General features: G+C 72.9%; 46 protein-coding genes (2 of these 46 cut by a window edge). 26 read left to right on the top strand and 20 right to left on the bottom strand.

Annotated features, from left to right (window positions below; genetic code table 11):
- The 3 genes in view from ABTZ54_RS00355 to ABTZ54_RS00345 are tightly spaced (at most 48 nt apart) and all read left to right on the top strand, a layout consistent with a single transcriptional unit that may run on beyond the window.
- On the top strand, positions 1-535 hold the 3' portion of the coding sequence (locus ABTZ54_RS00355; RefSeq protein WP_351654792.1) for a DUF1990 domain-containing protein. 32 nt of this gene lie to the left of the window's left edge; only the last 535 of its 567 coding nucleotides appear in the window; the start codon falls outside the window, past its left edge; the stop codon is at positions 533-535.
- A 48-nt stretch (positions 536-583) separates the two neighbouring features.
- On the top strand, positions 584-739 hold the full coding sequence (locus ABTZ54_RS00350; protein WP_351654789.1) for a hypothetical protein: 156 nt from the start codon (positions 584-586) through the stop codon (positions 737-739).
- Positions 740-769: 30 nt separating this feature from the next.
- Positions 770-2,197, top strand: a complete 1,428-nt coding sequence (locus ABTZ54_RS00345; RefSeq protein ID WP_351654786.1) for a lipase maturation factor family protein — start codon at positions 770-772, stop codon at positions 2,195-2,197.
- A gap of 98 nt (positions 2,198-2,295) precedes the next feature.
- Here ABTZ54_RS00345 and ABTZ54_RS00340 read toward each other — a convergent pair whose 3' ends face one another.
- From ABTZ54_RS00340 to ABTZ54_RS00330, 3 genes are all read right to left on the bottom strand, one after another.
- Positions 2,296-2,466: a hypothetical protein gene (locus ABTZ54_RS00340; RefSeq protein WP_351654783.1), complete on the bottom strand. Its 171-nt coding sequence runs from the start codon at positions 2,464-2,466 to the stop codon at positions 2,296-2,298.
- Between the two features lie 241 nt (positions 2,467-2,707).
- Complete coding sequence (locus ABTZ54_RS00335) at positions 2,708-4,192, bottom strand: SDR family NAD(P)-dependent oxidoreductase (protein WP_351654780.1); 1,485 nt, start codon at positions 4,190-4,192, stop codon at positions 2,708-2,710.
- An 87-nt stretch (positions 4,193-4,279) separates the two neighbouring features.
- Positions 4,280-4,990, bottom strand: coding sequence for an IucA/IucC family C-terminal-domain containing protein (locus ABTZ54_RS00330; protein ID WP_351654777.1), 711 nt, complete (start codon positions 4,988-4,990; stop codon positions 4,280-4,282).
- A 140-nt stretch (positions 4,991-5,130) separates the two neighbouring features.
- Between ABTZ54_RS00330 and ABTZ54_RS00325 the strand changes: the two genes are divergently transcribed.
- Entirely contained in the window at positions 5,131-5,859 is a 729-nt protein-coding gene (locus ABTZ54_RS00325) for a carbonic anhydrase (protein ID WP_351654773.1), read from the top strand.
- Positions 5,860-5,976: 117 nt separating this feature from the next.
- Positions 5,977-6,981 (top strand): DMT family transporter, encoded by a 1,005-nt coding sequence (locus ABTZ54_RS00320; protein ID WP_351654770.1) that lies wholly within the window; start codon positions 5,977-5,979, stop codon positions 6,979-6,981.
- Here ABTZ54_RS00320 and ABTZ54_RS00315 read toward each other — a convergent pair.
- The 5 genes from ABTZ54_RS00315 to panD all read right to left on the bottom strand — a co-directional run bounded on the left by ABTZ54_RS00315 (position 6,862) and on the right by panD (position 10,118).
- Positions 6,862-8,235: a transglycosylase family protein gene (locus tag ABTZ54_RS00315; protein ID WP_351654767.1), complete on the bottom strand. Its 1,374-nt coding sequence runs from the start codon at positions 8,233-8,235 to the stop codon at positions 6,862-6,864. The genes ABTZ54_RS00320 and ABTZ54_RS00315 overlap by 120 nt on opposite strands.
- 126 nt (positions 8,236-8,361) lie before the next feature.
- Positions 8,362-8,538: a hypothetical protein gene (locus ABTZ54_RS00310; protein ID WP_351654764.1), complete on the bottom strand. Its 177-nt coding sequence runs from the start codon at positions 8,536-8,538 to the stop codon at positions 8,362-8,364.
- Between the two features lie 95 nt (positions 8,539-8,633).
- Positions 8,634-9,314 carry an aspartate/glutamate racemase family protein gene (locus ABTZ54_RS00305; RefSeq protein WP_351654761.1) on the bottom strand — a complete coding sequence of 227 codons (681 nt, stop codon included), beginning with the start codon at positions 9,312-9,314 and terminating at the stop codon, positions 8,634-8,636.
- Complete coding sequence (locus tag ABTZ54_RS00300; RefSeq protein ID WP_351656363.1) at positions 9,311-9,706, bottom strand: GNAT family N-acetyltransferase; 396 nt, start codon at positions 9,704-9,706, stop codon at positions 9,311-9,313. Before ABTZ54_RS00300 ends, ABTZ54_RS00305 begins: the two co-directional genes overlap by 4 nt.
- A complete protein-coding gene (panD, locus tag ABTZ54_RS00295; protein ID WP_351654758.1) occupies positions 9,693-10,118 on the bottom strand; it encodes an aspartate 1-decarboxylase in 426 nt (141 codons plus the stop codon). The genes ABTZ54_RS00300 and panD overlap by 14 nt, the downstream gene beginning before the upstream one ends.
- A gap of 308 nt (positions 10,119-10,426) precedes the next feature.
- Here panD and ABTZ54_RS00290 point away from each other — a divergent pair, with 308 nt between their 5' ends.
- On the top strand, positions 10,427-11,593 hold the full coding sequence (locus ABTZ54_RS00290; protein ID WP_351654755.1) for a Cmx/CmrA family chloramphenicol efflux MFS transporter: 1,167 nt from the start codon (positions 10,427-10,429) through the stop codon (positions 11,591-11,593).
- A 108-nt stretch (positions 11,594-11,701) separates the two neighbouring features.
- On the opposite strand, the gene ABTZ54_RS00285 is transcribed toward ABTZ54_RS00290, so the two are convergent.
- Positions 11,702-12,334 carry a DUF4232 domain-containing protein gene (locus ABTZ54_RS00285; protein ID WP_351654752.1) on the bottom strand — a complete coding sequence of 211 codons (633 nt, stop codon included), beginning with the start codon at positions 12,332-12,334 and terminating at the stop codon, positions 11,702-11,704.
- A gap of 208 nt (positions 12,335-12,542) precedes the next feature.
- Here ABTZ54_RS00285 and ABTZ54_RS00280 point away from each other — a divergent pair, with 208 nt between their 5' ends.
- Entirely contained in the window at positions 12,543-15,308 is a 2,766-nt protein-coding gene (locus ABTZ54_RS00280; RefSeq protein ID WP_351654749.1) for an AAA family ATPase, read from the top strand.
- Between the two features lie 78 nt (positions 15,309-15,386).
- On the opposite strand, the gene ABTZ54_RS00275 is transcribed toward ABTZ54_RS00280, so the two are convergent.
- The 3 genes from ABTZ54_RS00275 to ABTZ54_RS00265 all read right to left on the bottom strand — a co-directional run bounded on the left by ABTZ54_RS00275 (position 15,387) and on the right by ABTZ54_RS00265 (position 22,415).
- Entirely contained in the window at positions 15,387-17,156 is a 1,770-nt protein-coding gene (locus ABTZ54_RS00275; protein ID WP_351654746.1) for a discoidin domain-containing protein, read from the bottom strand.
- A gap of 11 nt (positions 17,157-17,167) precedes the next feature.
- Entirely contained in the window at positions 17,168-21,334 is a 4,167-nt protein-coding gene (locus tag ABTZ54_RS00270; protein WP_351654743.1) for a glycosyl hydrolase family 8, read from the bottom strand.
- 154 nt (positions 21,335-21,488) lie between these two features.
- Positions 21,489-22,415, bottom strand: coding sequence for a LysR family transcriptional regulator (locus ABTZ54_RS00265; protein ID WP_351654740.1), 927 nt, complete (start codon positions 22,413-22,415; stop codon positions 21,489-21,491).
- 81 nt (positions 22,416-22,496) lie between these two features.
- On the opposite strand from ABTZ54_RS00265, the gene ABTZ54_RS00260 reads away from it, so the two are divergent.
- The 4 genes from ABTZ54_RS00260 to ABTZ54_RS00245 all read left to right on the top strand — a co-directional run bounded on the left by ABTZ54_RS00260 (position 22,497) and on the right by ABTZ54_RS00245 (position 28,637).
- A complete protein-coding gene (locus tag ABTZ54_RS00260) occupies positions 22,497-23,327 on the top strand; it encodes a Rossmann-fold NAD(P)-binding domain-containing protein (RefSeq protein ID WP_351654736.1) in 831 nt (276 codons plus the stop codon).
- Between the two features lie 113 nt (positions 23,328-23,440).
- Entirely contained in the window at positions 23,441-24,049 is a 609-nt protein-coding gene (locus ABTZ54_RS00255; RefSeq protein ID WP_351654733.1) for a type 1 glutamine amidotransferase family protein, read from the top strand.
- Between the two features lie 104 nt (positions 24,050-24,153).
- Complete coding sequence (locus ABTZ54_RS00250) at positions 24,154-27,093, top strand: AfsR/SARP family transcriptional regulator (RefSeq protein ID WP_351654730.1); 2,940 nt, start codon at positions 24,154-24,156, stop codon at positions 27,091-27,093.
- Positions 27,094-27,392: 299 nt separating this feature from the next.
- Positions 27,393-28,637 carry a cytochrome P450 family protein gene (locus ABTZ54_RS00245; protein WP_351654727.1) on the top strand — a complete coding sequence of 415 codons (1,245 nt, stop codon included), beginning with the start codon at positions 27,393-27,395 and terminating at the stop codon, positions 28,635-28,637.
- Here the strand turns inward: ABTZ54_RS00245 and ABTZ54_RS00240 are convergent.
- The 4 genes from ABTZ54_RS00240 to ABTZ54_RS00225 form a co-directional block, all read right to left on the bottom strand.
- On the bottom strand, positions 28,634-30,295 hold the full coding sequence (locus tag ABTZ54_RS00240) for an amidase (RefSeq protein WP_351654724.1): 1,662 nt from the start codon (positions 30,293-30,295) through the stop codon (positions 28,634-28,636). The two genes, ABTZ54_RS00245 and ABTZ54_RS00240, sit on opposite strands and share 4 nt — an antisense overlap.
- Before the next feature lie 256 nt (positions 30,296-30,551).
- Positions 30,552-30,719, bottom strand: a complete 168-nt coding sequence (locus tag ABTZ54_RS00235; protein ID WP_351654721.1) for a hypothetical protein — start codon at positions 30,717-30,719, stop codon at positions 30,552-30,554.
- A gap of 134 nt (positions 30,720-30,853) precedes the next feature.
- Positions 30,854-31,507 carry a response regulator transcription factor gene (locus ABTZ54_RS00230; RefSeq protein WP_351654718.1) on the bottom strand — a complete coding sequence of 218 codons (654 nt, stop codon included), beginning with the start codon at positions 31,505-31,507 and terminating at the stop codon, positions 30,854-30,856.
- A complete protein-coding gene (locus tag ABTZ54_RS00225; protein WP_351654715.1) occupies positions 31,495-32,727 on the bottom strand; it encodes a sensor histidine kinase in 1,233 nt (410 codons plus the stop codon). The genes ABTZ54_RS00230 and ABTZ54_RS00225 overlap by 13 nt, the downstream gene beginning before the upstream one ends.
- A 171-nt stretch (positions 32,728-32,898) precedes the next feature.
- On the opposite strand from ABTZ54_RS00225, the gene ABTZ54_RS00220 reads away from it, so the two are divergent.
- The 4 genes from ABTZ54_RS00220 (at position 32,899) to ABTZ54_RS00205 (ending at position 38,557) form a co-directional block, all read left to right on the top strand.
- The gene (locus tag ABTZ54_RS00220) at positions 32,899-33,633 is read left to right on the top strand and encodes an ABC transporter ATP-binding protein (RefSeq protein WP_502997155.1); all 735 of its coding nucleotides are present in this window, start codon (positions 32,899-32,901) and stop codon (positions 33,631-33,633) included.
- Entirely contained in the window at positions 33,630-36,047 is a 2,418-nt protein-coding gene (locus ABTZ54_RS00215; RefSeq protein WP_351654708.1) for an ABC transporter permease, read from the top strand. Before ABTZ54_RS00220 ends, ABTZ54_RS00215 begins: the two co-directional genes overlap by 4 nt.
- Positions 36,048-36,161: 114 nt before the next feature.
- Entirely contained in the window at positions 36,162-37,325 is a 1,164-nt protein-coding gene (locus ABTZ54_RS00210; protein ID WP_502997154.1) for a serine hydrolase domain-containing protein, read from the top strand.
- Between the two features lie 152 nt (positions 37,326-37,477).
- Entirely contained in the window at positions 37,478-38,557 is a 1,080-nt protein-coding gene (locus ABTZ54_RS00205; protein ID WP_351656357.1) for a serine hydrolase domain-containing protein, read from the top strand.
- Between the two features lie 7 nt (positions 38,558-38,564).
- On the opposite strand, the gene ABTZ54_RS00200 is transcribed toward ABTZ54_RS00205, so the two are convergent.
- Both ABTZ54_RS00200 and ABTZ54_RS00195 read right to left on the bottom strand, forming a co-directional pair.
- Entirely contained in the window at positions 38,565-38,879 is a 315-nt protein-coding gene (locus ABTZ54_RS00200; RefSeq protein WP_351654705.1) for a hypothetical protein, read from the bottom strand.
- A gap of 118 nt (positions 38,880-38,997) precedes the next feature.
- Positions 38,998-39,894 (bottom strand): SGNH/GDSL hydrolase family protein, encoded by an 897-nt coding sequence (locus ABTZ54_RS00195; protein ID WP_351654702.1) that lies wholly within the window; start codon positions 39,892-39,894, stop codon positions 38,998-39,000.
- A gap of 190 nt (positions 39,895-40,084) precedes the next feature.
- On the opposite strand from ABTZ54_RS00195, the gene ABTZ54_RS00190 reads away from it, so the two are divergent.
- On the top strand, positions 40,085-40,729 hold the full coding sequence (locus ABTZ54_RS00190; protein WP_351654699.1) for a hypothetical protein: 645 nt from the start codon (positions 40,085-40,087) through the stop codon (positions 40,727-40,729).
- A gap of 63 nt (positions 40,730-40,792) precedes the next feature.
- On the opposite strand, the gene ABTZ54_RS00185 is transcribed toward ABTZ54_RS00190, so the two are convergent.
- Both ABTZ54_RS00185 and eccCa read right to left on the bottom strand, forming a co-directional pair.
- Positions 40,793-43,765 (bottom strand): hypothetical protein, encoded by a 2,973-nt coding sequence (locus ABTZ54_RS00185; RefSeq protein ID WP_351654696.1) that lies wholly within the window; start codon positions 43,763-43,765, stop codon positions 40,793-40,795.
- On the bottom strand, positions 43,762-47,859 hold the full coding sequence (eccCa, locus tag ABTZ54_RS00180) for a type VII secretion protein EccCa (protein WP_351656355.1): 4,098 nt from the start codon (positions 47,857-47,859) through the stop codon (positions 43,762-43,764). The genes ABTZ54_RS00185 and eccCa overlap by 4 nt, the downstream gene beginning before the upstream one ends.
- A 244-nt stretch (positions 47,860-48,103) precedes the next feature.
- Here eccCa and ABTZ54_RS00175 point away from each other — a divergent pair, with 244 nt between their 5' ends.
- The 10 genes from ABTZ54_RS00175 to ABTZ54_RS00130 all read left to right on the top strand — a co-directional run.
- The gene (locus ABTZ54_RS00175; RefSeq protein ID WP_351654693.1) at positions 48,104-48,577 is read left to right on the top strand and encodes a hypothetical protein; all 474 of its coding nucleotides are present in this window, start codon (positions 48,104-48,106) and stop codon (positions 48,575-48,577) included.
- A 101-nt stretch (positions 48,578-48,678) separates the two neighbouring features.
- Entirely contained in the window at positions 48,679-50,058 is a 1,380-nt protein-coding gene (gene eccD / locus ABTZ54_RS00170) for a type VII secretion integral membrane protein EccD (RefSeq protein ID WP_351654690.1), read from the top strand.
- A gap of 153 nt (positions 50,059-50,211) precedes the next feature.
- On the top strand, positions 50,212-51,690 hold the full coding sequence (eccB, locus tag ABTZ54_RS00165; protein WP_351654687.1) for a type VII secretion protein EccB: 1,479 nt from the start codon (positions 50,212-50,214) through the stop codon (positions 51,688-51,690).
- Between the two features lie 88 nt (positions 51,691-51,778).
- Positions 51,779-52,117, top strand: a complete 339-nt coding sequence (locus ABTZ54_RS00160; RefSeq protein ID WP_351654683.1) for a hypothetical protein — start codon at positions 51,779-51,781, stop codon at positions 52,115-52,117.
- Between the two features lie 43 nt (positions 52,118-52,160).
- A complete protein-coding gene (locus ABTZ54_RS00155) occupies positions 52,161-52,457 on the top strand; it encodes a hypothetical protein (RefSeq protein WP_351654680.1) in 297 nt (98 codons plus the stop codon).
- 104 nt (positions 52,458-52,561) lie between these two features.
- Positions 52,562-53,023, top strand: coding sequence for a hypothetical protein (locus tag ABTZ54_RS00150; protein WP_351654677.1), 462 nt, complete (start codon positions 52,562-52,564; stop codon positions 53,021-53,023).
- A gap of 46 nt (positions 53,024-53,069) precedes the next feature.
- Positions 53,070-55,268, top strand: a complete 2,199-nt coding sequence (locus ABTZ54_RS00145) for a hypothetical protein (RefSeq protein ID WP_351654674.1) — start codon at positions 53,070-53,072, stop codon at positions 55,266-55,268.
- 101 nt (positions 55,269-55,369) lie between these two features.
- A complete protein-coding gene (locus ABTZ54_RS00140; protein ID WP_351654671.1) occupies positions 55,370-55,996 on the top strand; it encodes a YbaB/EbfC family nucleoid-associated protein in 627 nt (208 codons plus the stop codon).
- Positions 55,989-56,297, top strand: a complete 309-nt coding sequence (locus ABTZ54_RS00135) for a hypothetical protein (protein WP_351654668.1) — start codon at positions 55,989-55,991, stop codon at positions 56,295-56,297. The genes ABTZ54_RS00140 and ABTZ54_RS00135 overlap by 8 nt, the downstream gene beginning before the upstream one ends.
- Before the next feature lie 66 nt (positions 56,298-56,363).
- On the top strand, positions 56,364-57,296 hold the beginning of the coding sequence (locus tag ABTZ54_RS00130; RefSeq protein WP_351654665.1) for a WXG100-like domain-containing protein. It continues 22,689 nt past the right edge of the window; the window shows 933 of its 23,622 coding nt (coding positions 1-933); its start codon is at positions 56,364-56,366; the stop codon falls past the right edge of the window.

Raw genomic sequence — 57,296 nt, 5'->3', positions numbered from 1 at the left:
GCCGGTGCGCCCGGCCGTCGCCGCCGCCGACGGCCTCACCTACGCGGAGGTCGGCGCCACCCGCACCCGGCCGCTGCCCGCCGGATACCACCACCTGCGCCACACCGTCCGCGTCGGCCACGGCCCGGAGGCCTTCGCGGTCGCGGGCGCGGCCGTGACCACCTGGCGGATGCACCGGGCCAGTGGCGCCCGGGTGACCAGCGCGGCCGTCCGGGCCGAACCCGGCGTCACCCTGGAGGTCTCGCTGGGCCTCGGCCCCGTCCGCTTCACGGCCCCGTGCCGGGTGATCTGGACCGCGTACACGGACCGCGAGACCGGCTTCGCGTACGGGACCGGGGCGGGGCATCCGGAGTGCGGCGAGGAGTCGTTCGTGGTGGAGCTGCGCGAGGACGGCTCGGTCTGGTTCACGGTGACCGCGTTCAGCCGCGCCGCCGCCTGGTACACCCGGCTCGGCGGGCCCGCCGTACGGGCGCTCCAGCTCGGCTACGCCCGCCGTCTCGGCCGGTCGCTGAGGAGTCTCGTCGCGGAGCGATAGGAGTTACGCTCCTTCTGTACTCATCCGTGCTTCCTGAAGGAGGCGGCCATGAGCCAGTACGACGAGTACACGACCCCGGCGCAGGCCGAGGGCGAGCGTCTCGAAGAGGACCTGGACGCGCAGCAGAAGGCGCAGCTCCATCCTCAGACCACCCGCACGACGCCGTCCCAGGCGGAGGGCGAGCGGAAGGCCGACGACGAGTAGCCGCGGCCCCCGGGAGCGGCACCGGACGCGATGGAGTGGTTCACCGCACCCGACTACTGGCTGAGCCGGATCGTCTTCCAGCGGGGGCTCGCCGGGCTGTACGTCGTCGCGTTCCTCTCGGCGGCGCTCCAGTTCCGGGCCCTGATCGGGGAGCGCGGGATGCTCCCCGTGCCGGAGTACGTGCGCCGGGTCCCGGCGCGCCGCGCGCCCAGCCTCTTCCAGTGGCGCTACTCCGACCGCCTGTTCGCCTCGGTGGCCTGGGGCGGCGCGGCCCTGGCGCTCGCGATGGCGGCGGGCGCGGGTGACCTGGTGCCGCTGGCCGTCTCGATGGCGCTGTGGCTGCTGCTGTGGGGGCTCTATCTGTCGATCGTGAACGTCGGGCAGACCTGGTACTCCTTCGGCTGGGAGTCGCTGCTCCTGGAGACCGGTTTCCTCGCCGTCCTGCTCGGCAACGACGACACCGGGCCGCCCGTGCTCGTGCTGTTCCTGCTGCGCTGGCTGCTGTTCCGGGTGGAGTTCGGCGCCGGGCTCATCAAGATGCGCGGCGACCGCTGCTGGCGCGACCTCACCTGCCTCTACCACCACCACGAGACCCAGCCGATGCCCGGACCGCTGAGCTGGTTCTTCCACCATCTGCCGAGGCCGCTGCACAAGGTGGAGTGCGCCGCCAACCACGTCGTCCAGCTGGGCGTCCCGGTGCTGCTGTTCACCCCGCAGCCGGTCGCGACGGTCGCGGCGGGCCTGATGGTGGCGACCCAGCTGTGGCTGGTGCTCTCCGGCAACTTCGCCTGGCTGAACTGGCTGACCATCGTCCTCGCCCTCTCCGCGATGGACGGCTCGCTCGTCACCGGCGCCCGTCCGAGCCCGGACCCTCCGCTCTGGTACGTGGCCGTCGTCTGCGCCGCCACCGCCCTGGTCCTCGCGCTCAGCCGCCACCCGGTGCGCAACCTGCTCTCCCGGCGACAGGCGATGAACCGCTCCTTCGACGCGTTCCACCTGGTCAACACGTACGGCGCGTTCGGCACGGTCGGACGGATCCGCGACGAGATCGTGATCGAGGGCACCGACGACCCCCGGCCGCACCCGGGCACGGTCTGGCGGGAGTACGGCTTCAAGGGCAAGCCGGGCGATCCGCGCCGGCTGCCGCGCCAGTTCGCCCCGTACCATCTGCGGCTCGACTGGCTGATGTGGTTCGCGGCGCTCTCCCCGGGCTATGCCCGCGACTGGTTCGGGCCGTTCGTCGAACGGCTGCTCGCCGGGGACCGGGACACCCTGCGGCTGCTGCGCCACAACCCGTTCCCCGACGCGCCGCCCACGCATGTGCGCGCCCGGCTCTACCGCTACCGGTACACGACCTGGCAGGAGCTGCGGGCGACCGGGGCGTGGTGGCACCGGAGGCTGCTGCGGGAGTACCTGCCGCCGGTCCGGCTGCGGGAGACGGTCCGGGAGCGCCGCTGAGGCGGGGGCGGCCGTCGGGCATGCGCGTGCCCCGGGCGCGTGGGGCGGCCGGGGCACGGGCGGGCTGCCGTGGGGCAGCCGTAACGCTGCCGTACGACTCAGTCGATGCCGGGCAGGATGTGCGGCTCGGCGAGGTCCTCCTCGTAGCCGGCGAGGCGGATCGGGGCCGAACGGGCCCACACCTCAAGGCTGCCGAGCTCTCCGGACCGGCGCTTGCGCTCGGTCGGTTCGGCCGGGCGCTGCTCCTGCTGGGTCAGTTCTGGTGTCACCGCGCACTCCTTTGTGTCGCGTACCAATGGGGACAGGGACCGTCGGTCGCGGTGGCGCCGTTGTTCGGGCGGGACCGCGGCCTTGGTGGCAGGCCTGTCCCCAGGCCGGCCGTGAGGGTTCGGTGAAACCCCGGTGGCCGACCGTGGACATCAGATTAACCAGATGAGCGCGCCAGTGCTCTATGGGGCGCCAAAGTGTGACGCGAACGGGTGACGGGCATTTCGGGCGGTAGCGGATGAACTACCAGTTACCGGGCGCGTAATCCTTCATGAAGACTCCGTAGAGGTCCTCGCCCAGCTCGCCGCGCACGATCGGGTCGTAGACGCGGGCGGCGCCGTCGACCAGGTCGAGCGGGGCGTGGAAGCCGGCCTCGGCGAGCCGCAGCTTGTCGAAGTGGGGACGCTCGTCGGTGATCCAGCCGGTGTCGACCGAGGTCATGAGGATCCGGTCGGACTCGAACATCTCCTGGGCGCTGGTGCGCGTCACCATGTTCATCGCGGCCTTCGCCGCGTTGGTGTTGGGGTGACCCGCTCCCTTGTAGCCGCGGCTGAAGACGCCCTCCATGGCGGAGACGTTCACGACGTACGAGCGCCCGCTGGACGCCTTGGCGGCGGCCTCGGCCATGGACCCGCGCAACTTGCTGATCAGGATGAACGGCGCCGTGTAGTTGCACAGCTGCGTCTCCAGGAGCTCCACCGGCGAGATCTGCTCGATGGACTGCACCCAGGTGTTGGACTCGACGACGTCCGGCACCAGGCCGCCCGCGTCGATGGCGGTGCCGTCGAGGTGCTTGGCGACGCTCGCGTTGCCCGCGACGAGCGCGAGGTCGGCGACCTGCTGGGCGTCGAGCCCGCTCACGCCCACGGGCAGCGCGGCCCCGGAGCCGAGCTCGCCGACCGCGCCGGAGCCGAAGGCGCCGATGACGTGGTGGGCGGGGAGCTCGCCCGCGGGCAGCGGCGCGTTCTCGCCGTCGACCAGGGCGGCGTACGCGGAGGCCAGCCGGCGCACGGTCTGCGTGGCGTTGTTGACCAGGATGTCGAGCGGTCCGGCCTCGGCGACCTGGTCGGCCAGGGCGACGGCCTGGGCCGGGTCGCGCAGGTCGATGCCGACGACCTCCAGGCGGTGCATCCACTCCGCCGAGTCCTCCATCGCCTTGAAGCGGCGGATGGCGTCCTTGGGGAAGCGGGTGGTGATGGTGGTGTGGGCGCCGTCGCGCAGCAGCCGCAGCGCGATGTACATGCCGATCTTGGCGCGGCCGCCGGTGAGCAGCGCGCGCTTGCCGGTGAGGTCGGTGCGGGCGTCGCGGCGGCCCCGGTTGAGGGCGGCGCACTCCTGGCAGAGCTGGTGGTAGAAGTAGTCGACCTCGACGTAGCGCGTCTTGCAGGTGTAGCAGGAGCGCGGGCGCTGGAGTATACCGGCGATCTTGCCGGCCTCGGTGACGGAGCTGGGCAGGATGCCCTCGGTCTCGTCGTCGATGCGCTGCGCGGAGCCCGTCGCGGTGGCCTCGGTGACGGCCTTGTCGTGGGCGGTCTTGGAGGCCCGGCGCTCCTGGCGGCGGCGCTGCTTCACGGTCCGGTAGATCCCGGCGGTCGCCCGGCGCACGGTGATGGCGTCCGGGTGGTCGACATCGATCGTGTCCAGCTCGTCCAGCACGCTCAGGCAGACGGCCAGGCGCTCGGGGTCGATGCCCGGCCCGTGGTCCTGGGTCTCTTCAGTCACCGTCATGGCCTTCGTCGTTCCTCGATCGCTCGCGCCGTGAGTACTCCGTGGGTACGCCGCGGGCACTCCGTCAGTACTTCCAAAGACGCAACTTTACGGAGCGGGGGGCCGCGCCTCCAAACCCGTTCGGGGAGCGTGGTCGAACACACAGTCGCCACACAGGCCGCCGGAGGGGCAGCGGTAGTACAGGCAGCAGCTGGTACGGCGCCGGGCCGGGCCCCGTACGGTGCGGGCCAGATCGGGGTGGTCGAAGAGGCCCCGGACGAGGAGGGTGGCGCGCTCGGCGGCGTCGGGGCGCCCGTGGGCGCGGGCCCAGCGGACCAGCTCGCGCTCCGCGCCGGCCAGCGCGGAGCCCGCGTTGCCCCACAGCAGCCGCTCGGAGATCCGCCCGTCGCGGGCGAAGGCGGCGTGCAGCGGGACGAGGTGGGTCTCCTGGACGGCGGCCCGCAGCTCCTCGACACCGGCCGGGCGGGTCGCGGTGCCGGACCACCACAGGTCGTCGGGCGAGGTGAGCGCGCCGTCCCAGTGCAGGGTGGCGGGGGTCAGGTCGGGGAAGCGGCCGTGCAGGGCGGCGGGTCCGAGGGCGGTGGACCACAGGCGGGCGGCCAGGCCGAGGTGCGCGACGGAGGCGCCGACCCTGCGTTCGGGGGCGCCGAGCCGGGCGGCGACCCGGTCGACGCGCGCGGCGAGCGGGCCGCCCTCCCCCGCGTACAGGAGCGAGAGCGGGCGGTGTGCCGCGCCGGCGGGCGGGGTGGTGCGCAGCGCGAAGAAGCCGCCCACCTGTGCGCTGTCGTCAAGATCCACGCCCGCATCCTGCCGTACGCGCCCCACGATTCGATCGGGGTGCAATCCAAGCCGATCAAGTTCGGTCAATTTTAGTCAAGAAATAGTCATGAAGAGTTCAAGGGCTCGTCAAGAAGTGATCTTTCCGCGACCCTCCTCCCATGACGCCGACAGCACCCCCCACATCCCCCTCCTCCCTCACCACCCCCGGCCGCCGCGGCCTCCTCGCCCTCGGGCTCGCCGCCCTCGGCACCGCCGCCGTACCGGCCGTCGCCGCACCCGCGGTCGCCGTGCCCGCCCCGCGCCGGGCCGCGGGACCGCTCGACCCGACCGCCGCGCTCGCCGAACTCCGGGCCGGAAACGCCCGCTACGCCGCGCTCCGGCAGCAGTATCCGCACCAGGACGCGGCCAGACGAGCCGCCGTCGCGGTCTCCCAGCAGCCCTTCGCCACCGTCATCGGCTGCATAGACTCCCGCGTCCCCCCGGAGCTCGTCTTCGACCAGGGCCTCGGCGACCTGATCGGCGTGCGCTCGGCCGGCCAGGCCCTCGACGAGGCGGTGCTCGGCTCCGTCCAGTTCGCCCTGGAGGAGCTGCACGTGCGCCTGATCGTGGTCCTCGGCCACGAGCGCTGCGGCGCGGCCGCGGCCGCCGTCGAGCACGTACGGACCGGGCACCCCGTCGAAGGTCACATCGAGCGTGTCGTCGAGGAGCTCGCCCCGGCCGCCCGCGCGACCCGCCACCTGCCCGGCGACTGGGTCGAGAACACGGTGCGGGCCAATGTGGACCGGATCACCCGCCGACTGGCTCGGGACAAGGCCTTCGCCGAGGCCCGGATCGTCGGCGCCCGCTTCGACCTGGACACCGGAAAGGTCGCGTTCCACCAGGTCTGACCTGCACAGGCGTACATCTCAGGGTGTACGAGGGGGGCTCGTACTCCATCTGCGGTACCTCCGATCGCGTCCCCAGGTACGAAGACGGGAGCGCTTCGGAGAGAGATCGTGGAAGGTATGAGCCCCCTCATGCTGTCCGTGCTCCTCTCGCTGGTCTCGGCGGTCGCCTACGCGGCCGCGGCGATCGTGCAGGAGCGCGTCGCGGCCTCCGCCACCGGACCGCGCTACGCCCCGCTGCGCACCCCCGCGTGGTGGGGCTCCGTCCTGCTCAACGGGGTCGGCGCGACCCTCCACGTGGCGGCGCTGGCCTATGGACCGCTCAGCCTGGTCCAGCCGCTCGGCGCCCTGACCATCGTGTTCGCACTGCCGATGGCGGCGCTCTTCGTGGGCCGCAAGGCCGGCCGCACGGCCTGGCGGGGCGCCGTGATGGCGACCGTGGGCCTGGCCGGGCTGCTCAGCCTGACCGGCGGCGCCGGGGCCCAGACCCTCTCCGACGGTGAACGCCACCTGCTCACGGCGACGGCCTTCGGCGCGGTGGCCCTGCTGTTCCTGCTGGCCCAGCTGATGGGCCGCTCGGTGCTGCGCAGCGTGGTCCTGGCCGCCGCGGCCGGGGTCTCCTTCGGCATCGCCTCGGTCTTCACCAAGACGGTCGCCGAGGAGTGGACGGCGAGCGCGCCGCTGGCCGAGTGGACCAGCCTGCTGACCCTCTCGGCGCTCGCCGTGACCGGACTCCTGCTGTCCCAGGCCTCGTACCGGGGCGCGGGGCTCGCGGCCCCGCTCGCCACGGTCACCGTGGTCAATCCGGTGATCGCGGCGACGGTGGGCCTGACGCTGTTCGGCGAATCGTTCCGCTACGGGACGGCCGGCGCCGTCGCCGCGCTGATCTGCGGCGCGGTGGCGGCGGGCGGCCTGGTCCAGCTCACCCTCGACCGGCTCGGCCGGGCCGAGGACTCGCCGGCGGTGTCAGATCCGGCGAGGTCCCACGGGACACGATCAGCACGATCAGATCGACACGCCCCGGGCGCGGAGGTAGGCCAGGGGGTCGATGTCGGACCCGTACCCGGGACCCGTGCGCATCTCGAAGTGGAGGTGCGGTCCCGAACTGTTGCCGGTCGATCCTGACCGCGCGATGCGCTGGCCGGGGTTGACCCGCTGCCCCTCGCGGACGTTCAGCGCGGACAGGTGCGCGTACTGGCTGTAGCGGCCGTCCTCGTGGCGGATGACGACCTGGTAGCCGTACGAGCCGGCCCACCCCGCGGAGACCACCGACCCGGCCGCCACGGCCCGGACCGAGGTGCCGGTGGGGACCGGGAAGTCGACGCCCGTGTGATAGCCGCTGGCCCAGGAGGAGCCCGACTTGCGGTAGCGGGTGCCGATGTCGGTGTCGGAGACGGGCGCGGCGAAGCGGTCGGCCTCGGGGGCGGGCCGGGCGGCGGGCTTGTGGGCCGGCTTGGGCGCGGGCTTGTGCACGGGCCTGGCGGCCGGGGGCTTGGGCGCGGGTGTGGTGACGGGCCGGGCCACCGGCCTCGTGACGGGCCGGGTGGCGGGTTTTGTGGCGGGTTTGGTGGCGGGGGCCGGGGGCTTGGCGGCGGGCTTCGACGCCTCGGGAGCGGGCGTCGTGGGCTTAGCGGGCCTGGCGGGCTTGGCGGGCCTCGTGGGCTTGGTGTCGGCCTTCGGGGGCGCCTTGGGCGGGGCCATCCGGAGGGTGAGCCGCTGGCCCGGGTGGATGAGGTCGGGGTCGTCGCCGACGACCTTCCGGTTCGCCTCGTAGAGCCGCTGCCAGCCGCCCCGGACGTGCTCGTCGCGGGCGATGGCGGAGAGGGAGTCGCCGGGCGTGACCGTGTACATCTCGCGCACGCTCGGCACGGCGGTGGGGCTAGTGCCCGCGGGCTTCTTCCGCTGGGCGGGCAGCGCGGTCCTGGCGGCCGTGGCGGCCGTGGCGGTGTCCGTCAGCGGGCGCGTGCGCTGCGTCTGGGCCGCCATGCCGGGGGCGGCGTCGCCCCGTTCGAGCCCGGCGCCCGGCGCGCAGGCGGGCCAGGCGCCCGGCCCCTGCCCCTTGAGCACGAGCTCGGCGACGGCGATCTGCTGGTCCCTGGAGGCCAGATCGGCGCGGGGCGCGTAGTGCGTCCCGCCGTACCGCTCCCAGGTGGACTGGCTGAACTGGAGCCCGCCGAAGTAGCCGTTGCCGGTGTTGATCTGCCAGTTGGAGGTGGACTCGCAGGCGGCCAGCTTCTCCCACACGTCGAGCGAGGCCGCCTGTGCCGTGCCCGCGCCGATCAGCGGCAGGGCCATTCCGGCGCCGCCCGCGGTGACGGTGAGCGAGGCACGGTTGATGAGGCTCGGCTGGTACCGGCGGTGTCTCCCGCGTAAGGCCATGGGCCCCCCTTGAACGCATCGGCAGTCGCCCACGGTAGGGGCGGGCAACCGTACGTGACAAGGCCCCTGGCGGATTCCCCCGGCTGCTCCGTCACCTCGTCCGTCGCCCCGCCCGTCCCTCCGCCCTCACCGCCCGGCGGGACCCGGCTGCGGCCGGGGCTCCGGCTCGGGCACGGGGACCGGGTCGGGCCGGGGCTCGGGCACCGGGTTCGGCGGCGGTACGGGCGGGGGCGAGGGCACCGGCGAAGGGATGGGCGGCGGGACGGGCGGCGGCAGCGGATCGGGGTACGGGGGCTGGGTCACGGCGGACTCCGGTGCGCGGGGGCAGGGTCGGCACCAGGTTGCCCCGGCCCGCCCGCGCCCGCGCGCGGAGCCCGTTCATTCGGGTCGGTACCGGCTCATTCGGGTCGGTACCCGGCCGCCTCGGCCGCGGCCGCGAGCCCCGTACCAGGGCTGGACAGCACGGTCAGAGGCGTGCGTACGCGCGCGGCGGCGTCGGCCATCGACGCCTGGGCCAGCACGACCACGGGCGCCTCGGCTCCCTCGGCGGGGGCGATGCCGTCCACGGCGGCGGCGACGGCGTCGAGGTAGCCGTCCCGGTCGCCGGCCTCGAACCGCTCCCACGCCTCCGGCACCAGCAGGGAGCCGACGAACGTGGTCCCGTCGGTGTCGGCGGACTCCTCACGGAGCAGGTCCAGGGTGGGCCGGACGGTGGACGGCAGGGCCGCGACGATCACCACGGGCCGCCCGCTGCGCATGGCCGCGGCGGCCATCGGCCGGTCGACCCGCAGCACGGGGACGCCGAGCTCCTCGGCCCGCGCCTCGGCGACCGCGCCGAGGGTGGAGCAGGTGCACAGCACGGCACCCGCCCCCTCGGCGACGGCCCGTGCCAGAACGCCCCCGACCTCGTCCGCGACGGCCTCGGGCCCCTCGGCCCTGGCCCGGTCGAGCAGCCCCTCGTGGACGAGGTGGCGCAGCCCGAGCCCGGGGTGGTGCCGGTCCCGCAGCGCGTCGAAGACGGGGACGTGGACCGGAGAGGTGTGCAGCAGGACGAGCGGCCCGCCGGTTCCGTGGGTCACCACAGCTCCGGCGTGGCCTTGAGCTGCCGCTCGGCGGCCCGGGTGACCTCGGCCGGGGGCAAGGGTGCCTCCTCGGGGTGGCGCGCGGCCCACTTCGCCGTGTACGGGCAGAGCGGGACGACGGGGACGCCCTCGGCGGCGGCGATCCGGTAGAACTCCCGGACCAGCGCCCCGGCGACGCCCTTCCCCTCGTGGGTCGCCTCGACCACGGTGTGCACCGCGACCAGGGCGTGCGGCTCGGCGTCCAGGACGAAGTAGACGACGACACCGGCGTATTCACCGTCGTCGAACGCCTCAAGCCGCCCCTTCTCCCGGTCGTCGCGGATCGTCGGCTCGGCCATGCTGCACTCCTCGTGGACTCGTGGGCTCGCGGCCCGCTCAGACCTGAGCAGGCACCGCGTGCGGCGGACGCACCGTACCGCTCCCCGGGACCGGCGCGGAGGCGTCCGCTCCCAGCTCCACGATGCGGTTCCCACCGTCCACGTGCACGACCCGCGGCACGAAAGCCCGCGCCTCGGCGTCCGCCATCTGGGCGTAACTGATCAGGATGACCAGGTCCCCGGGGTGCACGAGATGGGCCGCGGCCCCATTGATCCCGATGACACCCGAACCACGCTCGCCCTCGATGACGTACGTCTCCAGCCGTGCCCCGTTGTCGATGTCGACGATGTGCACCAGCTCACCGGGCAGGAGATCGGCCGCCTCCATCAGCTCGGCATCGACGGTGACGGACCCGACGTAGTGGAGGTCGGCCTGGGTGACGGTGGCGCGGTGGATCTTGGACTTGAACATCGTGCGTATCATCGAAGCACTCCTGGAAATAGGCTCCCTGCCTGCGTTTTTGCAGGTCAAGGGCTGTTTCCACACCCTACAACGAGAAGCAAGTCGAGGCAGCGTTCCCCAGGATTTCCAGGACCGTGAAACCGGGGTGCCTCGGCCGGTGGCGGTCGGGTAGCGTGCGGGGTATGTCGAGTCCTGAGTCGGACAGGGTGGGGGCTTTCGGTCACGCCGTCAGCCCCCTGAATCACTGAGTCCACAGTCTGTCGTGCCCTTGGGGTTGGCCGCGGTGACGAGATGGCCCTCTCGTTCCTCTCCTCACCCGGAGCCACTCGATGCCTTTTCCGCTGTATCTGCTTGCCCTGGCGGTCTTCGCCATGGGTACCTCGGAGTTCATGCTCGCCGGCCTTCTGCCGGACATCGCCTCGGACCTCGGCGTCAGCGTCGGGACGGCGTCCACGCTCACCTCGGCGTACGCGATCGGCATGATCGTCGGTGCGCCGCTCATGGCCGCGCTCGCCCGCAGGCGGCCCGGTCGGACGAGCCTGCTCGGGTTCGTCCTCGTGTTCCTGGCGGCCCACGTCCTGGGCGCCGCCACCGACGACTTCGCGGTCCTGTTCGCGGCCCGGGTCGTCGCGGCGCTCGCGAACGCCGGGTTCCTCGCGGTCGCCCTGACGCTCGCCGCCACGCTGGTCCCGCCGGACCGGAAGGGGCGCGCGCTCGCCGTGCTGCTCTCGGGCACCACGGTGGCCATGGTCGCCGGTGTCCCCGGGGGGTCGCTGCTCGGTGCCCAGTTCGGCTGGCGGGCCACGTTCTGGGCCGTCGCCGCGCTCTGCCTGCCCGCGGCCATCGGCGTCCTTACCGGAATCCGGCCGCGGCAGGAACAGAACGACGTATCTGAGGGGCGGGCGCTGCGCGCGGAGCTCGCCCTGCTCAAGGGGCGGCGGCTGATTCTGGTCGTGGTGCTCGCCGCGCTGGTGAACGCGGCGACCTTCGCCGGTGTCACGTTCCTCGCCCCGGTCGTGACCGGCACTGCCGGGCTGGGCGAGCTGTGGATCTCCGTCGCCCTGGTGCTGTTCGGCGTCGGCTCGTTTCTCGGTGTCACCGTCGCCGGACGGCTGTCCGACCGGCGGCCCGGCCTGGTCCTCGCCGTCGGCGGCCCGCTCCTGCTCATCGGCTGGCCCGCCTCGGCGGTGCTGGCGGACCGGCCGGTCGCGCTGCTCGTTCTCGTGTGCGTCCAGGGTGCGCTGTCGTTCGCGGTGGGCGGCACCCTGATCACGCGGATCCTCTACGAGGCGGCCGGGGCCCCCACCATGGCCGGGTCCTACGCGACCGCGGCACTCAACATCGGCGCCGCCGTCGGACCGCTCGTCGCCGCCACCACCCTGACCACGGCGGCCGGGGAGCTCGGGCCGCTGTGGGTGAGCGGGCTGCTCGTCGCGGTGGGGCTGTTCGTCGCGGTGCCCTCGCGCACGGTGGTCATGGCCGGACGGGGGCGGTGAGGTGCTCCGGTGACGCGTGCGTTGCCCGGTCGGGCGTCGAGGGGCGCCGGGGGCATGGCAGGCTACGTCGGTGAACGTGCCGCACTCCCCCGCCCCCGGAACCGTCTCTCAGGAGGCGAGAGCCGCGTCCCCCGAGCCGAAGAAGACGGTCACCTGGGGCTCGGTGACCTGGGCGGAGCCGCCGCCGATCTTGACGGTCACCGGGCTCTCGCCGGCCGTCATGGCGATGGTGAGGCTGCTGACCTTGGTGGGCGTGGCGCCGTTACCGGGGGCGAGCAGCACCCGGGCATAGGCGCTCGTGCCGGTCTCCAGGGCAGGCTCGTCGCCCTCCGGGCCGACCCGGTTGGCCGTGACACCGCCGGCGGTGATCACCGGCTCGCTGAAAGGGACCCGGCACGTGGCACCGGTGTTGGTGGCGGTGATCAGCGCGTTGCCCGCCGGCTGGGCGACCTTCTCGACCGTGAAGGTGAGCTGCTTCGTCGTGCACTGCGGGACGTCGCCCTCGGGCTTGGCGTCGCCGGACGACGTGCCCGACGAAGCGGTGGCGCCCGCCTTCGTGGCGCCCGCCTTCGTGGGGGCGGCGGCGGGGGCCGACGAGGGAGCGGCCGCGGCGGAGGTGGTCGCGGCGGCGGACGAAGCGGCCGGGGCGGCGGACTTGTCCTTGTCGCCGCAGCCGGTGAGCGCGAGGGCGGCGAGCGAGAGGACGGCGAGCGGCTTGGCGAGGCGGCCGGTGGTGTTCAAGACGAAGCTCCTGGGGTGGCGGCGGTGCGGGCGGAAGGCCCTGCGGAAGAGCGGCCGGTCGGGAGGAGTTCACCGCACCGGCGTCGTGATTCCACCTTGTCCTGTGCGGCCCGTCCCGACCATCGTGGTCCACCACGAGATCAGTGGCCGCACCCGTCGACCGCGCCGCCGCCCGCCACAAGAGACCGAGGAAGGACAAGACACAAGCATGACGACGACGTACAGCCCCTTGCGCGGCCGTACCGAGATCCTGCGCCGGGCCCATGAGTTGGTCGCCCGTGCCGTGGCCGGCGCCGGAGGGGTGCTGCTCGTCCGGGGCGTCGGCGGCATGGGGCGCAGCGCGTTCCTCCGGGCCGTGGCCGAGGAGGCGCGCGGCGGCGGAACGCCGGTCGGTTACGCCCGGTGTGCCGCCGAGGAGTCCCGTACTCCCTTCGGAGTCGTACGTCAGCTGCTGGACGTGGCGGTCCGCGACGCGCGCCTCGGGCCGGGCCCCGGCGCGCCCGGTGCCGAGGCCGTGTCCGAAGCGCTGCTCGCCGAAGCGCTGCTCGCCGACGCGCTGTCCGCCGGTCCCCTGCTCCTGGCCGTGGACGACGTCCAGTTCGCCGACGCCGAGTCGCTGGCCTGGCTCGCCCGGCTCGGCCGCAGGCTCGACCACCGGCCCCTCCTGCTCGTACTGACCGAGCGGTCCTCCTCCGAGGGGGACGCCACGGGTGCGGGCGTTCGACGAGCGTTCCCCACGGAGCTCGTGACCGCGCTGACGCTGGAGCCGCTGGGGGCGCGGGCGGTGGCCGAGCTGTTCCACGACCGGCTCGGTGACGCGGCTCCCGGCCACCTGGCGGGTGGCTGGGCCGCGGCCGGCTGTGGAAACCCCCTGCTCCTGCACGCCCTGCTGGACGACCTGCACGCACTGGACCACGGCGGTTCCGGCTGGGCGGCGGGGCCGCGCCCGGTCGCGCTCGCCGAGGCCGTCGGGCACCGGCTGGACGGGGCCGGGACCGGCACGGCCGCGCTGGCCAGGACCGTGGCGGCGCTCGACCCGGGCGACGCCACCCCCGCACTGCTGGCCGCGCTCCACGACGAGGACCCGGACCGGGTGGCCGACCGGCTCGACCAGCTGCGCCGGCTCGGGATGGTGGCGGCGCCCGACGCCTCGGAACGCCCCGGCGCACGCCCGGCCCGGTTCGCGCACCCCCTCCTCCAGGAGGCGGTCCTCGCCGGGTGGACCCGGACCGCGCGGCGCGAGCTCCGGCTTCGGGCGGCGGAGCTGATGTTCCGGGACGGCGCACCCGTCGGGGCCGTCGCCCGGCACCTCCTGGACGCCCCCGTGGTCGGCGCCGAGTGGGCGGTCGACGCCCTGGTCGCCGCCTCCCGGGCCGCGACCGCCGCCGGAGCGTGGCCCGAGGCCGCCGCGCTGCTCCGCCGGGCCCTCGCCGAACCCCTGACCTCCCACCGGCTCGGCCAGGTGCTCACCCAACTCGGCTGCGTCGAGGTGCGGACCGACCCGACGACCGCGGTCCGGCATCTGACGGAGGCGCTGCGGCTCCAGGACGGCGCGCACGACCGCGTACGGGTCGCCAACGCGCTGGGCACGGCGCTCGCCGCCCACGGTGAGGTGCCGGCCGCTCTGGAGGTGCTCCGCCGGCTCGCCGAGGCGTTCGACGACCGCGAGGAGCTGAGCGACCTCGTCCACTCCGTGCAGGCCGCCACCGCGCTCATCGCGAGCCATGCCCAGGCCAGTTGGAACGGCATGCTCCCGGAGGTCACCCGGCGTGCCCGGCGTGCGCCGGTGGACAACGACCCGATGGCGCACTCGCTGCTCACCGAGCATCAGACGGTCCGGGGGACGATCTCCGCCGACGAGGCCATGGAGCGGGTGCGCACGCTGCTCGCGACGCAGGTGGACCCGGCCGTCCAGCCGTATCTGATGGCCTCGTTGGCGACGCTCGCCCAGTGGGCGGACGACGTGGCCCTCGCGGAGGAGCTGGTGGACCGGGGCTCGGCGCTCTGCCTGGACCATCCGCTCCACCCGGCGCAGCACTCCCTGGCGAGCGTGCGCGCCGAGACGGCGGTGATGCGGGGCCGGTACGCGGAGGTCGCCGAGCTGGTCAGCGGCCCGGACGCGGGCAGTGGGAACACGCACGTGCGGGCCCAGGGGGTGATCGCCCTCGTCGCGCTGGACCGGCTGCCCGAGGCGGCGCGGCTCGCCGGGTCGATCAGGTCCCTCGGGGTCAACGAGTCCTGGGAGTGGAACGAGTTCCGTTACGCCGAGGGGCTCCTCCTCGCGGCCCAGGGCGATCCGGAGGGAGCCGTGCGGGACTTCCTCGCGTGCGGCGAGGGCCAGCGCCTGCACAACACCGTCAGCCCCGTGGTCACGCCGTGGCGCTCGGCGGCGGTGCCTTGCCTGCTGGAACTCGGCCGCACCGGCGAGGCGTTGGCGCTCGCCCAGGAGGAGCTGCGGTTCGCGGAGATCTGGGGAACCCGGCGGGTGGTGGGCCGCGCGCTGCGCGGCGTCGGCTCCGCCACCGGCGGCCGCCACGGACTCGACCTGCTGGACCGGGCCGTGACGCTGCATCGGTACGATCCGGCCGCCGGTCCCGAGCTCGCCGCGAGCCTGCTGGCGCACGGCCTCGCGCTGGCCTCCGCCGGCCAGGCCCAGCGGGCGCGTACCGTCCTGCGCGAGGCCGCCGCCCTCGCCGAGCGGCTTGACACGGTCCGGCTGCGGGGACTCGTGGGCTCCGCCCTGCGGGCGGTCGGCGCGCGGTCGACCCGTACCGGACACACGGGACCGACGGCGCTCACCGCGAGCGAGCGCCATGTGGCGGTTCTGGCGGCGGCCGGGCGCAGCAACGCGGAGATCGCGACCGGCCTGCACCTGGCGCGGCGCACGGTCGAGACGCACCTCACCCAGGTCTACCGCAAGCTGGGCATCCGGGGCCGGCCCCAACTGGCGGCGGCGCTGGCCGAGGAGCCCTGACGGGGAAGAGCCCCGCCGAGGAGGGGCCCGGGACGGGAGAGGCCCGGGGCGGGAAAGCCCCGGACCCCCCGCCGGCCCTCAGGGAGTGAGAGGCACGTTCGTCAGCCCCGACACCGCGTTGGTCACGGTGTTCCCCGCGTACACGATGTTCGGGTCCGCCGTGCACTTCGACGTCGAGGTGATCTTGATGGCGTACGCTCCGACGCCTCCGAGGTCGGACGTGTTGCCCCGCCAGACGTTGCCGCAGCCGTTGGCGAAGGACGGGGTGGTCGAGGGGTTGTGGGTCTCGTAGCCGTTGGCAAAGGTGCCGGGTGGCGCGAAGGTGCCGGTGTTGTTCTCGATCAGGTAGTCGGTGCCCTTGGCGTCGACCCACGAGTCGGCGGAGTTCTGGCCGCTGATGCCCCTGCCGTCGAAGGTGTTGCCCCGGATCACCCCGCCGGACGTGCCCTCCTTGATGTCGATGTGCTCGGCCGCGACGTTCGGGCCGATCCGGTTGTTGAGGATCTGGACCCGGTCCGAGCGGTCGACGCCGCCGGTGTTGCCGTGGCAGCCCCAGTTGGAGCCGGCGGAGCCGATGTAGACGGCCTCGCCGTACCCGGGCTGGACGAGGCCCGTGTCCGAGAGGGTGGAGTTCCGCAGGACGCCGTCCGAGGAGGACCGCCGGAAGTGCACGGCCTCGTCCTCGACGTGGTGGACGGACAGACCGTCGATGGTCACATGGGGCGAGGCGTCGAGGACGACGCCCTTCTTGGAGTCCTTGACCGTGAAACCGCTGAGCTTCCAGTATGGGGCGCCGTACAGCCACAGCCCGTACCCGGAGTCCCAGCCGCCGCCCGGCACGGGGCAGGACGGCGCGGTGCCGGAGGGCCCGTCGTTGACCAGCACGGCGTTCGCGGGACCGGTGAGGGTGATCGGCGCCGCCGCCGTACCCGGTCGCTGCGTCACGAACGCCCCCCGGTACTCGCCCGCGGCCAGCCGGATGGTCTGCCCCGGCTGGGCGGCCGCCAGCGCGCTCCGCAACTGCGCCGCCGTCGCCACGTCGACCACGGTCCCGCCCGAGCCGCCCGTGGTGCTCACGCTCAGCGTCCCGCTCACGGGCGACACGTTGCCCGCCGCGTCCCGCGCCTTCACCGTGTAGCCGTACGCGGTCGAGGCCGCGAGACCCGTGTCGGTGTACGCCGTCGAGGTGGCGCTCCCGACGAGGGTGCCGTTCCGGTAGACGTCGTAGCCGGTCACCCCGACGTCGTCCGTGGCCGCGTCCCACGCGAGCGAGACGCTGCTCGCGGTGGTCCCGGTCGCGCGCAGCCCGGTCGGCGCGCCCGGCGGCGTCGTGTCGCCGCCCGGGACGGCGGAGCCGTACACCTCGAACTCCCAGAGGGAGTAGCCGTACGAGGTGCCGCGCGCCGTTCCGTACATCCGGAAGTAGCGCCCCGCCCCCGACACCGTCAGATCGTCCACGGCGCCGTCGCCGGCGGAGGTGGCGAAGACGTCGGTCCAGGTGGCGCCGTCGTCCGAGGTCTGGATCCGGTACGACCTGGCGTACGCGGCCTCCCAGGCGAGCCGCACCCGCGAGAGGGTGTGACGGGCTCCGAGGTCGATCCGGACCCATTGCGGATCCACACCCTCCAGGCTGGCCCACCGGGTCCCGTTGTCGCCGTCCACGGCCGCGGAGGCGGGGAACGCGCCGGTCTCCAGTGACGAGGCCGTCGTCGGCTTGCCCAGCGAGATCAGGGCATCGGCGGCCTGTGCCTGCGGAAGGGCCGTCAGGGGTGCGGCCAACAGGCCGGAGAGGAAGAGGAGGACCGCTCCTCTTCGTGCTCTTCGTGCTCTTCGTGCTCTTCGTGGCATGACGACTCCTTCTACGGGACCCAGTGGTTGCCGGAGGCCGTGATCATGACCTGGAGCTGGATGCTCGCCGAGTAGTAGCTGCTGGTGTCGATCGGCGTGGCCAGCATCTTGTTCCACAGGGCGTCGAGCCAGGCCTGGCTGCCGGGGTCGGTCATCGCCGCGAGCGTGAACGGGGCGAAGAAGGCCGCCTCGCTGCCCGAGGAGATCTGCGTCCCGTCCAGCTTGTAGCCGATACCGATCTTGTTCGGGTCGCCGCCGGTCTTGGTCTTGATCCAGCTGTTCAGCTTGCGCGCGGAGGCGAGGGAGGCGGCGTCGCCGCTGGTCACCGCGTCGTCCGCGATCCGCCACGGAGTCCGGCACGCGTTCCACCAGTAGGCCCCGTCGTTCGGGTCCTCCAGGACCTGGCCGGGCGCGGGCTTCGGCGTGGTGTTGGTGTTGACGACGAAGTCCGGCAGCAGACCCGTGTTCGGCGCGTACGAGCTCTGGAGGCTGGTGATCTGGTTCTGGTGGGCCGTGCGGACGGCGTCCCAGGTGGAGTCGCCGCTCGCCGTGCGGAAGGCGCGGAAGTGGTCGATCATCCAGTCCGAGGTCCGGGAGATGTAGTAGTACTGGTCCCCCGAACTGCTCCAGTCCCCCAGCTTCAGCAGCTTGGTGGTCGGATTGAGCTCGTCCTTCTTGATCGCGGCGATGTGCTTCAGGGCCAGCGCCTTGTAGTCGTACGTGCCCGCGCTGCCCCACTGCTTGTCCGCGAGCAGCAGCCCGTAGGCGACATCCATGTCACCGTCCGTCGCCCCGTCCGTGCCGTTGACGCTCTTGCACGCGACGTCCTGTTCGGCGGCGAGCAGATCGGGATTGATGGAGGACGGGTGGTCGATCATCCACTTCGTCAGTCCGTCGAAGATCTTCTTCGCGTCCGGATCGGCGCCCGCCATCGTGGCGGCGATGACCATCCCGTACCCCTGCGCCTCCGCGACGTACGGATGGTCGGCGTCCGGGGAGATGACCTGGTACCAGCCGTTGCCGCAGTTCTGCCGGACGAAGGCCGCCTTCCACTTCGTGTAGTAGTCCACCGTCTTCTGGTCGAGCGTGGCCTGCGCGCCACTCGGCTTCAGCGTCCCGGCGGCGTACGGTCGGGTGTGACTGCCGAACGGCACGGCGGGGCCGCTCCCGCCGCCCGCCGGAGTGGTGACGGAGAGCGCCCCGCCGGCGGCCGAGACGTTCCCCGCCGCGTCGCGGGCCTTGACGGTGTAGCTGTACGGGGTGGAGGCGGTCAGGCCCGCGTCGGTGTACGAGGTCGAGGTCGCGGTACCGACGAGGGCGCCGTCCCGGTACACGTCGTAGCCGGTCACGCCCACATTGTCGGTGGCCGCGTTCCACGCGAGCGAGACGCTGTTCGCCGTGCTCCCGGTCGCGCGCAGCCCGGTCGGCACGCTCGGCGGCGTCGTGTCACCGCCGCCACCGCCCGAGGGCGTCCCGTACACCTCGAACTCCCAGAGCGAGTAGCCGTACGAGGTGCCGCGCGCCGTTCCGTACATCCGGATGTAGCGCCCGGTGCCGGAGACGGTCAGGTCGTCCACGCCGCCGTCACCGGCGGAGGTGGTGGAGACGTCGGTCCAGTTCGTGCCGTCGTTCGAGGTCTGGATCTTGTACGTCTTTCCGTACGCGGCCTCCCAGTTGAGCTTCACCCGCGAGATGTCGTAGCTCGCGCCGAGGTCGATGCGGATCCACTGCGGGTCGACGCCCTCCAGGCTGGCCCAGCGGGTGCCCGTGTTGCCGTCGACCGCCCGGCCGGCCTCGAATCCGGCGGCCTCGATCGAGGAGGCCGTCGCCGGCTTGCCCGAGGAGATGAGCACCGGGGTGGTGCCGCCGCCGCTCTGCGTGGCCACGGTGAGCGTGCTGCCGGCGGCGGAGACGTTCCCAGCGGCGTCACGGGCCTTGACGGTGTAGGCGTACGAGGTGGAGGGCGTGAGTCCCGTGTCGGTGTACGTGGTGGCGGTGGCGGTCCCGACGAGGGTGCCGTTCCGGTACACGTCGTAGCCGGTGACGCCGACGTCGTCGGTGGCGGGGTCCCAGGCCAGGGAGACGCTGTTCGCCGTCGTGGCGGTGGAGCGCAGGCCGCCGGGGGCGCTCGGCGGCACGGTGTCGCCGGTGCCGGGGTCCGAGCCGGTGGACTTCAGGAAGAGCGAGCCGGACGTGTCCGTACGTGAAGCGTTCACGCCCGCGTTCGGGGACTGGCCGTAGTCGAGGTTCTCCTTGCCCGCCCAGTCGAGGATGGGCGAGCCGTTCTGGGCCAGGTGCTGGTAGGCCGACGCGTCGGCGGCCGAACTGCCCACCTGGTAAAGGCGGCTGCGGTCCGGGTAGTACGGCTGGTAGGCGCCGCCCGCCGTGGTCTGCTTGCTGAGCTCGTTGCCGTAGAAGACGTTCTGCGGGCCGCTGGCGCCGGACCACTTCACGGCCTTGGGGCCCGCGCCCCACCAGATGGGCCACCAGGTGGAGTCGTCGGGGCCGCCGCCGCCCTCTTCGCCGCAGTTGGCCCGGCAGTTCTTCGAGGCGTGCTCGAAGGGGATCGCGGCCTTGTTGTTCTCGAAGAGGTTGCGGCGCTCCCAGCCTCCGTGGAGGTTGAGGTCGCTGTCGAAGTCGTTGCCGATGGCGACGTTGTCCGACGCGGACCACTGGAAGGTGAAGTGGCGCAGGTTGCGGCTGGTGTTGTAGGCGTACAGCGAGTCCCAGACGCGGGAGCCGCGGAAGTAGCCGTTGCCGCCCTTGCCCTTGTTCCACGAGCCGTCGAAGGAGGACTCCTGGACCTGGATGTTCTTGGCGCTCTCGGTGACGACCGCGTGGGAGCCGGTCATCCGGGTCCCGACCCGCCGGATCCACACGTTCGCGGCCCACTTGAGGACGATGCCGTGCTGCTCGTACTCGGGGGCGATGTTGCCGTAGTTCGCCTTGGCGTCGTCGGGGGTGACGCTGTAGGTGCCGCCGCCCAGTTTGGGCATGCCGTCGAGTTCCTGGGTGATGCTGAGGTCCTCGATGCCGACGCCCTGGACGACCTTGAGGGGGGTGACGCGGCTCGGGTAGACGGTGCCGTCGATCGCGGCCGAGCCGTCGGAGGTGGAGTTGAGCGGCAGGTCGTATTCGAGCGGCTTGTCGAGGGTGAGGTTCTTGCCGGTGGCGTCGACGGCGGCGATCTGGAAGATCTGCTGGCGCATATGCAGGTTCACGTACTTGGACGTGTCCGTGACGGTCTGCTGCTGGTAGAACTTCGCCGTGTTGGCGGCGCCGACCCAGAGGTAGCCGCCCACCTTGAAGCGTGACATGTCGGCGGCGGTCGCGAGTTTGACCTGCGTGGAGCCGACGGCCGAGCCCTCGCGGAGGGCGACACCGCTCGCCCAGTGCTGGTTGACGCTGCCTTCGAAGAGGTCCTTGCGGTTGGCGGGCGCGGCGGCGTAGTCGCTCGCGTACTTCGAGGCCACCTCGCGGGTCTGGACCCGCAGCAGACCGCGGCCGGGCCACGTCCAGCCGCCCTTGCCCGCGCCGGACGTCATGGCGTCCTCGTCCCAGTCGCTGCCGTCGGCGGTGAGGGTGTCGTAGCGGGTGTTCGCGTCGGGGCGGAAGGCGAGCGTGGTCTGCCCCATGCCGGCCCCTCGGAGCACCATGTAGTCGGCGTCCAGGGCGAGTTGGCGGGTCACGAGAACGCGCCCGGCCGGCAGGGTGATCGAGGACAGCTTCGTGTATCCGGCGGTGGGCGTGCAGGTCGTCCTGATGGCGTCGATGGCCTGCTGGAGGCCGGTCGTGGCATCGCTGCCGTCCGCTCGTACGCCGTACTGCGAGGCGAGTTCGGCGGCGGTGATGTGACAGGCCGCGTCGGGGTTCGCCTCGGCGGCGCCCGGCAGCGGGGCACCGCCCCGGTACCCGGCCTTGCTCCAGTCGGGGAGCCCCGGGATCGGGGCGCGGCGGTTGGCGCTGGTCAGATCCGGTATCGAGGCGGTGACGCCGACGCCGGAACCGGACCGCGGGCTCGCGGCCGCGGCGGCGGTCGGGCCGCCGAGGCCGGGGAGTCCGGTGAAGCCGGTGATTCCGGTCAGGGTGGTGGCGGCGACGGCGAGCCCGGTGAGGGGCCTGAGCCATCGTCGCGGTCTTTCGCGTCGCGTGGGGGGATGCGGCTGTGCCTGTGCCATCGGGCGTCCTCAGGAGAGTGGTGCGCGAATAGGAGGCGGAGCGTGGCTCGATCGCGATCAGCGCTAATGGTTAGGAAATATTCCTAACCATTGAGCGGTGAGAGTAGGGATCGTCCAACGCTCACGCAAGACTCCCCGCAACATCCGGGCTCCGTCAGCAAGGACCTTCGGAACTCCCGGACTTGGCCGGTCGGGTGAGGATCCTGGTGGCGTGGGCGCGGAAGGCGGCCACCAGGGGGTTGCGGTCGAGGGTGCGGGTCGCCAGCACGACGTGGCCGGCCTCGACCCCGTCGAGCGGGACGGTGGTGAGATCGGGGCGCAGGGTGTGGGTGGGGACGGAGATGGCCACCGCGCGCCCTTCCGCGATGAGTTCGAACTGGTCCGCCACGGCCTCGATCAGCGGGCCGTCGGGAGCCGGCCGCCCGTCGGGCCGTGGGTCGATGCGCCAGAAGGCGCTCAGGAGCGGGTCGGCCCCCCGTACCCGGGGCAGGGGTTCGTCGGCGATGTCGTCGAGGGTGACCGACTCCCTCGCGGCCAGCCGATGGTCCACCGGCACCACCAGGACGCGCGGCTCGTCGTACAGGGCCGTCACATCGAGGCCGTCGGTGGCGAAGGGCAGCCTGGCGACCACCGCGTCCACGCGGTGGTCGAGCAACGCCTGGCGCGGTTCGCCCGGGTCGAGCTGGAGCGTCCTGACCTCGGCTGCGGGGTGCCGGCGGCGCAGTTCGCGTACGGCCGGGGTGACGATGATGCCCGGCGTGTGACCGACCGCGATACGGCTGGGCAGGCCGGCGGCCCGGGTACGTGCCGCGGCCTGGTCGGCGGAGCGCAGCAGCGCGGTGGCGAGCGGCAGGAAGACCTCGCCGGCCTCGGTGAGGTGATTCCCCTGGGGCGTACGTTCGAAGAGGCGGACGCCGAGCTGTTGTTCGAGGCGGCGGATCTGGCGGCTCAGGGACGGCTGCGTGGTGTGCAGGGCTTCGGCGGCCCGGCCGAAGTGCCGGTACTCGGCGACGACGGTGAAGCACCACACCAGCCGAAGGTCGAACGCGGCCGGGGGTGGTGGCGGTGTCGGATCAGGCACGCGACCCGCCCCCTGGGCGGCCTGGTGGAGGCCGTGAGCAGGGGCGATACGCGTAACGTATCGGCTCCTGCGGAACCTTCATTGGACCCGGCCCGGGCGGTCGATCCACAGTGGAACCACCAGGCGGGCACGGCTTCGAACACCCCGCTTCAGGACCTCGACTCCCCCATCCCCCAGGAGACTTGCCATGCGTGTGCGGACCTCGACGGGCTGCGCGCGGCGGCGGCCGAGGCCGAGGGCGTCGTCCATCTGGCGTTCGACCACGACTTCGCGCGGCACGCGGCGGCGGCGGCGGGCGCCGAGCTGGCCGCGATCGAGGCGTTCGGTGGCGCCCTTGAGGGTTCGGGCCGTCCGCTGGTCGTCGCCTCCGGGGGGCCGGTGGGAAGCGAGCAGGACACGCCGCCCGCCGCCGGCAGCCCCCGGATCGCCGGTGGTCGGGCCGCGCTCGCCCTCGCCGGGCGCGGCGTGCGCTCCTCCGTCGTCCGGCTCGCGCCGACGGTCCACGACGACCGCGCGTGCGGCCTCGTCCAGCAACTGGTCGCCACCGCCCGCCAGAAGGGCGTCTCCGGCTACCTCGGCGACGGCGCCAACCGATGGCCCTCGGTCCACCGGCTCGACGCCGCACGCCTGTTCCGCCTCGCGCTGGAGAAGGCACCGGCCGGATCCGTACTCCACGGAGTGGGAGAGGAAGGCGTGCGAATCCGCGCCGTCGCCGAGGTCATCGCCCGCCGCCTCGACGTCCCCCTGGCCCCCGTCGCCACCGAGGACGCCGCCGCCCACTTCGGCTTCCTGGCACGCATACTCGGCAACGACATGACCGCCTCGAACACCCTGACCCGGCAGTTGCTGAACTGGCGGCCGACCAGGCCGACCCTCCTTGAGGACCTGGACAGGGGTCAGTACTTCGGCTGAGCGGGCGCACGCGGGCGGTGGCCGACGGTGGGCCGCCTTGCCGGGATTGGCTATGGCCCGGTGTCCACGGCCCGGGGAGGCTGGATGTCCGTGCCGTCTTCGGAGGAGTCGCGATGCAGGTAGCCGTGGTCACATTCGACGGGTTCAACGAACTGGACAGCTTCATCGCGTCCGCGCTCATCAACCGGTGCCGCAACGAGGGCCTGGAGGCCTTCATCACGACGCCGAGCCCTGTCGTCACCTCCATGAACGGCGTCGAGGTGACCGGGCAGCGCCCGATCGGCTTCGTGTCGGAGGCCGACGTCGTCCTGATCGGCAGCGGGGTGAAGACCCTCGACGTGGTCGCCGACGGCACGCTGCTCTCCATGCTGCCGCTCGACCCGGCACGCCAGCTGATCGGCGCGCAGTGCTCCGGCGCGCTGGTGCTGGCCCACCTCGGGCTGCTGGCCGGCATGCCGGCCTGCACCGACATGACGAGCCGGCCGTTCGTCGAGGCGCGCGGCGTCCCCGTCCTGGACGCTCCGTTCCACGCCCGGGGGAACATCGCCACCGCCGGTGGCTGCCTGGCCTCCCAGTACCTCGCCGCCTGGGTGATCTCGCGGACGCTCGGCGAGCACGCCGCCCGGGACGTCCTCGACTACGTGGCCCCGGTCGGCGAGAAGGAGCGGACCGTCGAGCACACCCTCCACGTCCTTCGGGCGGAGGCCGGTCTCGGCGTCTGAACGGGAATATCTCTTTCCGCCAGGCATCCCCAGGATCGTGGTACGGACGTATGCTGTGCGGCCCGGAGGTTCGTGGGACAGGGGGCGGCCTGGTGGAGGGGCAGGTGGTCGGGATACGGCTGCTCGGGCCGGTCGAGTTGTGGCCGGACGAGAGCGGGCCGGCGCCGATCAGTGGGGCGAAGCGGCGGGCCGTGCTGGCTCTGCTCGCGTACGACCTGGGGCGATGCGTCCCGGTGGAGCGGTTCTACGCGCTGCTCTGGGGAGCGGAACCGCCCGTCCATGCGAAGGCCGCCCTCCAAGGGCATGTCGCCGCGCTGCGCAAGATCCTCGCCGGGACCGGGTTCGAGCTGCTCACCCGGCCGCCCGGGTACCAGCTGATCGGCGCCCCGCACTCCGTGGACGCCATGCTGTTCCGCCACCTCGCCGAGCGGGCGCACACCCAGAGCGGCGACCAGGCGGCGTCGGCCTCCTGCCGTCAGGCGCTCGGGCTGTGGCGCGGCGCCGCGCTCGCCGACCTGCCCGACACCGAGCTGCGCAGCAGGATGGCGGGCGAACTCGACGAGATCCGCGTCGGCGTGCTCGTCGAGTGGGCCGAGCAGCAGCTCAGGCTCGGTACGGCGGCGGCGGCGATCCCCGCCCTGGAACAGTGCGTCCGCGCCGACGGCCTGCGGGAGCCGACCGTGGCCGCCCTGATCCGCTGTCTCCATCAGGCGGGCCGTACCTCCGATGCCGTGGCCGCCTATCACGAGGCCCGGATGCGTCTCGACGAGGAGCTGGGCATCACCCCGGGGGCGGTCCTGCGGGAGGCGTTCACCGCCGTGCTCGGTGGAGACCCCGGCGGACGCGTGCCCGCGCAGCGGAGCGGCGGGGACAAGGCGGTGGCCTCGGGCGACGGACCACCCGCCGCCGACTCCCCGGCCGCGCCGGGCGGGGCGGTTGGGGCGGGCGGGGCGGGCGGGGCGGTCGACGCCACGAGTGGTGGGGGGCTCGACGTGCGCGCGCGGCTTCCCCGGGTGCCCGCCGGGTTCGTCGGGCGCGCCGCCGAGACCGCCTGGCTGGAGCGGACCTGTGGGCCGGACGGATCGGGGGCCCGGTGCGCGATCGTGGCCGGGGCGGCGGGGTCCGGGAAGAGTGCGCTGGTCGTACGGTGGGCCCGCGAGTCGGCGGAACGTTTCGCCGACGGATGTCTCTTCGCCGATCTGCGCGGATTCGACCCGGCCGGTGCCACTGAGCCCGGCGACGCCCTCGGGCAGCTCCTGTACGGGCTCGGGGTGCGCGGCGGCGATCTGCCCGAGGAGGTCGCGGCGCGGGCGGCGCTCTATCGCGAGCGGACCCGTGGCCGCCGGCTCCTGGTCGTGCTGGACAACGCCGCCGGGTCCCGCCAGACCGCCGACCTGCTGCCCGCCGGGCCGGACTGCTCCGTCATCATCACGAGCAGGAACTCCCTGGAGGACCTGATCGTCACCGAGGGCGCCGCCCTGCTCCACCTCGACGCCCTGCCGCCCGCCGACGCGATGCTGATGCTGGAGCAGGTGCTCACCGGACAGCGGGTCCGGGAGGAGCCGGAGGCGGCCCGGCGTCTTGTCGAGCTGTGCGACCGGCTGCCGCTCGCCCTGCGCATCGCGGCCTCCCGGCTCGCGGCCCGGCCCGGCTGGACCCTGGCCGACCTCGTCGAGGAGCTGGAGGACGAGCAGACCCGGCTGATCGCGCTGGACACCCAGGGCACGACCGGCGTACGGACGGCGCTGTCGGTCACGCACCGGAACCTGCCCGCGGACGCGGCCCGGCTGCTCGCACTGCTCGCCGTCCACCCGGGCGCCGAGGTCGCGGCCACCTCGGCCGCCGCGCTGCTCGGCTCGGACATCGGGCGCGCACGCGACGCGCTGGGCTCGCTCGCCGCGTACCACCTGCTCAACGAGAGCGCCCCGGGGCGGTACGGACGCCACGACCTGGTCCGTCTCTTCGGGGCCGAGCTGCTGGAGGACGAGCCGGCGGAGACGGGCCGCGCGGCCTTCGCGCGGCTCCTGGACCACTATCTGGTCGCGGTCGGGCGCTGCTCGGCCATCGTCCAGCCCGGTCCTGAGGTCCACGAGCCGCTGGAGTTCGTCCCCCGGGCGCTGCCCCGCACTCCCGACGTACGGGCCGTCCACGCCTGGTTCCAGGCGGAGGAGCCGGTCATCCGCGCCCTGGTCGTGACGGCCACCGAGCGCGGCGAGCACGAGCGGGCGTGGCGGCTCGCGCATGTGGCGAGCCGGGTCTATCTGTCGACCGGGCGGCTCAGCGACCGGGCCGGCTGCATGCGGGCCGGGCTGCGCGCCGCGCGCCTGTGCGGCACCGTCCGGGCGGTGGCCACGCTGGAGGCGTGCACGGCCGACGCGCTGATCGACTGCGGGCAGCTCGACGAGGGTCTCGTCCTCGCCGAGCGGGCCGTGGAACGGACGACGCCCGCCGACGGCAACGCGCACATCCAGGCCGTCATCGCCTTCGCCATGGCGCACTACCACGCGGGCAACCGCGAGGCCGGGTACGCGGCCTCCGAACGGGCCCTCGATCTGGTGCGGACGACCGGTCTGACCGAGTACGCGGCCCGCGTGTACAACAACGCGATCGGGTTCAAGGGCATGGCGGGCGAGCACGAGGCCAGCCTGCTGCTGGCCCGCGAGGCCCGGGAGATCCTCCGGGACCACCCCCACTCCTCGTACTACCTGATGGCGACCTTCAACGAGGGCGTCACCCTGATGGCGCTCGGCCGGATGACCGAGGCCCAGCTGGTCATCGCCGAGGTCGAGGAGCTGTGCCGGGTGACCGGATCGCCGCGGGTCCTCGCCGAGTTCCGGTCGGTGCACGCCAGTACGCTGCACGACCGCGGGCAGGTCGAGGAGGCGGTGCCGCTGCTGCGCACGGCGCTGGAGATGTTCACCGAGCTCGACGACGCCATCAAGGTCACACGCGTGCGGGGGCTGTTGGACGCGTGGGAGCGCGAGCTCGCCGGAGCGGCTCCCGCCCGCGCGGCACGGGACACCCCGGCGGCGGAGGCGTCCTGAGCGGTGCCCGGGGGCGCTGGGCCTCAGCTTCCGGGCCTCCCTCGTGCCGGCCTTCCGCGGGCCGGCGCCTCGCGTCCGGGCGTGAGCGTTCACGGGTCCACCGTGGCGCACCCCGCCAACGCCGCGCCAACGCGCCGCCAACGCGCGCCCTGCCCCCCGCCCTGCCTCCACCCTGCCCCGCCCGGCTGTCCGGTCCACCGAGTGGACACCAGGTGAACTCCCGGGGTGGTGGCCCGCGTTCGGTCCGGGTGACGGCCCGAACGCGGCCCGGCTCACCCCATGCGAAAGGCAGGCACGGCATGACAGCGACGCCCACCGCGGAACCCTTCGTCCTGGACCCCCTGGCCCTCGACCGCCACGGCGAGCACCACCGGCTCCTCGCGGCCGGGCCGCTCGTCCGGGTGGAGCTGCCGGGCGGCGTGCGGGCGTGGACGGTGACCCGGCAGGAGATCGCCAAGGAGCTCCTCACCGATCCCCGGTTCGTCAAGGACATCACCCACTGGGGTGCCTGGCAGCGCGGCGAGGTGCCCGAGGGGTGGCCGCTGATCGGGACGGTGACCTCGCCCCGGAGCGTCGTCACCGTGGACGGCGCCGACCATCGCAGGCTGCGCTCCTACACCGCCGCCGCCTTCACGCGGCAACGCGTGGAGGCCCTGCGGCCCCGCGTCGAGGAGATCACCACGCGGCTGCTCGACGGCCTCGGCGGGCGGGGCGCGGACGAGGTCGTGGACCTGAAGGACGCCTTCGCCTTCCCCTTGCCCATGAGCGTGATCGGGTCGCTGTTCGGCCTCGCCCAGGAGCACGCCGACCGGCTGCGGGGCCTGTACGACTCGCTGTTCAGCAGCCTCACCTCCCCCATGGAGACCCTGGAGACGCTCGCCCGGCTCCAGGACTTCTACCTGGGCCTGATCGCCGAGAAGCGGGCCGCGCCGGGCGACGACCTGACCAGCGCGCTGATGGCCGCCCGCGAGGACGGCGACCGGCTGAGCGACGTCGAACTGCGCGGCACGCTGGGGGTGATGGTCGCCGCCGGGCACGAGACCACGGTCAACCTGCTGGTCAGCGCCGTACGGGCGCTCTGCGTCCACCGGGAGCAGTTGGAGCTGGTACGGGCCGGTGAGGCCACTTGGGAGGCGGTCGTCGAGGAGACGCTGCGCTGGGCCTCGCCGGTGAACAACTTCCTCTTCCGGTACGCCACCGAGGACGTCGAGGTCGCCGGCCGGGTGGTCGCGAAGGGCGAACCCCTGCTGATGTCGTACGGGGCGATGGGGCACGCCCCGGAGTCGCACGGGCCCGACGCGGACCGCTTCGACATCACCCGCGCCTCCATCCGGCACCTGTCCTTCGGCCACGGCCCGCACACCTGCCCGGGCGCCCAGCTGGCCCGTCTTGAGGCGTCCATCGCCCTGCCCGCGCTGTTCGCGCGGTACCCCGATCTGGACCTCGCCGTGCCCGCCGCGCGCCTGGAACCCAACCCGACGGTCGCGCTGCACAGCTACCGGGCGCTGCCGGTACGGCTCGGGGCCCGCGCGTCGGCGTCCTAGGACCGGCCGGGCAGGGTCGGGAGGTAGGCGGGCGCCTCGCGGACCGGGTTGGCGCGCTCGAAGGCGTACGCGTAGCTGAGCAGGTTCGCGTCGCTGTAGCGCGTTCCGAGGAAGGAGAGGCCCAGCGGCAGCGCGTCCCGCGCGTAGCCGGCGGGCACGGTGATGTGGGGGTAGCCGGCCACCGCGGAGGGGCGGGTGGAGCTTTCGAAGGGGGTGGGTTCGAGCGCTTCGACGGGAGGGGCGGGGAGGTTGGTGGGGGTGACGATGGCGTCGAGCCGGTGGGCGGCGAGGACGCCGTCGATGGCCTGCCGAGCCTGGAGGGTCGCGGCGCTGCGGTGCCGGCGGTAGTCCGGGGCGTCGACGTCTCCGTCGGTCTTGTCGGCCATCTCGAAGAGTTCCTGGCCGAACTTCGGCATCTCGACGCCGGCGTTCCGCTTGTTGTACGCGATGAGTTCGGTGAGGTTCTTGGGGTGGGGGCCGGGGGTGGCGGCCAGGTAGGCGTTGAGGTCGTGCTTGAACTCGGTCAGCACGGCGGGAAGCATGTCCTGCTGCATCATGTCCTTGGTGTCGGGCACGTCCGCGCCCTCGACGACGGTCGCGCCGAGCGTCCGGAGCCGCTGGACGGCCGTGTCGAAGGCGCGGTCCGCGGCCGGGTCGATGCCGATGTGTCCCTTGCGCCACACGCCGATGCGCTTGCCGCGCAGGGCGTTCGGGTCGAGCACCTCGCGGTAGTCGGAGGGGAGGGCGGTGTCGGCGTCGGAGGTGTCCTTGTCGGCGGTGTCCGATCCATGGATGGCCCAGAGCGCCAGGGCGGCGTCCGTGGTGTTGCGGGCGATCGGTCCCGCCGTGTCGTGGCGGCTGGTGATGGGGATCATGCCGCTGCGGCTGACCATGCCGAGGGTGGGCTTGACGCCGACGGTGGAGGTGACGCTCGCGGGGCACACGATGGAGCATTCGGTCTCGGAGCCGATGGTCACGGCGGCCAGGGCGGCCGCGGCGGCGACCGCGGAGCCGCTGGACGATCCGCAGGGGCTCCGGTCGAGGACGTAGGGGTTACGGGTCTGGCCGCCCGTGGCACTCCAGCCGGCCGTCTGCTCGGGGGACCTGAAGTTGGCCCATTCCGACATGTTGGCCTTGCCCAGGATCACCGCACCCGCGTCGCGCAGCTTCTTCACCAGGAAGGCGTCCTGGGCCGGCTTGGAGTGCAGCAGGGCCGTGGAGCCGGCGGTGGTGGGCTGGCGGTCCGCGGTGTCGATGTTGTCCTTGATGAGGACGGGGATGCCTTCCAGCGGCCCCCGCACCTCACCGGTGCGGCGCAGCTCGTCGCTCTCGCGTGCGAGGTCCAGGGCGTCCGGGTTCACGGTGACGACGGCGTGGAGGCGGGGGTTGAGGCGATGGATCCGGTCCAGGTACGCCTGGGTCAGTTCCTTGGACGTCAGCCGCTTGCCCTTCATGTCCTCCTGGAGTTCGAGGATCGTGGCGCGGTCCAGTCGCTCGTCCAGTCGTCCGTCGCGCTTCCCGTCGCGCTTCCCGTCGTTCTTCGCGGCGGACGGGGCCGCTCCGACGGTCGAGGTGGTGGAGGCGGCCGGCCGCGGACTCTCGTCCGGTGTGCAGGCCGCCAGGGGAACGAGCAGGCAGGCTGCCGTTACCGCAGTCACCGTGTGTCGTCGGGTGGTTCGAGTGAGCGAGCGCATCAGTTTTGCTTCTCCGTAGAGGCGAGGGAAGAAAGTCCCCGTGTCCGTACGAAGAGGCTATGAACCGCGTCTTTTCGGGACGACAGGGATGACTCCCGGTTCGGGAGGGGTGCGGACTACACCTCCCGAGGGGGGTGTCCGTTCTCCGCGTCGCACATGAGGAGGGGGTGTCCGGCTCACTGCCGGACACCCCCTCCTCAGATGCTCTCGCCGCTGCGGGTCACTTCTTCCCGCTGGTCAGCCACAGTCCCAGTGCCGATCCGACGAAGACGACACCGGTGCCGACGCCGGCCAGGACTCTCGTGGAGCCGGTGTAGTGGGCGAAGGTGCTGACGTAGACCGCCGCCACCGTGGAGACGAGGAGCAGCAGCCAGAGCACGGGCTTCATCAGGGGTTCCTCCTGCTTGTGTGCCCCCGGCGGCCCGGTGGGCGGCAGGGGTGGAATCTCTTACGTCATCCACTTTCTCTCCGGACCCCCGGTCGGCACATCGGACCGTCCCCCCGAACCGGGGGTGTAGCGCGCTACACCCCCGGGGTGGGTCCGGCGTTCAGGTAGGCGAGCACCGCGAGGACCCGGCGGTGACCGCTGTCGCTCGGCGGCAGGTTCAGCTTGGCGAGGATGCTGCCGATGTGCTTGCTGACGGAACGCTCGGTGATGAACAGGGTCGTGGCGATCGTGGGATTGTCCAGGCCCTGCGCCATCAGCCCGAGGACCTCCCGTTCCCGGGGGGACAGCGTGTCGAGCGGGTCGCGGCGGCTCATCAGCTGGGAGACGACCTCGGGGTCCAGGGCCGTGCCGCCCGCGGCGACGCGCTCCAGCGCGTCCTGGAACTCCTCGATGTGTCCCACCCGGTCCTTGAGCAGGTAGCCGATCCCCGAAGCGCCCTGTCCGAGCAGCTCGGCGGCGTAGCTCTCCTCGACGTACTGGGAGAGCACCAGGAGGGGCAGGCCGGGGATGAGTTTCCGGGCCTCTATGGCGGCGCGCAGCCCCTCGTCGCGGAATCCGGGTGGCAGCCGGACGTCCAGGACGGCGACGTCGGGCCGATGTTCCAGCAGGGCGGGAACAATCTCGGGCCCGCTTCCCACGACGGCCACGATCTCGTGCCCGACATCCTCCAGGAGCAGAATCAGGCCCTCGCGGAGAAGGACGTTGTCCTCCGCGATCACGATCCGCACGGCAGCACCACCTCAATCGTCGTTCCGGAACCGACAGGGCTGTCGATCCTCGTCGTACCGTCCAGGGCGGCGACGCGTCGGCGCACCCCGGCGAGTCCACTGCCCGAGGTGGAGCCGGGTACGGCCCCGCCGCGTCCGTCGTCCCACACGACGACGCGCAGCGTGGGGCCGTCGTACCGGAGCGACACCTGGGCGCGGGTCGCTTCGCTGTGCTTGGCGATGTTGGTCAGCGCCTCGGCGACGACGAAGTAGGCGGCCGCCTCGACGGCGGCGGGGGGCCGGCGGTCGGTCTCGGGCAGGTCCAGGGTGGTGGGGATGGGCCGGCCCGCGGCCAGGGAGCGGATGGCTCCGTTGAGTCCCCGGTCGGAGAGGATCGGCGGGTGGATGCCGCGGATCACCGTGCGCAGTTGGACCAGTGCCTCGTTCACGGTGGTCCTGGCGTCGTGCACCAGTTGCCTGGCGCTCTCGGGGTCCTTGTCGAACCGGCGGTCGGCCAGGGCCAAGCGCATGGCCACCGCGACGAGTTGCGCCTGGGTGCCGTCGTGGAGGTCGCGTTCGATGCGTCGGAGTTCCGCCTCGTGGGCCTGGAGGGCTCCCGCGCGGGAGGCGGTCAGCTCCTCGATCCGCCGCCCGGCGCCGGTCCAGGTGCCGAGCATGCTCTCCGCGATCCATGTCTCCAGCCGCACCGCGGCGGGCGCCAGCCACAGGAAGAGCGCGGCGATGAGCCAGACACACACCGCGGACAGGACGATCGCCTGCATCCAGGTGGTGAGGGGGGCCGCGAGGAGGGTGAGGGTTCCGCCGGGGACGGTCCACCACCACAGCGGGATGGAGATCGTCAGCAGCAGACTGAGCAGCACGCCCAGGACGAGGACGGGAAGGACGAGTCCCACGATGCCGTGCACCAGCATCCATGCCGTGTCCTTGCGGGTGGCCGGGGACCGCAGCAGTTGGAGCGTCCGCTGGTAGGCGTTGCCTTCGGGCGTCGGGTAGGGCCGGCGCACGGGGCGGCCGAGGACGCTTTCGGCGCGCCGGCGTTCGGCGTCGGCCAGGGCGCGCAGCGGCCGCACCGCCCACGGGAGGATCGGCGCGAAGAGCAGCGAGAAACAGACGAGCGGCAACAGAACGTAACCGACCAGCGAGGGGAGAGCGGTGGTGAGTCCGCCCAGCAGATACCTCGTGGATCGCAGGCTGCGGAGCGCTCTTGCCTTCAGGTCCATGGATCAAGACCGTACGTCACGGGGGTTCCCTTGTCATAAGTGCGCGCTACACCTGGCAGGTGGAGCGCGCTACACCCCGGGTTCGGGGGCGGGACGGCTGCCACCCGCAGGGCTTGCCTAGTTACGTTCGGTACTCGTTCTGAATCCGATCGAGGAACCGAGGGACCCATCATGCAACCGATGCCGACGACCCGGGCCACGCCGTTCGCCGTGTCCCTGGAGGAGGTCACCCAGTCCTACGGCGCGGTGACCGCGCTGGACCGGGTCAGCTGGGGGTTCCGCAAGGGCACTCTCACCGCGATCATGGGCCCGTCCGGATCGGGCAAGAGCACCTTCCTGCACTGCGCCTCCGGCCTGGAGCAGCCCAGCAGCGGAACGGTGCGGCTCGGCGATCTGGACATGGGCACGCTCCGCGAGACGCAGTTGACCCGGCTGCGCCGTGAACGGATCGGCTTCGTCTTCCAGGGTTACAACCTCATGCCCTCGATGGACGTCGAACGCAACATCACCCTCCCGCTGTCCCTGGGGAACCGCAAGGTGGACAGGCGCTGGCTGGACGAAGTGGTCCACCGGGTGGGCATGGCCGGCCATCTGGACCGGCTTCCGGCACGTCTGTCCGGCGGCCAGCAGCAGCGGGTGGCGGTCGCCCGAGCGCTCGTCACGCGCCCGGAGATCGTCTTCGCCGACGAGCCGACGGCCGCGCTCGATCCGAGATCGGCCGAGCACGTCCTGAAGCTGCTGCGTGACGCGGTCGACCAGATGGGACAGACGGTCGTGCTGGTCACCCACGACCCGGTGGCCGCCGCCTGGGCCGACAGCGTCGTCTTCCTGAGCGAGGGCAGGATCGTCGACGAGCTCACGGCGCCCTCCGCCGCGACCGTCCTGGCCCACTGGGGGACGCTGTGAGGCGCGGTATCGCCACCGGAGTGGCGGTCGCCCTGCTGTGCGCGGCCATGCTGACGGGCGCGTTCGGCGTCCTGCTGGAGTCCGCGCTGCGGGCGCACGGAGCGACCGACCGCTACGACCGGGCCGTGGCCGTCGTCGCCGAGAGCCAGCGCGTCGAGGTCGTCAAGGACGAACAGACCGATGTCAGGCCCCTGGTGGAACGCGCCCGGGTCCCCGTGTCGGTGGCCGACCAGGTGCGGAAGGTACCGGGGGTCACCGAGGTGGTCGCGGACGTCTCCCTGCCGGTGGTCACCGCGGACGGGGACGTGCGGACCGGCCGCGGCTGGGACGCGACCGCGCTCAGCGATGTCGAACTGCGTGACGGCCGGGCCCCGCACGCGGACCACGAGGTCGCGGTGGCCTCCGGCAGCGGCAAGGCCGTTGGCGACACCGTCCGGCTCCAGGTCGGCGGCAAGGCGCCGGAACCGTACCGCGTCAGCGGTCTGGTGGCCGGCGGGTCCGGTGCGGGCAGCGACGTCTGGTTCGGCCAGCGCACGGCACAGGCCCTCAGCGAGCATCCCGGGCGCGCGGACGCGCTGGTCGTGCTCGGCACGAAGGAGACGTCCGCCGAGACGCTGCGGGCAGCCGCCCCCGGGCTCGTCGTCGCGACCGGCGCGGACCGTGGCGACGTCGAGCACCCGGAGGTCGCGGCGGCACGACTCGACCTGATCGGCGTCTGCGCGTCGATCGGCGGAGTCGCCCTCCTGGTGGTGCTGCTGGTCCTGACCGGTCTCCTGGACACGTCCGTACGGGACCGCACCCGCGAACTCGCCGTCATGCGCGCCATCGGTGCCACCCCCCGGCAGGTCCGCAAGGTGATCGTCCGCGAGACGCTCAAGGTCGGGGTACCGGCGTCGCTCCTGGGCGGTGTGCTGTCTCTCGGGCTCGGCACCGTGCTGCACCGCTTCATGGCCGAGCAGGGCGTCCTGCCCCAGGCGCTGGAGCTCGCTCTGGGACCGTTCCCCGTCATCGGCGCCCTGCTGCTCACGGTGCTCACCGCGGTCGGCTCCGCGTGGCTCGCGACCCGACGGGTGTCCCGTATCCGGCCGGCCCAGGCCATGAGCGAGACCGCTGCCGAGCCGACCCGGCTGCCGCGCTGGCGCATGATCACCGGCCTGGTGCTCCTGGTCATCGGTCTCGCTTCGGCCGGCACCGCGTTCGCGTTCGGCGGGCAGGTGGCGACCGCGGCCATGGGCGGACTCGTCCTCTCCCTCATCTGGGCGGCCGCGATCCTCGGTCCCTCGATCGCCCGAGGGGGAATCGTCGTCCTCAGCCCCGTCATGCGCCTGCTGTTCCCGGTCCCGGGCCGGCTCGCCACCGACACGGCCACCGCCGCGGCCGTGCGACTCGCGTCGGTCATCACGCCGATCGCGCTCGCGCTCTCCTTCGGCGCCAGCCAGCTGTTCGTGCAGACCACCGCCGTCAACGCCACCCGGACGCAGGCGGCCGCGGGGCTGCACGCGGACCAGGTCCTCGTCTCGGACGGGCCGGGCGTGCCCCAGGCCATGTACCCGGCGGTGGAGAGGACGGCCGGACCGGGGAACGTGACCGCGGTGAAGCGCACCACCGTGGTGATGTCGGTCGCCGCCCAGCTCCAGTCCCTGCCCACCCAAGGGGTGAAGGGCGCCCTGTCCAACCTCGACCCGGGCGTGAAGGCGGGCCAGCTGAAGGGCCTGCACGGCAAGAACACCATCGCGCTCAGTTCGAACGTGGCCGGCGTGGACAAGGTCGGTTCGACCGTGTCCCTCTGGCTCGGGGACGGCACCGTGATCCAGCCCAAGGTGGTGGCCGTCTACGACCGGGGACAGGGCTTCGGGGACGTCCTGCTGCCGTACGACGTGGTCGCCGCCCACGTCACCGACGCGGGCCACGACGACTACCTCCTGGTGAAGGGAGACGCCGATCTGCGACCGGTGGTCGACCGTTTCCCCGGGACGCATGCCACGTCCGCCGACCAGTACAGCGCGGCCCTCACCGAGAAGGCGCGCGAGCAGGCGCTGCCCGGACTGCTCGCGGTCGCGGCGATCTCCCTGTTCACCCTGATCGGCGTGGTGACCACGCTGGCCGTCGCCACTGCGTCCCGCCGTCGTGAACTGGCGCTGCTCCGGCTCATCGGCGCGACCCGCGGCCAGGTGCTGGCGATGCTGCGGCTGGAGACCCTCCTCGTACTCGGTACGGGGACCGCCGTCGGCGCCGTCGTCGCGACGGTGACGCTGCTGACCTTCGCCGGCGCGGTGACCGGTCTGTCCGCGCTGTCGGTGTCCCCCGTGGTCTGCGCGGCCGTCCTCGGCACGGTGTTCCTGTCGGGCACGGCTGCCGTCATGCTGCCCGGCCGCCGGCTGCTGCGCCGCCGCAGGTCCCCTCGCATCTCGTAGCGGAACCGGGTCCCGTCTCGTAGCGGAAGCGGGTCCCGTCTCGTTCTTTCCCGCGCCGCGACCTCTCTGACCAACCCCCACCGATGTTGTTCCTCTACTGACAGGAGTCGTTCCATGCACGCACGCGTATCCCCCAGCTTCCGTCCCGCCCTTTCGCGAGGCGGCCGACGCAAGACCCTGCTCGCCGTGACCATGCTCACCGGGGCCGTCATGACCGCGACCGCGCTGTTCCCGGCCGCGGCCTCCGCCGCCAAGCCGAATCCCGTCCAGAAGAGCCTGAACACCCTGGTGAACGACGACCAGATACCCGCCGCGTCGGCGAGCGTCGTGGACCGCGAGGGCCGGACGCGCCTCTACACCGCGGGGGTCGGCGACCTCAAGACCGGCGCGAAGGTGCCCAAGGACGGGCAGGTGCGCGCGGCCAGCAACACCAAGGCCTTCACGGCCGTGGTCGTGCTCCAGCTCGTCGCCGAGAAGAAAATCGCCCTCGACGCCCCCGTCGACACCTACCTGCCCGGTCTGCTGCGCGGCGACGGCATCGACGGACGCCACATCACCGTCCGCCAGCTCCTCCAGCACACCAGCGGCCTGCCCGAGTACCTGGACAAGGGCGCGGTCCTCAAGGACCGGCAGCGGTACTACGAGCCGCGCGAGCTCCTCGACAGCGCCCTCGCGCAGAAGGCGCACTTCTCGCCGGGCGCGAAGTGGGAGTACAACAACACGAACTACCTGGTCGCCGGCCTGATCGTCCAGAAGGTCACCGGCCGCCCGCTGGGCGAGGAGGTCAACCGGCGCATCGTCGACCGCATCGGACTGCGCCACACCTACTTCCCCACCCCCGGGGACATGACCATCCGCGAGCCCCACGCCAAGGGCTACCACCGGGACACGCCCGACTCGCCCTGGCGCGACGTCACCGAGCTCGACCCGTCCTGGGGCTGGGCCGCGGGTGCGGTGATCTCCACCAACAGCGACCTCAACCGCTTCTACTCCGCGCTCCTCGGCGGCGAGCTCCTGCCCCCGGCCCAGCTCGCCCAGATGCGCACCACCGTCCCCGGGGGCGCCCCGGGTGTCCGTTACGGCCTTGGCCTCACCAGCACGCCGCTGTCATGCGGCGGCGTCTACTGGGGCCACGGCGGAACCATTCCGGGAGCCTTCACCTATGGAGGTGTCACGGAGGACGGCCGTGCGGTCAACATCGCGCTGACCGCCATGCCCGGCGACAGCGCCACCGAGGAGCACGCGCAGGCCGCTGTCGAGACGAGCCTGTGCCGCTGAATCCCTCACGGACCACCGGCGTTCGCTCCCTCCACCGTCACGACAGGAGTCGTTCCATTCACACACGCGTATCCCCTAGCTTCCGTCCCACTCTCTCGCAAGGCGGCCGACGCAGGACCCTGCTCGCCGTGACCCTGCTCACCGGGGCCGTCATGGCCACCGGCGGACTGTTCCCGGCCACGGCCTCCGCCGCCAAGCCGGACCCCGTCCAGAAGAGCCTCAACTCCCTGGTGACAGCCGACAGGATGCCCGCCGCGCTGGCGAGCGTCACGGACCGCGAGGGCCGGACGCGTCATTACACCGCGGGGGTCGGCGACCTCAAGACCGGCGCGAAGGTGCCCAAGGACGGGCAGGTACGGGCGGGCAGCAACACCAAGGCCTTCACGGCCGTGGTCGTGCTCCAGCTCGTCGCCGAGAAGAAGCTGGCCCTGGACGCCCCCGTCGACACCTATCTGCCCGGTCTGCTGCGCGGCGACGGCATCGACGGACGCCACATCACCGTCCGCCAGCTCCTCCAGCACACCAGCGGCCTGCCCGAGTACATGGAGTCCCCCCTCTTCGCGGACTTCCCCGCCGTGCGGTACCGGTACTTCGAGCCGCGCGACCTGCTCGACGGCGCCCTCGCGCAGAAGGCGCACTTCTCGCCGGGCGCGAAGTGGGAGTACAACAACACGAACTACCTGGTGGCGGGCCTGGTCATCCAGAAGGTCACCGGCCGTCCGGTGGGCGAGGAGATCGAGCGGCGCATCGTCGACCGCGTCGGACTGCGCCACACCTACTTCCCCACCCCCGGGGAGACGACCCTCCGCGAGGCCCACCCCAAGGGCTACGAACGGGAGACGGACGACGGACCTCTGGTCGACTACACCACCATGGACATGTCCATGGGCTGGGCCGCGGGCGCGGTGATCTCCACCAACAGCGACCTCAACCGCTTCTACACCGCACTCCTCGGCGGCAAGCTGCTGCCTCCGGCGCAGCTCGCCCAGATGCGCACCACCGTCCCCGCGGAGGCACGCGGCCCCGGCGTCCGCTACGGCCTCGGCCTCACCAGCACACCGCTGTCGTGCGGCGGCGTCTACTGGGGCCACGGCGGAACCGCCCTGGGATACCGGACCCGAGGAGGCGTCACGGACGACGGACGCGCCGCCGGCGTCGCGGTGACCACCGCGCCGACGGGTGCGGCCTCCCAGCGAGTGGAGGCCGCCGTCGACACGGCGCTGTGCCGCTGATCCTTCGTCAGACAGGAGCCGGGACCGCGTGCGGGACCGGCTCCTGCCGTGCCGGGGGCTCGCTCGGGCAGCGGTCGGGGTCGAGGAGGTGGTCCGCGTGCACGGGGTAGCCCATGCGGCGCAGGTCCGAGACGGCCTGCCGGGTGCGCCGGGCGCCGTCCCGGTCGGGGTCGCTGAGCCCGTACAGCCCCGGGCAGGCCGTCAGGGGCAGGAACTGCTCGCAGGCGAGCAGCCAGTGCGCCAGGTGCTCGGGGAGGCCCGCGGTGGCCGAGGCCACGAAGCCGAACTCGGGGTGGGCGCGGAATCTGAACGCGTCGGACATGGCGGAGTCCCTCTTCCGGTTCCTGCCACCGCGGGCGGGGCACCGCGGCGGTCGTGTCACGGACTGGAACGGGCGGCTCGGGCCGCCCGGTTCAGCCCGGTTCAGCCCGGCCGGCCGGTCAGAGTCTGCGGTCGCCGAGGGCGATCTCCATGGCGAAGGCGGCCGCGATGTAGGCGTAACCGCCGGGCGTGGGGTGCAGATCGCCCTTGCTGCACATGGTGGTCAGCGTGCAGATCAGAGCGACGTTCACCGGCACCGTGCCGTAGGCGGGGAGCGTGACGGTGTGCTCGAAGTCCGCCGTCCGCCAGATGCGGTCGGCGTCGACCACGCCGAAGCCGGCCTTGGTGTAGATCCCCTCCTCCAAGGTGTTGAAGGCGTCGGCGAGGCGCACCGACTGCCGGGCCTGCTCCTGGCCCGCCGGACCGCCGAGCCAGGCGGCCAGCAGCGGATCGAACGTACCCATCCCGACGTACGCGACCGAGCTTCCGCCCGCCGCCTTCAGCTCCTGCGTGATCGTGGTGAGGTTGGCGCCCACCCTGCCCATGGCGGCCGTCAGGCACGTGAAGTCGACACCGGTCGGGCGGGCGCAGGCGTTGACGTCGTTGGCGCCGATGTCGATCGTGACGTACGCGACCTGCCCGGGGTGGCTCCGAAGGAAGTCCACGGCCGCGGCCAGCTGGCTCCTCCGGTCGCCGTACGAGCACTTGCCGCCGTCCACGAAGGTGCCGCTGGTCTCGCCGCTGCACCCCAGCTTCACCAGCTTGAGGCCCGGCCGCACGACCTTGAGGAAGCCGTGCAGCCGATCGGCGTATCCGGCGTCGGTGTCGCCGAGGCCGGCCTGGTAGCCGGTGGCCAGCGAGTCGCCGAGGGAGAGGTAGTACGTCTCCGGCTGCGCGGGCGCGGCGGTGGCGGCGGACGTCGAGGCCAGGGTCATGGCGAGGGCGGCGGCGCCTACGCCGAGGGCGCGCAGAGCGCGGGGAATGCGGAGAGTACGGGGAGTAGTGGGAGTACGCATGGGTGCGGACCAGCCTGTCGTGTGGAGGTAGGGGTGGCGACGCTCTCATCGCGGAGAACGCCCCGGGAGCGTGCTCGGGTTCACCTCCGGTCCAGCGGATCACGCGCTGAACCCCCGGAGTCCCACGGGCCGTTCTGGCCAGCGACGCGACGCACCCGGGCGCCCGCGACACATCCCCCAGGAGACACCGATGAAGCGCCAGCGCGCTGCCGCCGTCCTCGCCATGACGGCCCTCGTCAGTACCGCCACCATCACCTCGGCCGCCGCCTGGCCGCCGGGCAGCATCACCGTGACGGCGGAGTGCGAGAACACCCCCGGCAAGATCACCCTGACCGTTCACGACGCGTACCGCGAGGGCGCGGACTTCACCCTCACCAACGACGTCGACACCCAGCGGATCACCGGCACCGTGCCCGGTCGCGGTGTTCAGAAGGTCACCGCGGACTACGCGGGCAAGCCGGTCACCTGGACCGTGAACGTCACCACGGTGAAGAACGAGCACCTCACGGACGCGGTGGAGGTCGGCGTGCTCGCCGGGTGCGCGCCGAAGACCCCGAAGCCGCCGAGCCCCACGCCGACCCCGACGCCGACCCCTACGCCGACCCCTACGCCGTCGCCGTCGACCGCTCCCCCGACCCCTAAGCCCTCGAAGTCGACCACTCCCCCGAGCCCGGAGCCCTCGAAGTCGACCGCCCCGCCCTCGACCCCGCCGGACCACCTGGCCGAGACCGGCGCGTCGGACGGCACGCTGATCGGGCTGGCCGCCGCGGGCGCGCTCCTGGTCGCCGCCGGTGGAGCGGTGACGGTCACCCGCAGGAACCGCCGCCAGGGCTGACGGGTACGGGCGGAACGCGGCCGGCACCGGGAGGTGTCGGCCGCGTCGTGTGTGCCGCCCGGGTCAGAACAGCGGGGCACCCGGCGCCAGATGGAAGCGGGCCGCCCCGCCCGGCAGCGCCCGGCGGTCCTCCGGCGCCAGCATGTCCCGCCGCTGGAACCACGTGGCGAGCCGTTCGCGCGCCCGCTCGTCGCGCGGTCCCGGGCCCTCGCCCGGGGCGGCCTCGCGCAGCAGGACCCGGATCGGCCCGTCGTCCTCCGCCGGTGGTACGAGGTCGAGGACGACGAACGAGGCGCCGGGCGGGAACACCACCTCCGGCTCCGCGTCCGGCGCCCCGAACACGCCGGTACGGCGCCCCGTCGTCGACCAGATGCCGAACTCCACGGCCCCCTCCAGCTCCACGTCGCACGCGGAGACCGCCGCCACCGGGCCCGCCTCCACGAGGACCTCGCCCGGCAGGTACCGGTCCAGCGGGACCAGCTCGGCCGGAGCGGCGAGCATCACCGCGCCGTAATGGCTCGGCAGCCGCCTGAGCCCGGACCCCAGGCAGTTCAGGAGCGGCGTGAAGGGCCCCGCCCCGCCCGCCCGGGCGGTGGCCACGAAGTCCGCGCGGGCGGCGGGCTCCGCCGAGTCCACGTGGTAGAGCGAGACCGCCACCAGATCCGGCTTCAGATCGTCCTGCGGGGTCGACCTGAGCGCGGGCAGCCGCGAGGCCAGCGACTCCGTCCGGCTCGCCAACAGGTGATACCGCGGCCCGAGAAGCCCCTTCAGCCCCGCCCGGTCCTCTGGGCGGCTGCGGCCGGTCATGGGGGGCGGGGAGGCGGGGGCGGGGGCGGGGGCGCCGGTTGCCACGGGGGGTGCGGGCTGGGGTTCGGCGGGAAGGGGGGGCCGAGCCGGGGCTTGGGCAGTGGGTCCGGCCAGGGCTTCGACGACGGCGCCGTGCGGGGCTTCTGCCGGGGGTCCGGCAGTGAGACCAGTCGGGGCTCCGGACGGAACTCCGGCAGTGGGACCGGTCGGGGCTTCTGCCGGGGCTCCGGCGATGGCGCCGTGCGGGGCTCCGGCCGTGAGGCCGGTCGGGGCTTCTGCCAGGTCTCCGGACGGAGCTCCGGCAGTGGGACCGGTCGGGGCTTGCGCCAGGGCTTCGTACGGGGCTTCTACCGGGACTTCAGCCATGGCCCCGTGTGGGGCTTCTGCCCGGGCTTCGGCCATGGCGCCGCGCGGGGCTTCTGCCGGGTCGTGGGCGACGCCTTCGGGTGACGGCTCGGCGGGGGCTGCGTCGGTTCCGTCGGCCGGGTCGATCTCCTGGGCCTCGCCCGGGTGTTCGGGCCGGGCTTCGTCGGTGCCTCTGGGGCGTATGCGCGCAAAGGCTTCGGCGGTGCTCTCGACCGGCACCGCTTTCGGTGCCTCGCCCGAGAGTTCGCCCGCCACCTCGGCCGCACCGAGCCAGCGCAGATCGTGGGTGTGGGCGCAGGCGCGTGCCGGGGCGAGGTCCGTGTCTGCGGCGGCGTGGACGAGGAGGCCGTACGGCTCGGACGTGGCCATCGGCGGCAGCGCGGCCAGCACGTCGGGGACCGCCTCCCAGACCGCCGGATCGAGGTCCCGTTCCGGGTCGCCGACCACCAGCGTCGGACGGTGCGGGTCCGGGACCAGAGTGCGGGGCCATCCGCGCCCCGGGCGCCCCTCGGGGCGGAGCCAGAAGCCCGCCGGGACCGCCTCCACGACCCACCCGTGCAACGGCGCCTGGTGAACGGCCGGGGCGAGTCGGTCCAGGGTCGGCAGCCTCAGCCACGCGGCCGGCACGACGCGGCAGCGGCCGGGCGACGCGACCAGTTCGAGCAGGGCGGGACGCCAGGTGGGCCCGCCCGTCGGGTCGAGGTACGTGGTGGCGCGAGCGCCGCCGTCGAGGTGGACGGGCAGGCCGACCGCCGCGCGTACGTCGTGCCCGAGGTGCTCGGCGAGCGCGACGGCGAGCCGGGTGAGGTCCGCCGGGCCGGCCCAGGGGGCCGTGAGCAGCAGGCCACCGGGGTCGGGCGCCGCCACACCCCGTACCAGGGCGAGGAAGTCCTCCGTCGCGGGCGCCGGCCGGTCCGGCGTACCGACACCGAGGAACCAGTCACCCGGCCCCACGCCCACCAACACGGCCATACCGTCGGGCTCCTCCCCCAGCCATGCTCCGGCCGCCTGAGCGTGTGCGGGATCGGGGCGGGGGTCGGGGCAGGGCTCCGGGCGGGGATCGGATCCGGATTCCCGCTCGGATTCGGCCCCACGCTCGGTCTCGGTTCCGGGCTCGGCCCCACGCCCGGGGCCGGGGCCGGCCCCGGCCCCGGGCTCAGGCCCGGGCTCAAGCTCGGGCTCGGTCTCGGTCTCGGTCTCGGTCTCAGGCCCAGGCCCAGGCCCAGGCCCGGGCCCGGGCCCGGGCTCGGTCTCGGGCTCGGTCTCGGGCTCGGCCCCACGCTCGGGCCCGGGCCCGGGCTCAAGCTCAAGCTCGGGCTCGGGCTCTACCTCAAGCCCCCGCTCGACTGCGAGCCCGGATTCGACCTCGCAGTCGAACTCCCATGCAGAGGCCCCCTGTTCGCCATCCCCCTCCCCCATCCCCTCCCCGAACCCCGGCGGCCAGTCCGGCCCCAGTCGCGTCGGGGGACCGTCCGGGGTGTGCAGCCACCAGGTTGCCGGTGGGGTGAGGGTCAGGGAGCCGTCGGGGTCGATCGTGACGGTGCCGTCCGGGGACGCGATCGGGAGGCCGGTTCGTTCGCTCACCGTGGCGGCCGGGCGGTGGCCGTCCGGGCCCGGGGCGGCGAGGCCCGAGGCGGCCAGGATCAGGGCTTTCGCGCCGCGTTCGGCGGCCAGGGCGGCTAGTTCGGGGAGGGCCGCGCGGAGGACGGGGGCCGCGTCGGCCGCCGCGGCGAGGACGACGAGCGCGTCGGGGAGGGGGGCCAGGGCACTGAGCGCGGCGCCCAGGGCCGCTTCGGTCTCGGCGGGGGCGATGACCAGGTGCGGGCCGACCGGGCGCAGCCGGGTGGTGGTGGGGGCGGTCATCGGGGGCTTCCGTTCTGCGGGGTGTCCGGGTCGAGGCAGGGCGTCTGGAGCTGGACCGTGCGGCGTCGCGTGATGTGCTGGGCGCGGCCGACCGGGAGCACCTTCGGCTTGGTGCTGCCGAAGAGGTAGCCCTCGGTGGGCGGGCAGGACAGCAGGACGCCGGGGGTGTTGACCTCGTGCAGCCTGCGCAGCAGCGGATCGCCGAGGGCGCGGCCCGCGCCGTTGGCCGAGCGGGCCACGATGATGTGGAGGCCCAGTTCGGCGCCCTGGGCAAGGTGCTCGATGACGGGCTGGAACGGGTGCTGGACGGTCGAGCCGATCAGGTCGAAGTCGTCGACGATGACGAAGAGTTCGGGCCCGGTCCACCAGTCGCGCAGACGCAGCCGGTCCGGCGTGATGTCGGCCGAGGGCACCCGCCCCGCCATGGCCTTGGCCGCGCCCGCGATCATCTTGCGGAGCGGGTCGGCGGCGACGGCGTAACCGAGGCGGTACTCCTCGGGCACCGTCTCGTACAGCTCGCGGCGGAAGTCGACCAGCATGATGCGGGCCTGTTCGGGGGTGTACGCGGCCATGATCTGGCCCGCGACGTACTTGAGCAGGTTGGTCTTTCCGGTCTCGCTGTCGCCGAAGACCATGAGGTGCGGGTTCTGTTCGAAGTCGTGCCAGAGCGGGCTGACCTCCTGGTCCTCCAGGCCGAGCGCGATCCGCAGCTTTCCGCGCGGGGCGGGCAGGTCGGCGGCGTCGAGGACGAGCGGCAGCATCCGGACCTCGGGGGCGCGGGGGCCCGGCCAGTGGTCGGCGACGACGTCGACGAGGTCGGCGATGCCCTCCGCGAGGTCCTCGGCGTCACCGATGCCGTCCAGTCGGGGCAGCGCGACGAGGAAGTGCATCTGGTCCTCGGTGAGGCCCCGGCCGGGGATCCTCGGGACCTTGCCGGCGGCACGCATGTTGACGACGGAGTCCACCGGGTCACCGAGCCGCAGCTCGAAGCGGGTCTGCAACTGGTCGCGCAGCGCGCTGGTGATCTCGCCCCAGCGGGTGGTGCCGATGACGAGGTGGACGCCGTAGTTGAGGCCGCGCTGCGAGATCAGGGTGAGCGGCTGGACGAGGTCCATGAACTCCTGGCGCAGCGTGTTCCAGCCGTCGATGACGAGGAACACGTCGCCGTGCGGGTCGTCGGGGAGCTCCCCCGCGGCCTTTCTGCGGCGGAACGCGGCGATCGAGTCGATGCCGAGTTCGGCGAAGCGCTTCTCGCGCCGGGTGATGATCGAGTTGATCTCGGCGATGGTCCGGTTGACGCGTTCGGGGTCGTGCCGTCCGGTGACTCCGCCGACGTGCGGCAGACCGCGCAGCCCGGAGAGCGCTCCGCCGCCGAAGTCGAGGCAGTAGAACTGCACTTCGGCCGGCGAGTGGGTGAGCGCGAGTCCGGCGAGGAGGGTGCGGATGAGGGTGGACTTGCCCGACTGCGGGGCGCCGGCCACGCCGATGTGCCCGTCCGCTCCCCCGAGGTCCGCGACCAGCAGGTCGCGGACCTGCTGGAACGGCTTGTCGACAACGCCGACCGGCACCTTCAGCGTGCCGCGCAGCGCGGTGCCGACGGTGAAACCGTGGTCCGGGTCGGGGCCGATCGGCGGCAGCAGTTCGTCGAGGGTCGGAGGTATGTCGAGGGGCGGCAGCCACACCTGGTAGGCGGGCGGTCCCGCGTCCTTGAGGCGGTCGGCGGCGATCTCCAGGAGGGAGCGGTTCTCCTCCGACGCCTCCGGCTGCGGTTCCGGCTCCTCGACTGCCGACGGCGGGAGGGTGGTCGGCGCCACGTACGCGGTTCCGTAGGCGACGACCTGCCCGGCGATCACCGCGCGCTGCGCCTCGGTGCGGCGCTGGGGCCGGTAGCCGCCGGAGACGTACGCCGCCTTGAAGCGGGTGAGGGTGGAGATGTCGCTGCGCAGATAGCCGTTGCCGGGCTGGGAGGGCAGGTGGTAGGCGTCGGGGACGCCGAGGACGCCGCGCGACTCCATGGCGGAGAAGGTGCGCAGTCCGATGCGGTACGAGAGGTGGGACTCCAACTGGTGGACGCGGCCCTCGTCGAGGCGCTGCGAGGCGAGCAGCAGGTGCACGCCGAGCGAGCGGCCCAGGCGTCCGATCATGACGAAGAGGTCCATGAAGTCGCGGTGCGCGGCGAGGAGTTCGGAGAACTCGTCGACCACCACGAACAGCGTCGGCAGCGGGTCGAGAGGGGTGCCGGCCGCGCGCGCCGTCTCGTACTCCAGGAGGGAGGAGTAGTTGCCGGCGGAGCGCAGCAGTTCCTGGCGCCGGATCATCTCGCCGTGCAGCGCGTCGCGCATGCGGTCGACGAGGTCGGCCTCGTCGGCCAGGTTGGTGATCACCGCGGAGGTGTGCGGGAGGCTGTCGAGGCCGAGGAAGGTGGCGCCGCCCTTGAAGTCGACGAGGACGAAGTTGAGGATCTCGGAGGAGTGGGTGAGGGCCAGGGCGAGGACGAGGGTCCGCAGCAGTTCGGACTTGCCGGAGCCGGTGGCACCGATGAGCATGCCGTGCGGGCCCATGCCGCCCTGCGCGGACTCCTTGATGTCGAGGTCGATGGGCGTACCGTCCGGTCCCAGGCCCAGCGGCACGCGCAGCTTCCCCGTGGGGGTGCGCCGGCTCCAGGTCTCCCGGACGTCGAAGCCGTACAGGTCCTTGATGCCGAGGAGCGCGGTCAGGTCGAAGTCCGTGGTGAGGGGTTCGCCGGAGTCGAGGCTGTCGCCGATGCGGTAGGGCGCCATCAGGGTGGCGAGCCGGCCGGCGGCGGGCAGCGTGAGCGCGTCGGGGCGGCCGAGGGCGGTGATCTCGTCCTTGCGGTTGCGGTCCGCGCCGACCATCTCCAGGACGGGCCGCCCGGCACACCCGCCCGTGGGCGCGGTCGTGGCGCCTTCGCCCTCGCCGTCCCCGTCGGTGATGCGGAGCCGCAGGACGAGGCGGCTGTGCTTCCACTCCAGGGTGTCGCCGACATCGATCACGGTGGCGTTGCGGTAGCCGCCGAGGGCGGCCCGGTGCGGGCCCGTGAGACGGGCGCCGTCGAGGACGATCACGGTGTACGGCTCGTCCCGGCTGGGCACGGCGTCGGGCTCGTACGCGGGGCGGGCCGCGAACTCCTCGCCCAGCAGCTGCTCCAGCTCGCCCAGGCTGCCGGCGAGCAGCCGGAGCGGTCCCGCGCCGTCGTGCTCGGTCGGGTGCAGGGCGTGCGGGAGCCACTTGGTCCATTCCCAGGCGGCCCGGCGGTCCGGCGCGGCGACGACGGCGACGCGCAGCTCGTCGGGGGCGTGGAAGGTGGCGAGCTGGCAGAGGATCGCGCGGGTCAGGGCGCGGGCGCGCTCGGCGGTGTCGGCGGCCTCGGCGGACTCGGTGGACTCGGTGGGCCGGACGGACTCGGCGGGCCGGACGGGCTCGGCGGGCTCGGCGGGCTCGACGGCCCCGCTGGAAGCCGCCCCCTCCTCCCGGATCAAGACGTGGGCGAAGCCCCGCAGGTGGATGGCGACGGGCTGGTCGGCGACCGTGCCGTACGCGTGGATGAAGCGGCGCAGGGCGTGCGCGCTGAGCGGTTCGAGGTCCTCGACGGGCTTGGTGGCGAGCGGTGCGAGGCGTACGGCGAGCCGCTGCGCGCCGACCGCGATGCGCACGTCGCTGAAGTCGGGGTGGGAGGCGCGCCGTTCCCACAGGCGGGTGGTCCGGACGAGGGAGCGCAGTTCGTCGGGGCCGGGGTGGCGCCAGGCCAGGGCCTCCTGCTGCCGGCCGATGTCCTTGCGCACCTGGCGGCGCATCTGGCTCAGATAGCGCAGGTAGTCGCGGCGTTCGGCGGTCAGTTCCTGTTTGCGGTCGGTGTTGCCCCGGATGATGGAGGTGACGACCATGCCGATGGCCGACACCGCCATGGTGCCCATGGCGACGTAGGTGAGGATCCCGCCGTTGGGGCGCAGGAAGATGAAGACCATCGACAGCGAGGAGAGGGCCATCGGCAGCATCGTGATGATGTTGCCGAGCCCGCTCTGTCGTTCCGGCAGGACCGGGGGCTCCTGTAGCTGGATCTCCCCGTCCGGCATCTCGGGGCCGGGCCGCCGTGGCGGCCGGTCGACGTGCAGCACGCTCAACGCAACGCTCCTCACACCTGGCCGGCGGCGGTTCTCCTGGACGTCCGGCGTCCCGGAGAACGGCGGGCGCGGTACGCGCGGTTCACCCGGGGCCGGGCGCGGCGTGAACCCGGGCCGTGGCCGTGCCCGTTGATCCGGTGCGGTGGGCCGATAGAGTGGCGTGGATCGTGCCGTCCGGCGGACGGACCAGAGGCACGTGCGGCAGCGGAGGCGGGAGAGCCCGGTGTACGGCGACGGGGACGGTTACCGAGACGCGGAGTCGGTGCGCTCGATGCTGCGTTCGTGGGGCCAGGACATGGACCCGGCCGAGTCGGGGATCCTGCCCGGGGCGGAGGCCGCGGGACGCGGGTACGGCACCGGTCTCGACGTGCCGCACGCCGACGCCGCGGCGGTGGTCGGCGCGGTCGTCCGGCTGCTCGGCGCGCCCGCGGGACCCGGGCGCCGCCCCCGTGGCCTGGCCGAGCTCGCGGCCCTGAGCGGCCTGCCGGCGGAACGGTTCGCGGAGCTTCGGCTGCTCGCCCAGGCGCTGGTGGTGGACGAGCACCCGTCGGCGCCGATCTGGTCCGCCGAGGAGCGGCTGGAGGCCTCGTCCTGGGTCGCCGTGCTGATCGAGCGGCGGGGCGACGACGGGGTGGCGGCGTTGGTCGCGGAGCTGCGGCGCTCGCGGTGAGTCCGTTCCGCTCGCACTGAACTCTTCCTGGCACCGGAGCCGTTCTCGCGGCTGGGGGCGCTCGCCGCGCCTCCGGCCGACGGCGGGAAGGACGGTGTGGGGTGAGCGCGAGTGCGGTGGCAGGGCTCTGTCGCCTGAGGTTTCACGGGCCGGGGAAGGTGGTCGAGCTCTCCGTACCCGCGGACGTGCCGCTGGCGGATCTGCTGCCGACCGTCCTCGGTTACGCGGGTGAGGAGCTGGACGAGGAGGCCGTCGAGGCCGGGGGCTGGGTGCTCCAGCGGCTCGGCGGGGAGCCGCTGGACGAGGAGCTGTCGGCGGGGGCGGCCGGGCTGAAGGACGGCGAGCAGTTGTTCCTGAGGCACCGGCGGGACGCCTTCCCGGTGGTCCACTTCGACGACCTGATCGACGGCGTGTCGGTGGGCCTTGAGGAGCGCGGTGCGTCCTGGCGGCCCCTGGACACCCACCACGCGGCCCTGGCTCTCGCGCTCACCGCGCTCGCCGGAGGTCTGGCGCTGCTCGTGCTGTCGGAGGGGATCGGCACGCTGCGGGTGGTGGTGGCCGGGGTGATCGGGGGGCTGCTGCTGCTCGGCGCGGCCAGCGCCTCGCGGGCGGTGGGTGACGCCGGGGCGGGCACCGCGCTGGGTGCGGCCGCCGTGCCGTACTTCGCGCTGGCCGGGGCGCTGCTCCCGGCGGGCGGCGCGGATCTGGCGGACGCGCGGTTGCTGGCGGGTGGCTCGGCGGCGGCCGGGAGCGCGGTGCTCGCGCTGGCCGCGGTCGGCTGTTCCGCGCCGCTGTTCCTGGGTGTCCTGCTCACCTCGGCGGTCGCCGTGCTGGCGGGGGCGATCGGTCTCGCCGGGCCGACGCCCGGTGAGACGGCCGCGATCGTGATGGTCCTGGTGCTGGTCCTTGGCGCCTTCGCGCCGGGGCTCGCCTTCCGGCTCTCGGGGCTCAGGCTGCCCGCGCTGCCGCGCACGGCGGACGAGTTGCAGGAGGACATCGAGCCGTTCCCCGCGCAGGAGGTGCTCGACCGCGCCGGGGTCGCCGACGCGTACCTCACCGCCTTCCACATGGTGCTCGGCGGGCTGTGCGCGGGGGGCCTGACGCTGCTGGTGCGGCTGCCGGGCTGGGCTCCGGCCACGCTGACGGGCGTGCTGTGCCTGCTCCTTGCGCTGCACTCCCGCGAGTCCGGCTCGCGGTGCCAGCGCCTGGCGCTGCTCGTCCCCGCTGTGTACGGCCTGACGCTGCTCGCGGTGCGGTGGGCGCTGGGGCTCGACGGGGCCGGAAGGCTGGGCCTGCTGGCCGGCCTCACGGCCCTGGCGGCCGCGCTCGCCGTCGTCTCGTGGACGGTGCCGGGACGCCGGATGCTGCCGTACTGGGGCCGGATCGGCGATCTCCTGCACAGCACGCTGGCGCTGAGCGTGCTGCCCCTCGCGGCGACGGTGACGGGGCTGTTCGGCTGGGTGCGGGGGCTGAGCGGCTGAGCGGATGGGCCGGGCGGCCGGCTGGGCCACCGGGCCACCGGGCCAGCGACCAACCAGCCGGCGATCCGGCCCACCGGCCCACGTGCCGGCCATCCCCACCAACCCACCAGCCCCCCAACCCCACCACCACCCGCAACCCCCCAAGGAGTCGACATGCAGTCCAGGCGCGACCAGGTGCAGGCGCATCTGTTCGTGATGAGCAGGCTTGAGGCCGGGATGTTGCGGGGGGAGCCCGACGCGGCGGATCTCACGCCGCGCAGGACCCATCGTGGGATCCGTACCGGGCTGTTCATCGCCTTGGCGATTGCCCTGGTCATGGGGCTGTACGGGGCCATCAGGCCGGGTGGGGCGAGCGGGTGGCGCAAGCCGGGGACGCTGGTCGTGGTGAAGGAGACCGGGGCCCGGTATCTGTTCGTCGGGGGCAGCTTGCGCCCGGTGCTCAACGAGGCCAGTGCGCGGCTGGTGGCCGGGGAGCGGATGAGCGTCGCCCAGGTCAGCGCGAACTCGTTGGCGGGCACACCGCGTGGCGGGCCCGTGGGGATCGTGGGGGCGCCCGACGGGCTGCCCGCGGCGGGGCGGCTGACCCGGGGCGACTGGCTGGTGTGCGGCACGGTGAGCCGCACCCCGTCGGGCGGCGCCCGGGCCACCTTGGCCGTCGCGGTGGGCGCCGACCGCACCGGGACGCCGCTCACTCCCGAGCAGGGCGTCCTGGTCGTCACCCCCGACGGCGCCCGGCACCTGCTCTGGCAGGGGCGGCGGCTGCGGATCGACACCGCGAACGGCGCCGACACGGCCCTCGGGTTCGGCGCGGTGACGCCGTACCCGGTCACCGCCGTGTTCCTGAACGCGCTGCCCGCAGGACCCGACCTCGCGCCGCCCGGGATCGCCGGGCGCGGCACCCCCGGGCCCGCGCTCGGGGGGCGGGCGACGACGGTGGGGCAGTTGTTCGCCGGGCCGTCCGGGGAACCGTACGTGCTGACCCGTGGCGGGCTCGCGGCGCTCGACGCGACCCGTTTCGATCTGCTGCGCGGTGATCCCCGCACCCAGCGGGAGGCGTACCGGGGCGCGGCCCCGGTCGCGCTGCCGGTCGGCGCGGCCGATCTGGCGGCGCATCCGGCACCGGCCGGGACGGTACCGGACGGCGGGCTGCCGACGACGCCGCCGCAGCCGGTGGCGATGGCGGCCGGGCGGGCGGTGTGCACGGCGGTGAAGCCCTCCGGCGGGTCGCCGCGCACGCTGGTGACGGTGGTGGACGCGGCCTCCGTGGCGGGGGCGCCGCCGGTGCCCCGGCCGGGCGTCGTGGCGGGCTGCGGGGTCGCGGACCGGGTCGCCGTACCGCCGGGCGGCGGGGCGTTCGTACGGGCGCTGTCGGGGGCGGGCGCGGCGGGGGCGGGCTATCTGGTGGCGGACGACGGGGTGAAGTACCCGGTGCCGTCGCCGGAGGCGGCGAAGGCCCTCGGTTACGGCGCGGCGGTCCCGGTGGGGGTGCCGGCCGCGCTGCTGTCGTTGCTGCCCACCGGGCCGGGCCTGGAACCCGCGCTGCTCGCCACGACCGGGATCGTCACGTCGGCGGAGTCGAAGGAGATGGCGGAGACGGCGGAGACGGGGAGCGCGGCCGGGCGCTGCGGGTGAACCGCCGGTCGGGCGCGCCCCGTTCACCCGGGCGGAGAGCTTTTCTCCCTCCTACCGCTCGCTCGTACCGCAGGAAGAAGGAGGCACCGTGTCGGACGTCGACACCAGCACCTTGAAGATCGGCGCGGCCGATCTGCAGGCCCGGCTCAACCAGCTCAACATGCGCGCCCAGGGCATGGAGCGTTCCTACAAGCGTTCCGAGGACATCGCGAACGGTGTGGCGGCCAGCATGCAGTCCGCCGCGGGCACCAAGTTCGTGCAGAAGATCGAGATCTGGCAGACGGCCGTGCGTACCTGCATGGCTGAGTACCAGGACATCATCAGCGCCGTCGAGGCCACGATGAACATCATGACGGTGAGCGCCGACGACGCCGCGACCGTCACGGACATGTGGGACGGCGACGTCTACACCGTTCTCAGCAAGTAGCCCACCCGGCCCCCGTCGGCCCTCCCACGAGTAAGGACGCAGCATGAGCGAAATGGACATGACGGTCAAGCACCAGGAGCTGACCGTGCAGACGGAGGAGATGAAGCAGCTCGCGCAGCAGATGAAGAACGAGCTCAGTGAGATCGTCCAGGCGCTGGCGTCGATGAAGGACTCGTTCAGCGGTGAGGCGGCGGCCGAGTTCGACCAGTTCGCGCAGACCGTGCAGCGGGTCGACGGCGAGCTGTCGATCAACTTCGACGCGGGCGCGGCCGCGCTGACCGAGGCGCACGACATCGTACGGAACGGTGACCGCAAGAGCGCCTTCCACTTCCAGCGCTGATCGGGCGGGTCGCCGCATCGTCCCGGCGGCTGAACCCCGCCGGGCCGGGCCCCCGTTCTCCTTGCCGGACAGCGAGTTCCCGCCCAGCGACAGGAGCGCGGCAGATGGCGACCACCAGCACCGATCCCAAGCCCGACGACAAGGACAAGGAGAAGGAGGAGGACTCCTTCAAGGTCACGGAGGAGGTCCTGCTGGACTTCGCCAAGAAGTTCGAGGGCTTCCTCAAGGACTTCAGCGAGAACCCGTACATGCAGAACCTCCAGCGGTGGGCCATGGGCACGTTCGCCGACGACGACGGGCTGCTGAAGCCGGCCAATCCGAAGGAGCTGCTCAGCGCCAAGCAGGTGCAGGACGGCTTCAAGAAGCTGTGCCACGACCTGTTGCAGTCCCTGGGGATGTTCGAGGCGGCGGCGAAGAGCACCTTCATCACCCTGAGCACGATCAAGGTGATCCTCCAGAACGCGGCCGACGAGGCGCTCACCACGGCCGAGATGTGGGACATCCTCAACGACATCCAGAAGGGCATCAAGCCGCCGACCCAGTCGACCCCGCCCGCGAGCTCCTAGTCACCATCCCGCACCCGCTTCGGCACGGAAGGAACCGCGCCCTGCCATGGCCGTGAACAAGAACTGGGAGCAGGGCCTCAGGGTCTACCTCCCCGAGACCAACACCCTGACCGACCGCAACGCCGTCGCCGGGCCGAGCTCGGAGGGCTGGGTCGCCGAGAACAGCCTGCGCATCATCCGCAACGCCGACCAGAACACGGACTACAGCAAGGTCTTCGACTTCTTCTGGTCCGGCTGGCAGACGCTGACCGTCACGGACGGCGGCAACGTCCCGCCGCCGCGCCTCCATGTCGTCGGGTTCAACGCCGACTGGTCCAAGGTCTTCATGAACGCCTCGTCGAAGTGGAACCTGTTCACGACGGCCGAGCCGCAGAAGAACTTCGAGCCGCTGGTCTACCCGCCGTACCGCAACGAGGTGTCCAACGTCTGGACCTTCGACCACGGCGCCGACGAGATCGCCGGCATCGTGAAGTGGTTCGACCACTGGCAGCCCATCGTGCAGAGCTGGGTCGACTCGGTGGACTCCACGGTGTCGGACTGGAAGGGCAGCGCGGCGGGCGCGCTCAAGAAGTATCTGACGGTGGTCGTCGCGGAGATGGCCAAGGTCCGGCTTGACCTCACGGCGCCGACCGACTACGCGAAGACCGTCCTGGAGAAGCACGATCTGCTGCACAAGGCGATCATGCTGCTCTACCAGGGCTGGACGGCGTGGAAGGGCCAGCGGGAGTCCCGGCCGATCGACCTGCTGTACGACGTGTTCCACGGGGTCATGGACGGCGGCGCGACCTTCAAGTTCGGGCCGACGCCGGAGTACACGTACGACTACTGGAACAAGCGCTGGAACTACGAGCACCCGGACATCGTCACGGTGCTCGACAAGGGCGGCAGCGACGTCACGCTCGCCAACTGGATCAAGGGCGTCGAGGGCGAGGCGAAGAAGCGCTGGCTGGCCGGCATCGTCACCCTCGACAACGCGGCCAGGGACTCCGTCGGCCCGCTCGACGACGCCTATCTCCGCCTCGGCAAGTCCCTGAGCAAGGGCGTCTACCTGCCGAACCTCGGCATGCCGGGCGGCGGTACGGGCGGCGGGAGCACCGGGTCCGGCGGTTCGGGCAACGTGAACCTGGACGACGTCCTGAAGGACAAGGACGGCGACGGCAGCCTGCGCGGCATCGACAAGCCCGGCACCCCCGATCCCAACACCCTCCTCGGACCCACCGGCGGCAAGCCGGGCGGCAAACCGGGTGACAAGCCGGGCGGCATCCCCGGGATGCCCGGCCCCGGCGCGCCCGGGACGCGCCCGAACGGGCCGGGCACCAAGCCGCCGGTGACCGTCCCGCCGCCGGGCACTCCGGTCCCGGGCGGCGGGAGCGGGCAGGTGCCCCTGCTCGACAAGAACGGCAAGCCGGTGCTCGGCCCGGACGGCAAGCCGATCATGGTGCCGCCCGGCTCCCGCATCGGCAAGGACGGCAAGGTCTACGACTCCAAGGGCAACCCCGTCCTGGGCAAGGACAAGAAGCAGATCGTGGCCCCGCCCGGCGCCAAGGTGGGCACCACGCCCAACACCTCGCAGAACGGCGACAACGGCCTGCCCGGCCTCAACACCCTGGACCGGATCCGGCTGCCCGAGGGCGCGAAGATCCTCCCGAACGGGACCGTCGTCGGCGCCGACGGCAAGCCGCTGTACGACTCCAACGGCAATCCGTACGCGCTGCCCAAGGGCTCCACGATCAAGGACGGCATCGTCCTCGGACCGGACGGCAAGCCGCTGAGCCGCTCCCACCAGCTGCTGTCCAACGCGGAGAACGCCCTCAACAGCCGGCAGACGCCGAGGCCGAACACGGTCTCCCACAACACCGACGTCCCCTCGTACAAGTCGAACAATCCCCGGGTGCCGGCCGGCAGCGGCGGCGGCGGTGGTGTGGGCGCGCCCAAGCCGGGCACTCCCGGCACCGTGGGCGGGCTCACCGGTCTCGGCGACCGCGCCACCCGGTTCGGCGCGACGGCCCCGGCCACACCGGCCGCCGCCGCGGCCGCCGCCGCGGCCCAGCAGGCCCGCTCCGCGGCGCAGGCCGCCGCCCAGGCGCCGGGTCAGTCGCCGATGATGCCGCCGATGAGCCCGGGCGCCGGGGCGGGCGCCGCGCCGAACCAGGGCAAGGACCGGCAGCGCACCACCTGGCTCACCGAGGACGAGGACACCTGGGGCACGGACACCGGCACGGTCGGCGGGGTCATCGGCCGCTGAGGCGGCCCCGACCCCGGCCACGACCCCGGCCCCGGCCCCGGTCCCGACCACCTCCGCATCCACGGCCACGTCCCCTCCCCCCGTACGGAAAGGCACGCATCATGCAGCAAGGCGATCCCCAGCGGCCCGGCGTCCCTCCCACGGGCGTCCTGCCGCCCGACGTCGGCCGGCTCGACATCGACAGCCGGATCAAGGAGGCCATGGCCTCGCTCCACGAGCACCGCGACCGGATGCTCGCGGTCCGGTCCGAGCTGGAGGCGGCCACCTCGTCCGCCACGACCAAGGACCGGCTGATCTCGGTGACCGTCGGCCCGCAGGGGCAGGTCGTCTCGTTGACGTTCCACACCACCGCGTACCAGCAGATGGCCCCCGCCGAACTCTCCGCCGCCCTGGTCGGCGTCCTCAACGACGCCCGTGCCTCGATGGGCCGTCAGGTCACCGAGCGGATCAAGGGGTTCGCCGATTTCGGGGCCGGTCTGCGGGTCGCGGCGGGGGTCGCCGACATGCCGTCCGACCTCGACGAGCTGATGAAGCCGCTGCGCTCGATGGGCGCCGAGTTCGAGGCGGACGAGGCGCGGGAGACGGAGCGGGCCGAACGGCAGGAGGAGTACGTCGCCGAGGAGGCGGCGCGCGCCGGGCGGGCCGAACGCGAGGAGAAGCAGGAGGAGTTCGCGGCCGCGTCCGAGAGCCGTGTGCCCACCGGGAAGCAGGAGGAGTTCCATGGCTGACACGACCAAGGTCTTCGGCGACCTCAAGAAGCGGTTCCAGCACTACGACCAGTACAAGACGTGTCTGGACGACCTCAACCGCATGATCACGCGCGTCAACGACCTCAACAAGACCTCGGCGGGCGACGACGAGATCGGCCGGGCGTACCACCAGCAGGTCGACAAGCCGACCCAGAACCTGACGGAGACCATCGCCGGTGTCCGCAAGCGGCTCGGAGTGATCGTCGAGGGCGGCTACGACACGGTCGACACCATGAAGAAGGCCGACGAGGACTCCGCGGAGGCCGCGGGCTCGTGGTGAACCGGGGCCGTCACGCGCCCCGTTCTCCCCTGCGAAGCCGTCCCCGCAGCAGAGGAATCCGCCGCCATGTCCATCAATCCACCGAAGGAAATCGCCGACCTTCTCGGATTCGTGACGGGCATGGAATGGCCCAAGGCGGACGAGGACCTGATGCGGCAGGTGGCCGACGCCTACGCCGCCATCGGCAAGGACCTCGCCGACCTCAGCGAGTACTGCCTGGAGCTGCTGCCGATCGTCACGAGCGGCTTCGAGGGCGACGCGGCGGACGCGTTCATCACCTCGATCAACGACCTCACCGGGCGGATCGCCGGCGGCAACCAGCTCCTGGAGGCCTCCACGCTGTCGATGGAGCTCTCCGACGCGGCCCGCAACGTGGCCAACCAGGTCGAGTACACGAAGATCATGGCGATCCTCCAGCTCGTCGAGCTGCTCGCGCAGATCATCTTCGCGATGATCTTCTCGCCGTTCACGTTCGGCGGGCTGTGGGGGCCGGTCTCGCTCTCGATGGCGCTCACCCGCGAGGGGCTCAAGAACCTCATCCTGTGGCTCCTGAGCACCATCGTGAGCCAGACCTTCATCGGCATCACCAGCGGCGTCTTCCTCGACACGGTGGTGCAGCTCTACCAGCTCTCCTCCGGTCACACGAAGGCATGGGACACCAAGCTCACCGTCGACTCCATCAAGCAGGGCGCGCTGACCGGTGTGGTCGGCGGGCCGCTGGAGATCCTGTCCCACTACGGCGGCAAGTTCATCGGCAAGATCCTGGGCGGCGGCGATCCCGCGTCGATCATCCGCAAGAAGCTGGACGACGTGCTCACCAAGGCCGACGGCGGCCTGACCGGCGGCACGAAGAACCTCACCGAGTCCGGGGCCAAGGCGGGCGGCAAGGACCTCCTGAACGACACGGCGGGCGATGTGGCGGCCAAGGCCGACGGCTTCAAGCCGGGCCCCCTGCCGGAGAAGACCCCGCTCAACGACCTCCCGGCCACGCCGCCGCCC

This window comes from Streptomyces sp. NPDC094032 (genome assembly GCF_040303965.1).
GTDB lineage: Bacteria > Actinomycetota > Actinomycetes > Streptomycetales > Streptomycetaceae > Streptomyces.
Note: the sequence above shows the minus strand (reverse complement) of the source record. Positions and strands in the feature narration are given on the sequence as shown.

Coding starts and splice junctions, on each gene's coding strand:
- eccB (WP_351654687.1), top strand. CDS start 50,212: ATGCAGTCCAGGCGCGACCAGGTGCAGGCGCATCTGTTCGTGATGAGC.
- panD (WP_351654758.1), bottom strand. CDS start 10,118: ATGATACGCACGATGTTCAAGTCCAAGATCCACCGCGCCACCGTCACC.
- ABTZ54_RS00235 (WP_351654721.1), bottom strand. CDS start 30,719: ATGAAGCCCGTGCTCTGGCTGCTGCTCCTCGTCTCCACGGTGGCGGCG.
- ABTZ54_RS00225 (WP_351654715.1), bottom strand. CDS start 32,727: ATGGACCTGAAGGCAAGAGCGCTCCGCAGCCTGCGATCCACGAGGTAT.
- ABTZ54_RS00315 (WP_351654767.1), bottom strand. CDS start 8,235: ATGGCCTTACGCGGGAGACACCGCCGGTACCAGCCGAGCCTCATCAAC.
- ABTZ54_RS00280 (WP_351654749.1), top strand. CDS start 12,543: ATGACGACGACGTACAGCCCCTTGCGCGGCCGTACCGAGATCCTGCGC.
- ABTZ54_RS00345 (WP_351654786.1), top strand. CDS start 770: ATGGAGTGGTTCACCGCACCCGACTACTGGCTGAGCCGGATCGTCTTC.
- ABTZ54_RS00335 (WP_351654780.1), bottom strand. CDS start 4,192: ATGACGGTGACTGAAGAGACCCAGGACCACGGGCCGGGCATCGACCCC.
- ABTZ54_RS00200 (WP_351654705.1), bottom strand. CDS start 38,879: ATGTCCGACGCGTTCAGATTCCGCGCCCACCCCGAGTTCGGCTTCGTG.
- ABTZ54_RS00220 (WP_502997155.1), top strand. CDS start 32,899: ATGCAACCGATGCCGACGACCCGGGCCACGCCGTTCGCCGTGTCCCTG.
- ABTZ54_RS00135 (WP_351654668.1), top strand. CDS start 55,989: ATGGCTGACACGACCAAGGTCTTCGGCGACCTCAAGAAGCGGTTCCAG.
- eccCa (WP_351656355.1), bottom strand. CDS start 47,859: ATGCCGGACGGGGAGATCCAGCTACAGGAGCCCCCGGTCCTGCCGGAA.
- ABTZ54_RS00270 (WP_351654743.1), bottom strand. CDS start 21,334: ATGGCACAGGCACAGCCGCATCCCCCCACGCGACGCGAAAGACCGCGA.
- ABTZ54_RS00155 (WP_351654680.1), top strand. CDS start 52,161: ATGAGCGAAATGGACATGACGGTCAAGCACCAGGAGCTGACCGTGCAG.
- ABTZ54_RS00150 (WP_351654677.1), top strand. CDS start 52,562: ATGGCGACCACCAGCACCGATCCCAAGCCCGACGACAAGGACAAGGAG.
- ABTZ54_RS00245 (WP_351654727.1), top strand. CDS start 27,393: ATGACAGCGACGCCCACCGCGGAACCCTTCGTCCTGGACCCCCTGGCC.
- ABTZ54_RS00140 (WP_351654671.1), top strand. CDS start 55,370: ATGCAGCAAGGCGATCCCCAGCGGCCCGGCGTCCCTCCCACGGGCGTC.
- ABTZ54_RS00290 (WP_351654755.1), top strand. CDS start 10,427: ATGCCTTTTCCGCTGTATCTGCTTGCCCTGGCGGTCTTCGCCATGGGT.
- ABTZ54_RS00350 (WP_351654789.1), top strand. CDS start 584: ATGAGCCAGTACGACGAGTACACGACCCCGGCGCAGGCCGAGGGCGAG.
- ABTZ54_RS00205 (WP_351656357.1), top strand. CDS start 37,478: ATGGCCACCGGCGGACTGTTCCCGGCCACGGCCTCCGCCGCCAAGCCG.
- ABTZ54_RS00185 (WP_351654696.1), bottom strand. CDS start 43,765: ATGACCGCCCCCACCACCACCCGGCTGCGCCCGGTCGGCCCGCACCTG.
- ABTZ54_RS00210 (WP_502997154.1), top strand. CDS start 36,162: ATGCACGCACGCGTATCCCCCAGCTTCCGTCCCGCCCTTTCGCGAGGC.
- ABTZ54_RS00325 (WP_351654773.1), top strand. CDS start 5,131: ATGACGCCGACAGCACCCCCCACATCCCCCTCCTCCCTCACCACCCCC.
- ABTZ54_RS00190 (WP_351654699.1), top strand. CDS start 40,085: ATGAAGCGCCAGCGCGCTGCCGCCGTCCTCGCCATGACGGCCCTCGTC.
- ABTZ54_RS00195 (WP_351654702.1), bottom strand. CDS start 39,894: ATGCGTACTCCCACTACTCCCCGTACTCTCCGCATTCCCCGCGCTCTG.
- ABTZ54_RS00275 (WP_351654746.1), bottom strand. CDS start 17,156: ATGCCACGAAGAGCACGAAGAGCACGAAGAGCACGAAGAGGAGCGGTC.
- ABTZ54_RS00255 (WP_351654733.1), top strand. CDS start 23,441: ATGCAGGTAGCCGTGGTCACATTCGACGGGTTCAACGAACTGGACAGC.
- ABTZ54_RS00320 (WP_351654770.1), top strand. CDS start 5,977: ATGAGCCCCCTCATGCTGTCCGTGCTCCTCTCGCTGGTCTCGGCGGTC.
- ABTZ54_RS00145 (WP_351654674.1), top strand. CDS start 53,070: ATGGCCGTGAACAAGAACTGGGAGCAGGGCCTCAGGGTCTACCTCCCC.